The 56,111-nt window shown below is 64.2% G+C and carries 57 protein-coding genes (1 of these 57 running past the window's edge); 19 read left to right on the top strand and 38 right to left on the bottom strand.

What is annotated here, in order from left to right; translation table 11 throughout:
- Positions 1–164: the 5' portion of a hypothetical protein gene (locus KKP04_RS09110; protein WP_215029739.1), read on the bottom strand. The gene continues 121 nt to the left of window position 1, outside the view; 164 of the gene's 285 nt are visible here — the first part of the coding sequence; it begins with the start codon at positions 162–164; its stop codon lies off the left edge, out of view.
- A 217-nt stretch (positions 165–381) separates the two neighbouring features.
- Positions 382–2,571: a ComEC/Rec2 family competence protein gene (locus KKP04_RS09105; RefSeq protein ID WP_215029736.1), complete on the bottom strand. Its 2,190-nt coding sequence runs from the start codon at positions 2,569–2,571 to the stop codon at positions 382–384.
- A gap of 174 nt (positions 2,572–2,745) precedes the next feature.
- Between KKP04_RS09105 and gltX the strand changes: the two genes are divergently transcribed.
- Positions 2,746–4,245, top strand: coding sequence for a glutamate--tRNA ligase (gene gltX, locus KKP04_RS09100; protein WP_215029733.1), 1,500 nt, complete (start codon positions 2,746–2,748; stop codon positions 4,243–4,245).
- An 18-nt stretch (positions 4,246–4,263) separates the two neighbouring features.
- On the opposite strand, the gene KKP04_RS09095 is transcribed toward gltX, so the two are convergent.
- From KKP04_RS09095 to KKP04_RS09085, 3 genes are all read right to left on the bottom strand, one after another.
- Positions 4,264–5,064, bottom strand: coding sequence for a hypothetical protein (locus KKP04_RS09095; RefSeq protein ID WP_215029731.1), 801 nt, complete (start codon positions 5,062–5,064; stop codon positions 4,264–4,266).
- A 184-nt stretch (positions 5,065–5,248) separates the two neighbouring features.
- Positions 5,249–5,938 carry an ABC transporter permease gene (locus tag KKP04_RS09090; protein ID WP_215029728.1) on the bottom strand — a complete coding sequence of 230 codons (690 nt, stop codon included), beginning with the start codon at positions 5,936–5,938 and terminating at the stop codon, positions 5,249–5,251.
- Entirely contained in the window at positions 5,935–6,630 is a 696-nt protein-coding gene (locus KKP04_RS09085; RefSeq protein WP_251133998.1) for an ABC transporter permease, read from the bottom strand. The genes KKP04_RS09090 and KKP04_RS09085 overlap by 4 nt, the downstream gene beginning before the upstream one ends.
- A 193-nt stretch (positions 6,631–6,823) precedes the next feature.
- Between KKP04_RS09085 and KKP04_RS09080 the strand changes: the two genes are divergently transcribed.
- Positions 6,824–7,222 (top strand): hypothetical protein, encoded by a 399-nt coding sequence (locus KKP04_RS09080; protein ID WP_215029725.1) that lies wholly within the window; start codon positions 6,824–6,826, stop codon positions 7,220–7,222.
- A gap of 188 nt (positions 7,223–7,410) precedes the next feature.
- Positions 7,411–8,454, top strand: coding sequence for a hypothetical protein (locus KKP04_RS09075; protein ID WP_251133997.1), 1,044 nt, complete (start codon positions 7,411–7,413; stop codon positions 8,452–8,454).
- Between the two features lie 6 nt (positions 8,455–8,460).
- Here KKP04_RS09075 and lysA read toward each other — a convergent pair whose 3' ends face one another.
- From lysA to argH, 3 genes are all read right to left on the bottom strand, one after another.
- A complete protein-coding gene (lysA, locus tag KKP04_RS09070; protein WP_215029722.1) occupies positions 8,461–9,729 on the bottom strand; it encodes a diaminopimelate decarboxylase in 1,269 nt (422 codons plus the stop codon).
- Positions 9,730–9,738: 9 nt separating this feature from the next.
- On the bottom strand, positions 9,739–9,912 hold the full coding sequence (locus KKP04_RS09065; RefSeq protein ID WP_215029708.1) for a lipoprotein: 174 nt from the start codon (positions 9,910–9,912) through the stop codon (positions 9,739–9,741).
- Between the two features lie 126 nt (positions 9,913–10,038).
- Positions 10,039–11,436, bottom strand: coding sequence for an argininosuccinate lyase (gene argH, locus KKP04_RS09060; RefSeq protein WP_215029705.1), 1,398 nt, complete (start codon positions 11,434–11,436; stop codon positions 10,039–10,041).
- Positions 11,437–11,822: 386 nt separating this feature from the next.
- Here argH and KKP04_RS09055 point away from each other — a divergent pair, with 386 nt between their 5' ends.
- From KKP04_RS09055 to uvrB, 3 genes are all read left to right on the top strand, one after another.
- A complete protein-coding gene (locus KKP04_RS09055) occupies positions 11,823–12,158 on the top strand; it encodes a hypothetical protein (RefSeq protein WP_215029702.1) in 336 nt (111 codons plus the stop codon).
- 161 nt (positions 12,159–12,319) lie between these two features.
- A complete protein-coding gene (locus tag KKP04_RS09050; RefSeq protein WP_215029699.1) occupies positions 12,320–12,964 on the top strand; it encodes a TlpA disulfide reductase family protein in 645 nt (214 codons plus the stop codon).
- 49 nt (positions 12,965–13,013) lie between these two features.
- Positions 13,014–15,947, top strand: coding sequence for an excinuclease ABC subunit UvrB (uvrB, locus tag KKP04_RS09045; RefSeq protein ID WP_215029697.1), 2,934 nt, complete (start codon positions 13,014–13,016; stop codon positions 15,945–15,947).
- Between the two features lie 34 nt (positions 15,948–15,981).
- Here the strand turns inward: uvrB and modD are convergent, their stop codons facing one another.
- The 17 genes from modD to KKP04_RS08960 form a co-directional block, all read right to left on the bottom strand.
- Complete coding sequence (gene modD, locus KKP04_RS09040) at positions 15,982–16,824, bottom strand: ModD protein (RefSeq protein ID WP_215029694.1); 843 nt, start codon at positions 16,822–16,824, stop codon at positions 15,982–15,984.
- 185 nt (positions 16,825–17,009) lie between these two features.
- Positions 17,010–17,870, bottom strand: coding sequence for an SIR2 family protein (locus KKP04_RS09035; protein WP_215029691.1), 861 nt, complete (start codon positions 17,868–17,870; stop codon positions 17,010–17,012).
- 14 nt (positions 17,871–17,884) lie between these two features.
- Complete coding sequence (locus tag KKP04_RS09030; RefSeq protein WP_215029688.1) at positions 17,885–18,097, bottom strand: hypothetical protein; 213 nt, start codon at positions 18,095–18,097, stop codon at positions 17,885–17,887.
- A gap of 146 nt (positions 18,098–18,243) precedes the next feature.
- Entirely contained in the window at positions 18,244–18,516 is a 273-nt protein-coding gene (locus KKP04_RS09025) for a hypothetical protein (protein ID WP_215029685.1), read from the bottom strand.
- A 2-nt stretch (positions 18,517–18,518) separates the two neighbouring features.
- Positions 18,519–18,728, bottom strand: a complete 210-nt coding sequence (nifT, locus tag KKP04_RS09020; RefSeq protein ID WP_215029682.1) for a putative nitrogen fixation protein NifT — start codon at positions 18,726–18,728, stop codon at positions 18,519–18,521.
- A 159-nt stretch (positions 18,729–18,887) separates the two neighbouring features.
- Positions 18,888–19,118, bottom strand: coding sequence for a nitrogen fixation protein NifZ (locus KKP04_RS09015; RefSeq protein ID WP_215029679.1), 231 nt, complete (start codon positions 19,116–19,118; stop codon positions 18,888–18,890).
- Positions 19,115–19,429 (bottom strand): nitrogen fixation protein NifZ, encoded by a 315-nt coding sequence (locus KKP04_RS09010; RefSeq protein ID WP_215029676.1) that lies wholly within the window; start codon positions 19,427–19,429, stop codon positions 19,115–19,117. The genes KKP04_RS09015 and KKP04_RS09010 overlap by 4 nt, the downstream gene beginning before the upstream one ends.
- Positions 19,426–20,262: a 4Fe4S-binding leucine-rich repeat protein gene (locus KKP04_RS09005; protein WP_215029673.1), complete on the bottom strand. Its 837-nt coding sequence runs from the start codon at positions 20,260–20,262 to the stop codon at positions 19,426–19,428. The genes KKP04_RS09010 and KKP04_RS09005 overlap by 4 nt, the downstream gene beginning before the upstream one ends.
- Positions 20,252–20,794 carry a hypothetical protein gene (locus KKP04_RS09000; protein WP_215029671.1) on the bottom strand — a complete coding sequence of 181 codons (543 nt, stop codon included), beginning with the start codon at positions 20,792–20,794 and terminating at the stop codon, positions 20,252–20,254. The genes KKP04_RS09005 and KKP04_RS09000 overlap by 11 nt, the downstream gene beginning before the upstream one ends.
- Before the next feature lie 74 nt (positions 20,795–20,868).
- Positions 20,869–21,222, bottom strand: a complete 354-nt coding sequence (locus KKP04_RS08995) for an iron-sulfur cluster assembly accessory protein (RefSeq protein ID WP_215029669.1) — start codon at positions 21,220–21,222, stop codon at positions 20,869–20,871.
- An 11-nt stretch (positions 21,223–21,233) separates the two neighbouring features.
- Positions 21,234–21,449, bottom strand: a complete 216-nt coding sequence (locus KKP04_RS08990; protein ID WP_013420981.1) for a 4Fe-4S dicluster domain-containing protein — start codon at positions 21,447–21,449, stop codon at positions 21,234–21,236.
- A 44-nt stretch (positions 21,450–21,493) separates the two neighbouring features.
- Entirely contained in the window at positions 21,494–23,053 is a 1,560-nt protein-coding gene (nifB, locus tag KKP04_RS08985; protein WP_215029893.1) for a nitrogenase cofactor biosynthesis protein NifB, read from the bottom strand.
- 348 nt (positions 23,054–23,401) lie between these two features.
- On the bottom strand, positions 23,402–25,219 hold the full coding sequence (locus tag KKP04_RS08980; RefSeq protein WP_215029668.1) for a long-chain fatty acid--CoA ligase: 1,818 nt from the start codon (positions 25,217–25,219) through the stop codon (positions 23,402–23,404).
- Positions 25,191–26,090, bottom strand: a complete 900-nt coding sequence (locus KKP04_RS08975; RefSeq protein WP_215029667.1) for a 3-keto-5-aminohexanoate cleavage protein — start codon at positions 26,088–26,090, stop codon at positions 25,191–25,193. The genes KKP04_RS08980 and KKP04_RS08975 overlap by 29 nt, the downstream gene beginning before the upstream one ends.
- Positions 26,080–28,068, bottom strand: a complete 1,989-nt coding sequence (locus KKP04_RS08970; RefSeq protein WP_215029665.1) for a biotin carboxylase N-terminal domain-containing protein — start codon at positions 28,066–28,068, stop codon at positions 26,080–26,082. The genes KKP04_RS08975 and KKP04_RS08970 overlap by 11 nt, the downstream gene beginning before the upstream one ends.
- A gap of 148 nt (positions 28,069–28,216) precedes the next feature.
- Positions 28,217–29,272: a hypothetical protein gene (locus tag KKP04_RS08965; protein WP_215029663.1), complete on the bottom strand. Its 1,056-nt coding sequence runs from the start codon at positions 29,270–29,272 to the stop codon at positions 28,217–28,219.
- Between the two features lie 50 nt (positions 29,273–29,322).
- Complete coding sequence (locus KKP04_RS08960) at positions 29,323–30,702, bottom strand: APC family permease (protein WP_215029661.1); 1,380 nt, start codon at positions 30,700–30,702, stop codon at positions 29,323–29,325.
- A 250-nt stretch (positions 30,703–30,952) separates the two neighbouring features.
- Here KKP04_RS08960 and KKP04_RS08955 point away from each other — a divergent pair, with 250 nt between their 5' ends.
- A complete protein-coding gene (locus KKP04_RS08955; protein ID WP_251133996.1) occupies positions 30,953–32,266 on the top strand; it encodes an alpha/beta hydrolase in 1,314 nt (437 codons plus the stop codon).
- 27 nt (positions 32,267–32,293) lie between these two features.
- Here the strand turns inward: KKP04_RS08955 and KKP04_RS08950 are convergent, their stop codons facing one another.
- The 3 genes from KKP04_RS08950 to KKP04_RS08940 are packed head-to-tail and all read right to left on the bottom strand — an operon-like array spanning position 32,294 to position 33,962.
- Complete coding sequence (locus KKP04_RS08950; protein WP_215029658.1) at positions 32,294–32,764, bottom strand: periplasmic heavy metal sensor; 471 nt, start codon at positions 32,762–32,764, stop codon at positions 32,294–32,296.
- Positions 32,764–33,282 carry a hypothetical protein gene (locus tag KKP04_RS08945; RefSeq protein WP_215029655.1) on the bottom strand — a complete coding sequence of 173 codons (519 nt, stop codon included), beginning with the start codon at positions 33,280–33,282 and terminating at the stop codon, positions 32,764–32,766. The genes KKP04_RS08950 and KKP04_RS08945 overlap by 1 nt, the downstream gene beginning before the upstream one ends.
- On the bottom strand, positions 33,279–33,962 hold the full coding sequence (locus KKP04_RS08940) for an RNA polymerase sigma factor (protein WP_215029652.1): 684 nt from the start codon (positions 33,960–33,962) through the stop codon (positions 33,279–33,281). The genes KKP04_RS08945 and KKP04_RS08940 overlap by 4 nt, the downstream gene beginning before the upstream one ends.
- A 206-nt stretch (positions 33,963–34,168) precedes the next feature.
- Here KKP04_RS08940 and KKP04_RS08935 point away from each other — a divergent pair, with 206 nt between their 5' ends.
- From KKP04_RS08935 to grpE, 3 genes are all read left to right on the top strand, one after another.
- Positions 34,169–34,666 (top strand): DUF4405 domain-containing protein, encoded by a 498-nt coding sequence (locus KKP04_RS08935; protein ID WP_215029649.1) that lies wholly within the window; start codon positions 34,169–34,171, stop codon positions 34,664–34,666.
- A gap of 67 nt (positions 34,667–34,733) precedes the next feature.
- Complete coding sequence (gene hrcA / locus KKP04_RS08930) at positions 34,734–35,837, top strand: heat-inducible transcriptional repressor HrcA (protein ID WP_215029646.1); 1,104 nt, start codon at positions 34,734–34,736, stop codon at positions 35,835–35,837.
- A gap of 96 nt (positions 35,838–35,933) precedes the next feature.
- Complete coding sequence (gene grpE / locus KKP04_RS08925) at positions 35,934–36,800, top strand: nucleotide exchange factor GrpE (protein WP_215029643.1); 867 nt, start codon at positions 35,934–35,936, stop codon at positions 36,798–36,800.
- 27 nt (positions 36,801–36,827) lie between these two features.
- On the opposite strand, the gene KKP04_RS08920 is transcribed toward grpE, so the two are convergent.
- The gene (locus tag KKP04_RS08920) at positions 36,828–37,727 is read right to left on the bottom strand and encodes an N-acetylmuramic acid 6-phosphate etherase (protein WP_215029640.1); all 900 of its coding nucleotides are present in this window, start codon (positions 37,725–37,727) and stop codon (positions 36,828–36,830) included.
- A gap of 81 nt (positions 37,728–37,808) precedes the next feature.
- Between KKP04_RS08920 and KKP04_RS08915 the strand changes: the two genes are divergently transcribed.
- Genes KKP04_RS08915 through nagA form a run of 3 tightly spaced genes read left to right on the top strand, consistent with a single transcriptional unit; the run spans position 37,809 to position 40,892 of the window.
- Positions 37,809–38,702, top strand: a complete 894-nt coding sequence (locus KKP04_RS08915) for a BadF/BadG/BcrA/BcrD ATPase family protein (RefSeq protein ID WP_215029637.1) — start codon at positions 37,809–37,811, stop codon at positions 38,700–38,702.
- Positions 38,689–39,723: an SIS domain-containing protein gene (locus KKP04_RS08910; RefSeq protein ID WP_215029634.1), complete on the top strand. Its 1,035-nt coding sequence runs from the start codon at positions 38,689–38,691 to the stop codon at positions 39,721–39,723. The genes KKP04_RS08915 and KKP04_RS08910 overlap by 14 nt, the downstream gene beginning before the upstream one ends.
- The gene (nagA, locus tag KKP04_RS08905; RefSeq protein WP_215029631.1) at positions 39,723–40,892 is read left to right on the top strand and encodes an N-acetylglucosamine-6-phosphate deacetylase; all 1,170 of its coding nucleotides are present in this window, start codon (positions 39,723–39,725) and stop codon (positions 40,890–40,892) included. The genes KKP04_RS08910 and nagA overlap by 1 nt, the downstream gene beginning before the upstream one ends.
- 1 nt (position 40,893) lies before the next feature.
- Here nagA and KKP04_RS08900 read toward each other — a convergent pair whose 3' ends face one another.
- The 5 genes from KKP04_RS08900 to KKP04_RS08880 form a co-directional block, all read right to left on the bottom strand.
- Positions 40,894–42,027 (bottom strand): 8-amino-7-oxononanoate synthase, encoded by a 1,134-nt coding sequence (locus KKP04_RS08900; RefSeq protein WP_215029626.1) that lies wholly within the window; start codon positions 42,025–42,027, stop codon positions 40,894–40,896.
- Positions 42,011–43,030 (bottom strand): biotin synthase BioB, encoded by a 1,020-nt coding sequence (gene bioB, locus KKP04_RS08895; protein ID WP_215029623.1) that lies wholly within the window; start codon positions 43,028–43,030, stop codon positions 42,011–42,013. Before bioB ends, KKP04_RS08900 begins: the two co-directional genes overlap by 17 nt.
- A gap of 88 nt (positions 43,031–43,118) precedes the next feature.
- Entirely contained in the window at positions 43,119–44,927 is a 1,809-nt protein-coding gene (locus KKP04_RS15920; protein ID WP_215029620.1) for an ATP-binding protein, read from the bottom strand.
- Positions 44,928–45,372: 445 nt separating this feature from the next.
- Entirely contained in the window at positions 45,373–46,011 is a 639-nt protein-coding gene (locus KKP04_RS08885) for a response regulator transcription factor (protein ID WP_215029617.1), read from the bottom strand.
- 32 nt (positions 46,012–46,043) lie between these two features.
- The gene (locus KKP04_RS08880; protein WP_215029614.1) at positions 46,044–46,559 is read right to left on the bottom strand and encodes a Rab family GTPase; all 516 of its coding nucleotides are present in this window, start codon (positions 46,557–46,559) and stop codon (positions 46,044–46,046) included.
- Positions 46,560–46,804: 245 nt separating this feature from the next.
- On the opposite strand from KKP04_RS08880, the gene KKP04_RS08875 reads away from it, so the two are divergent.
- From KKP04_RS08875 to KKP04_RS08865, 3 genes are all read left to right on the top strand, one after another.
- The gene (locus KKP04_RS08875; RefSeq protein ID WP_215029611.1) at positions 46,805–47,041 is read left to right on the top strand and encodes a hypothetical protein; all 237 of its coding nucleotides are present in this window, start codon (positions 46,805–46,807) and stop codon (positions 47,039–47,041) included.
- A 134-nt stretch (positions 47,042–47,175) separates the two neighbouring features.
- A complete protein-coding gene (locus KKP04_RS08870) occupies positions 47,176–47,481 on the top strand; it encodes a hypothetical protein (protein ID WP_215029608.1) in 306 nt (101 codons plus the stop codon).
- Entirely contained in the window at positions 47,471–49,177 is a 1,707-nt protein-coding gene (locus tag KKP04_RS08865) for an OmpA family protein (RefSeq protein ID WP_215029605.1), read from the top strand. Before KKP04_RS08870 ends, KKP04_RS08865 begins: the two co-directional genes overlap by 11 nt.
- Positions 49,178–49,212: 35 nt before the next feature.
- On the opposite strand, the gene KKP04_RS08860 is transcribed toward KKP04_RS08865, so the two are convergent.
- From KKP04_RS08860 to KKP04_RS08845, 4 genes are all read right to left on the bottom strand, one after another.
- Positions 49,213–49,515 (bottom strand): hypothetical protein, encoded by a 303-nt coding sequence (locus KKP04_RS08860; RefSeq protein WP_215029602.1) that lies wholly within the window; start codon positions 49,513–49,515, stop codon positions 49,213–49,215.
- Between the two features lie 81 nt (positions 49,516–49,596).
- Positions 49,597–50,805, bottom strand: a complete 1,209-nt coding sequence (locus KKP04_RS08855; RefSeq protein WP_215029599.1) for an ABC transporter permease — start codon at positions 50,803–50,805, stop codon at positions 49,597–49,599.
- A complete protein-coding gene (locus KKP04_RS08850) occupies positions 50,802–51,581 on the bottom strand; it encodes an ABC transporter ATP-binding protein (RefSeq protein ID WP_251133995.1) in 780 nt (259 codons plus the stop codon). The genes KKP04_RS08855 and KKP04_RS08850 overlap by 4 nt, the downstream gene beginning before the upstream one ends.
- Before the next feature lie 128 nt (positions 51,582–51,709).
- The gene (locus KKP04_RS08845) at positions 51,710–52,969 is read right to left on the bottom strand and encodes an efflux RND transporter periplasmic adaptor subunit (RefSeq protein ID WP_215029596.1); all 1,260 of its coding nucleotides are present in this window, start codon (positions 52,967–52,969) and stop codon (positions 51,710–51,712) included.
- Between the two features lie 663 nt (positions 52,970–53,632).
- Between KKP04_RS08845 and KKP04_RS08840 the strand changes: the two genes are divergently transcribed.
- From KKP04_RS08840 to KKP04_RS08830, 3 genes are all read left to right on the top strand, one after another.
- The gene (locus KKP04_RS08840; protein ID WP_215029593.1) at positions 53,633–54,439 is read left to right on the top strand and encodes an outer membrane protein; all 807 of its coding nucleotides are present in this window, start codon (positions 53,633–53,635) and stop codon (positions 54,437–54,439) included.
- Positions 54,440–54,668: 229 nt separating this feature from the next.
- On the top strand, positions 54,669–55,298 hold the full coding sequence (locus tag KKP04_RS08835) for a LemA family protein (RefSeq protein ID WP_215029590.1): 630 nt from the start codon (positions 54,669–54,671) through the stop codon (positions 55,296–55,298).
- Between the two features lie 9 nt (positions 55,299–55,307).
- On the top strand, positions 55,308–56,111 hold an 804-nt coding region (locus tag KKP04_RS08830; protein WP_215029587.1), incomplete at its 3' end, for a YgcG family protein.

Raw genomic sequence — 56,111 nt, 5'->3', positions numbered from 1 at the left:
TCCGCGATGCCCGCGACGCTTGGATACGTCAGATCCTCCGCACACCCCGTCAGACCGAGACAAAAACCGATCACTAAAAGACTTGCGCCCACCCGATTGGCGCTAACAGGATGACTACAACCAGACGCGGCACGCAACGCGAACTCTCGTTCGGCTCGATGCATGTCGACCCCCGTTTCGCGAATTTGCGAATCTTGATGCCCACATCGAATCATATAGCGCGCGCATAGGTAACAATCTTCATCAAATTGTAACAAAAGTTGATCGGCAGAAAATGGCCGTCGTCATCTGCGAAAACAATCATACAGATCGAGCCTTCGCAAAGCTTGACCGATGAACCGGAGGCGAGAACGCGGCCGCTGGAAACGCGCATGGATGGCGTCAGTTCCCGGCAGCTTCGTCGCCTTCCACCTCCGCCCGGATCTTTTCGCGCTTTCGCCGCGCGGGCGACCACGGACGCACGCCGCGCCCTTCGGCCGCCGTCGTAATCGCCATCGCACCGTCGACCAGCGCAATCGCGGCCGCGCCTCGCTCCCACAGCGCGCCGCGGTCGAGCACGAGCTTCGGCGCGGGGCATGGCCGCGCGAGGTCCATCGGCATGACGAGGATCGCGGCGCGGCGGCAGTCTTCCTCGATGGCGTCGGGCCGCGCGATCAGGCTGACGAGCCGCCCCTTCACCAACGAGACGCAGCTCGTGCGGTCGCACTGCCACCCCGCGCCGATTGCGGCTTCCTTCGGCTTTCGCGTATCGCCATCGGCCCTGAGCCATTGCTGAAGCGCATAGGACGCGCGCCGCGTCTTCGGCGCTTGCAGGCGGCCTTCGCGGTCGCGCACGGCGACGAGCTTCGCGTCCCGGTCGACGAGAATGTCGGGCCGCGCATGGATGGACGTCATCGCCACGCCCACGCCGATCAGGCCGAGGCCCAGCACGCGCCACGGCCGCCGCCAGATTACAAGCCACAGGCCGCCCGTCACGATCAGCAGCAACGCCGCGAACGGAAAGGCCGCCACGGGAACGGTCGAGCCGGGCAGACCGCCGACCCAATGCGCGACCGACATCATTGCATCGACGCCGACGCCCATTGCCGCGAGCGGCGCGTCCTCCAGCCCGAAGGGCATGGCAATGAGCGCGACGATCATTGCGGGCATGGCGAGAAAGTCGACCGGCGGGGCGCCGACGAGGTTGCCGAGCGCGGCATAGGTCACCAACGTGTGAAAGTGGTAGGCGGAAAACGGCTCGACCGCCAGCCCCGCCGTGGCTGTCGTCACCAGCACGCCGCCGAGCAGATAGACCGGCTGCCACAGGAGGCGCTCGCGGATATTGCGCGCGTCGAAATGCAGATACCGCCCGAACCGCTCATAGCCCGCGACAAGCGCGGCGGTAGCGGCGAACGACATCTGAAAGCTGATGTCGATGAGGCTGTCCGGCAGCACGACGAGGATGACAAGCCCCGCCAGCGCAACGTTACGGAGCGAGAGCGCTGGCCGGTTCAACAGGATCGCAAGGAACACCACCGCGATCATGAGATAAGCGCGGACCGCCCCGACAGCCGCGCCCGACAATGCGAGATAGACCGTCACCACGAAAAGCGCGGCCATCGCCGCAAGTCCGCGCGTGGAGTAGCGCAGCGCGATCGACGGAAACAGCGCGAGCAGCCATCGCACGAACCAGAACATGCCACCCGCGACGAGCGACATGTGCATCCCCGATATCGAGATGATGTGCGCGAGGCCCGAGGCGCGCAAATCGTCCATCGACTTCTCGTCGAGACCCGCCGTCTGGCCGACCGTCAGCGCGGCGGCAATCTCGCCCGTCTGGCCGGGCAGCGCCGCCGTGATGCGGTCGCCGATGCGCCCGCGCAGATCCGCGAGCCACGTGCGGGGCACCATGTCCCACGGCAGCGCGCGGCCTTCGATCTTCTCGGGCTTCGTCAAGGAGTAGCCCGATCCGCCGACAGCCTGATAATAGCTCGCGCGTGCGAAATCGTAGCCGCCCGGCATCACAGGCTCAGGCGGCGGGCCGAGGATGGCGCGAAACCGGATCGCTTCGCCGGGCCGAAGCTCGACATCGCCGCGAAGGCTCACGCGCACGCGGAACGGCAGCGCGGGCATTTCGGCGTCTTCATATTTGAGGCTCGACAGGCGGATGATCGCGCGGGCGCGCTTTTCGGTCTGCCGGTCGAACTGCTCCACGAAGCCTTCGATGTTGTAGGCGCCGTGCCGTTCGAGCACCGGAGCGGCTACGATGGCCGTGCGCACCTTCGCCGCGAAGAAACCGGCGCTTGCGCAGAGGATGACCGTCGTCAGCAGGAACGCGAAAAGCTGCGTGCGGGCGAGGATGCGCAGGCTCAACGCAAGCAGCAGCAGCCCGCCCGACAGCGACAGATCCGGCTCGGTGGGAAGCGCGAAATAGGCGCCGACGCCCGCGCCGAAGAACACCGGAATCCACAGGAACCAGCGCCCCTGTTCGGCGTCGAGTTCCGCCGCGACGGCACGCGCCACCGTCGCCGGCGCACGCGACAACCGCCCGCCGCGCGACGCGCTCAGTCCGCTCGGAACGACAATGCTCACGCCCGCCACCCATTATTGCCCTTTCGGCACATCTTACAGCGCTCGGTGGCAAGAATGTCCACAGGAATGGTTGACGACGAGCGCCCCCGCACCACCTCGCGTGCGCTACCAATCCGCTCGCCGTCGTGCTACATCGCTGCCAACGATCCCAATCCGCGAAATGGAAGGTTTCCCATGGCGTCCGCATCCGGCGTGGTGACACGCTTTGCCCCATCACCCACCGGCTTCCTGCATATCGGCGGCGCGCGCACCGCGCTGTTCAACTGGCTTTATGCAAAGCACACGGGCGGGCGGTTTCTGCTGCGCATCGAGGATACGGACCGCGCGCGCTCGACGGATGCGGCCATCGCGGCGATCCTCGACGGCTTGCAGTGGCTCGGCCTCGACTGGGAGGGCGAGCCGGTGTTCCAGTTCGCGCGCGCGGATCGGCACAAGGAAGTCGCGTATCAGCTTCTGGAAAGCGGCAACGCCTATCGCTGCTACTCGACGCCCGAGGAACTCGAAGCCTACCGCGCGGAGGCCGACGCGGCTCGCAAGGCGCTCTCCGACGCGAAGAAGGCAGGTGCGCAAGCCGACGAGATCGCGCGGTTCGAAGCTGCGCTTGCGGCGAAGCCCAGGGTTTTCAGCTCGCCTTATCGCGACGGCAAGACGCCGCCCGCGCCCGATGCGCCGTTCGTAATCCGGCTGAAGGCGCCGCGCGAGGGCGAAACCGTGGTCGAGGATCAGGTGCAGGGCCGCGTGCAATGGGCGAACAAAGACCTCGACGACATGGTTCTGCTGCGCTCGGACGGCACGCCGACCTATATGCTGGCCGTGGTGGTGGACGACCACGACATGGGCATCACGCACGTCATTCGCGGCGACGACCACCTGACCAACGCCGCGCGTCAGACGCAGCTTTACAACGCCATGGGCTGGGACGTGCCGGCCTTCGCGCATATCCCGCTGATCCACGGGCCGGACGGTGCGAAGCTGTCGAAGCGTCACGGCGCGCTCGGCGTCGATGCTTACCGCGCGATGGGCTATCTGCCCGACGCGATGCGCAACTACCTCGCGCGGCTGGGCTGGGGCCATGGCGACGACGAGATTTTCACCACCGCGCAGGCCGCCGACTGGTTCGACCTCGACGCCATCGGCCGCTCGCCCTCGCGCTTCGACTTCGCCAAGCTCGAAAACCTGAACGGCGTCTACATCCGCAACACGCCGGATGCCGAGCTTGTGCGTCAGATCAAGACGATCGCGCCGGACGTGGAAGCCGCGAAAGAATTCGCCGGACGCATCGACGAGGCGGGCTGGCAAAAACTCGAACGGTCAATGCCGGGGCTGAAGGAGCGCGCGAAATCGCTTGTCGAACTGCTCGTTGCCGCGCGCTACCTGTTCGTACCGCGTCCACTCGATGTGGATGAAAAAGCCGCGAAAGTTCTCGGCGACGACGCCCGCAAGCACCTCACCGCGCTGCATGAGCGCTTCGCCGCCCTCGAAACGTGGGACGCGGCCTCGCTCGAAGCGGCTACGCGCGCCTATACGCACGAAACCGGCGCGAAGCTCGGCAACATCGCGCAACCGCTCCGCGCCGCAGCCACGGGCCGCACAGTGTCGCCGCCGGTGTTCGACGTGCTTGCCGTGCTCGGCCGCGAGGAGGCGCTTGCCCGCATCGCCGATCAGGCCGCCTGACGCGGGGCAATCGTCAACCTACACGCGGGTGAGCAATTCCAATGCCGCGCGGTTCTTTACAATCGTCTTGTTGGGATCCTTGCCCGTTGTCATCGCAATGTCGCGCGGGAAGCCGCCGAGGCGCACGGCGAGCACAAGAGACCACCATGTGACGCCGAAATCCCTGAAACGAGGAGGAGGCGGCTTCGGATTGGCGTTGCTCGCAATCCACTGATTGCGAGCCGCGAGATATTCGTCCAGCCCGAGGATGTTGCGCAAACCGGCGACGACGAAGGGCGGGTTGCCGTTGTTGGCGATCATTTCCGCCTCGATCTTCGCTTGCGCGAGTTCGATGTCGCCGTCGTAAATTTCGCGCAGCAGGATCGCCGTGATTTGCGCCTTGCCGCCGGGCGCGCCTCTGTTCGCCGCATCCTTTTCGTTCAGCTTGAAGATTTCGTCGGGCGTTTCCGAGAAGGGGCTTTTGCTGGTGATGTCGTTCCACCAACCGATGCGATCCGCCGCTCTTCCCTTGCCGCTGCTTGCGTCCACGCCCTTCAGGATGACGTTCATCTCCCGCTCGGCGAGCTTGAGCCAGCCTTGAATTTCGTCAAGCCCGGTCCTGTAAAAAAGGAAGTTGAAGATGACGGCTATCGCCCCGATAACGCCGACGACATAAATCAGCGTCTGGTCGCTCGGGATGTAGTCCGCCATCGGAATATAGGGAGCTTCGTCCACCCAGCGCGGCGGGCGGCCGATCATCGCCTGAATGGCGAAGGGCGTCGCGACCATCAGGCCGAATAATAAGATCGCTTTCAGCCAGACCCGCATCGGAACCCTCAAGCCCACCTTCTTGAGCGGCGACTCGTCCTTCGCTGCGCTTGCCCACCGCTGAAATCCGTTCGAGCGTCAATCGTCCGTCGACGGAGGCCGCGGCGCATTTCGAATCGCCATCGCAACCATAACCGTCACCGCGCTTCGGCGTAAGGCCCTTGCACAGGTCGCCCGGCCAAACGCGTCGCCGCCGTCACGCCCGGCTGAGGTGACGGTTCAGCCGCCTGTCGAGCACGTTCCAAACGCGGCGGATGATCTCCACCGTGAGCACATAGACGAGCGCCGCCGCAATATAGGCCTGAAAGTCGTAGGTGCGCTGGAACGCCAGCTTTGCCGTCGCCAGCAGATCGTACACGGTGACGACGCTTGCCAGCGCGCTCGCCTTCACCATGAGGATCAGTTCGTTGCCGAGGGGGCGCAGCGCGAGCCGCGCGGCCTGCGGCAGAACGATGCGGCGTGCGACCAGCGCGGGCGACATCGCGGCGGCCTTCGCGGCTTCCACCTGCCCGCGCGGCACGGCGCGCACGGCACCGGCGAGGATTTCCGCCTGATAGGCGGCGGTGTTCAGCGTGAAGGTCAGGAGCGAGCAGTAAAACGGATCGCGGAACAGCCACCAGATCCCCGCCGCGTCGAGGCTCGCCTGAAACTGCGCCGAGCCGTAATAGATGAGAAAGAGCTGCGCGAGGAGCGGTGTGCCGCGCATCACATAGGTGTAGCCGAACAGCGCGCCCGAAAGCGCCCGCCCGCCATAGGCCCGCCCGAGCGCCACCGGCACAGCGATCAACAGGCCGAGCAGCACCGAGCCGAAGGCAAGCTCCAGCGTGACGGCGAAGCCCTCCAGCATGCGCGGGCCGAAGCGCTCGAAAAGGGACCAGTTGATCATCGAGCCACCCGATAGCCGCGCCCCGCCGCGCGTTCGGCCCTTGCGATCGCGAGCGTCGAAAGCGCCGTCATGGCGAGGTAGATCGCGCAGGCCACGGCGTAGAATTTGAACGGCTCGCGCGTGGCCTGCACCGCGATGGTGGTTTCGCGCAAGAGATCGTTCAGCGCTATGACCGAGACGAGCGACGTGTCCTTGAGCAGCACGAGCCAGTTATTGCCGAGGCCGGGCAGCGCGAAGCGCAGCATCTGCGGCAGCCGAACGCGGCGAAAAACCTGACGCGGCGACATGCCGAAACTGCGCGCGGCTTCGATCTGGCCGCGCTCGACGGCCTTGAGCGCGGATAGAATGACCTCGCTCGAATAGGCGCCGAATACGAGCGCGAGCGCCACGAGACCGGCCACGAACGGCGAAACCTGCACATCGACCGGCAGGCCCGTCGCCGCTGCGATCTTCTGAAGCAGGATCTGGCCGCCGAAATAGATGAGAAGCAGCGTGAGAAGCTCAGGCAGCGCGCGAAAGATGGTGGTGTAGGCTTCCGCGAGGCCGCGCACGGCGGCGATATGCGAGGTTTTGGCCAGCGCCGCCACAAGCCCCAGCGCGAGCCCGAAGGGAAGCGTCGCCAGCGCGAGGCCGACCGTTATGGCCGTGCCCTCGGCGAGCGCGCCGCTCCATTCCCAGATGACCCCGTCCAAGCCGCTCCCCGCTTCGCACGAACCGAAGAAAGCTTAAGCGCGAAGCCTTGCGCCCGGCAAGCGGCGGCACGGCAATCACAAGCATTTGCGTTAGAAGCGACCCCGCGGGCGCATCGCGCTTGAAGACCGCTTCAATCGATGGCACGAAATCAGCGAGCGCCCCTCGGCGCAATCGCGAAAGGCACGGGAAACCATGGCGCGAAGCAGACCTTTCCTCGGCGTTTTCGGCCGCTTCGGACGATCCGAAAGCCTGCGCACGCTCGACAAGGCGTTGCGAGCCGTCGACCTCCATCCCAACCTCGTGCCGGAAGCCGTGAAGCTGACGGTCGTCACGCTCCTGATGGACGCGCACGCGGAGGATCCTCGCGAGCCCGACTATCGCCATGCGGCGGAGCTTCTCGGCTATTGCGCGCTCGGCGCGGACGGGTTCACCGTGGCGAATGGGGAGCAAGCGGCAAGCGATGCGGAACGCCGGATCGAGGCCGCGCTCGCCGACGAGGAAAGCCTCGACGCGAAGCTCATCCTGCTGGCGGTCCATTCGAGCATCGTGCATCCGGCGATCAAGGAAGCCTGGCAGTTCGAAAGCGACTGATGAGCCCGCCGCCCTCGGGCGTTATCCGCCAAAGCGGCACTGGCTCCGCGACAGAAATGCTCACCAAGCCGGAGCCGATAATCTTCCCTGTGCATGTGAATTATCATGAAACAGATTATTTTCTGACCGAATCGATTGTCTGCCTTCGGCCGCATATTCAAGGCAGGTCGATCCGAATGGAGCCGTCCATGCAGCCGTCCATGCAGCCGTCCATGCGTCCTTCGATTTCCCAAAACCTCCTCGTCGCCCCGGCGACGCCGTCCACGCGCATTCTTTTCATCGCGCGCCACGTCCCGCTTGAGCCGGATTATGCCGAGCGCGGCTTCGAAGGCGATGGCGGCTATCCGGGCTATTACGCGCGCGTGTTCCGCACATTGCGCGACATCGGCTATCGCGTCCGCACCGCGAACGAGCCGCTTGCCCTCCTTGCCGCGAAGGGCGAGACAGATATCGTCTTCTCGCTCTACAACCGCATGCCGATCAACAACCCGGAAGTGTTCATCCCTTCGCTCTGCGAATATCTGCGCATCCCCTATGTCGGCGCGCGGCCGAACATTCGCGCACTCGCCGAGGACAAGTGGCTTGCGAAGCTCGCCGCGAAGGCCATCGGCATTCCGGTTTCGGAAGGCGCGGTCTATGCCGACGAAGCCGCGCTTGCCACGCCGCCAGGCTTCCCCGGCCCTTATTTCGTCAAGCAGCGCTTCGGCGCGGCCTCGGAGGGCATCAGCGCCGAGTCGATTCAGGACGATTGGGCGGGCGCGGCGCGCGTGGCGGCGAAGCTCATGGCGCGGGGCATGGCGGTGCTCGTCGAGGCTTACGCGCCCGGCATCGACATCACCGTGCCGTCGCTCGGCAGCGCGAGCGGTCCGCTCGTGCTGGGCGTGGTGCGTCCGCGCTCGGACAAGGCGGGCGGCATCATCACCGAAGACCTGAAGCGCAGCGATCCGCTCGGCTATGAGGTGTTCGAGGCGGGCGGCGTGGAGGCGGCGCTTTGCGAGGATGCCGCCACGCTCTGGCGCGCCGCCGGGCCGATGGATTATTTCCGCATGGATTACCGCTTCGATCCCGAGACGGGGCGGCGCGTCTTCCTCGAATTCAACATCTGCTGCCATATCGGGCGCAGCGGATCGATCTGCCTCGCGGCGGCGCAGCACGGGCTAAACCAAGCCGACGTGCTCGGTCATGTGATCGAGTACAGCCTCCAGCGGCAGGGCGTTGCGCCAGTGGGGTGACGCGGGTCATTTCAGCCAGCCCGCGAGAGGCTCGGCGCGCAGCATGTCGTCATAGCTCGGGCGCGGACGCACCACGGCGTAATCCGCGCCGTTCACCAGCACCTCGGGGACGAGCCGCCGCGTGTTGTACGTCGACGACTGCGCCGCGCCGTAAGCGCCCGCCGTCATCACCGCGACGAGATCGCCCGGCGCAAGCTCCGCCATGTCGCGGTCCTTCGCGAGGAAGTCGCCCGTCTCGCACACCGGCCCGACGACATCGGCGCGGCCGGCGCAGGCGTTCCGCTGCGCTTCGCTCACGGGCCAGATGTCGTGATAGGCGTCGTAAAGCGTCGGGCGCACAAGGTCGTTCATGCCCGCGTCCACGATGACGAAGCGCTTTTCGCCGCTCTGCTTCGAATAGATGACCCTCGTGCCGAGGATGCCTGCATTGCCGACGATGATCCGCCCCGGCTCGAACAGCAGCTTTGCGCCGAGCCGGTTCGACAAGCCGATCACGATTTCGGCATAGTCGCTCGGCAGAGGCGGAACTTCCTGATCCCAGCGATAGGGGATGCCGAGACCGCCGCCGAGATTGACGTAGGAAATCGTGTGGCCGTCGGCGCGAAGGTCTTCCACGAGGTTCGCCATCAGGTCGAAGGCGTCGCGGAACGGCTCCATCTCGGTGATCTGGCTGCCGATGTGCATATGCACGCCTGCCACGTCGAGGCCCGGCAGGTCGCGGGCGAGGGCGTAAAGCGCGCGCGCATCGCGCCAGCTCACGCCGAATTTGTGCTCGGACTTGCCGGTGGAAATCTTGGCGTGCGTCTTGGCATCGACGTCGGGGTTGATGCGGAACGCGATGCGCGCCGTCTTGCCGCGCTCGCTCGCAACCTGCGACAGCGCGCGAAGCTCGGCCTCGCTCTCGACGTTGAAGCCGTAAATGCCCGCGTCGAGCGCGAACGCCATTTCGGCTTGCGTCTTGCCGACACCGGAGAACACGATCTTTTCCGCAGGGATGCCCGCCGCAAGCGCGCGCCGGATCTCGCCCTCGGAAACCACATCCGCGCCGGAGCCGAGCTTCGCCAGCGTGCGGATCACCGACACGTTCGAGTTGGCCTTGATGGCGTAGCAGACGAGCGCATCCTGACCGGTGAAGGCGTCGGCGAACACGCGGTAATGGCGCTCTATCGTGGCGGTGGAGTAGCAGTAAAACGGCGTGCCGACATCGCGAGCAAGTGCGTCGAGAGCGACACCCTCGGCATGAAGGATGCCGTTCTTGTAGGAAAAATGATGCATGACGCGAGTTTAACGCACAAGCGGGTCCAGAATGAAGGGCCGATCCGGGTCCGCCTTGCCTTTTGCGTCCTTCGGCACGTCCGGCGGCGGCAACGGACGTTGAAGGTCGCTCCTCTTGCCGCAGGCCGACAGCCCAAGCGCGAGCACGAAAGCAAGTACCAGATTGCGACTTAAGCCAGTCATCGTATCCCCGTCACCGCGCCCGAAGCTTATGCCGAAGCTTGACCAAGCCTCGCCTCGCGTGCATCGCTGCGGGCAAACGAACGACGCCGCCCGCAGTCTCTCAGCCACGCGATCCCTAGCCCGTCTTTAGCGCGAAGTTCCGGCGGGTTCCAGCTTCTTCAGCCAGATTTCAGCCGCCGCCTTCACATTTTGCGGCGCTGTGCCTCCAAAGCTGCGGCGGCTTTCTACCGATTTATCCACGTTCAGCACGTCGAAAATGCGCTCCGTGATACGCGGCTCGACGGCCTGCATATCCTTCAGCGGCACCTCATGCAGATCGACGCCCAGATTTTCGGCGTGCTTCACGATGCGGCCGGTGACGTGATGGGCCTCGCGGAAGGGAAGCTGCGCGTGCAGCACGAGCCAGTCCGCAAGGTCGGTCGCGGTCGAAAAGCCCTGCCCGGCGGCCGCGCGCATATGCTCGGGCACCGGCTCCATGTCCTCGATCATGCCCGTCATCGCGGCGAGGCCGAGGGACAGCGCGTCGATGGCGAGGAACACGGCTTCCTTGTCTTCCTGCATGTCCTTGGAATAGGCGAGCGGCAGCCCCTTCATCACTGTCAGCAGGGAGACGAACGCGCCCGCGATGCGGCCCACTTTCGCGCGGACGAGTTCGGCGGCGTCGGGGTTGCGCTTTTGCGGCATGATCGACGAGCCGGTAGTGAAGCGGTCGGACAGCGTGATGAACCGAAAGCCAGCGCTGAACCAGACGACGATCTCTTCCGACAGGCGCGAAAGGTGCGTGGCGCAGATCGCGGCGGCGGCGAGCGTTTCGAGCGCGAAGTCGCGCGAGGACACCGCGTCGAGCGAGTTCGCGAGCGGGCGCTCGAAGCCGAGGGCCGACGCCGTCATGAGCCGGTCGATGGGGAAGGACGTGCCCGCGAGCGCGGCTGCGCCGAGGGGGCATTCATTCACGCGCTTTCTGGCGTCGGCGAAGCGGCCCCGGTCGCGGTCCAGCATCTCGACATAGGCGAGGCAGTGATGGCCGAACGTGACGGGCTGCGCCACCTGCATATGCGTGAAGCCCGGCATGATGGTCGCAGCGTAAGTGTTGGCCTTCGTCGCAAGCGCGAGCTGGAGCGCGGCAAGTTGCTCGTCGAGGTGGTCTATCGCGCCGCGGATATATAGCCGGAAATCGGTCGCCACCTGGTCGTTGCGCGAGCGTCCGGTGTGCAGCTTGCCAGCGACGGAGCCGATGAGATCCTTCAGCCGCGCCTCAACGGCCATGTGGATGTCTTCATATTCGCGGCGAAATTCGAAGCGCCCACCCTCGATTTCCTCGCGCACCGCATCGAGGCCCGCGACGATGGCGTCGGCCTCCTCCGGCGTCACGATCCCGCATGCGCCGAGCATTGTTGCGTGCGCCTGCGAAGCGCGGATGTCTTCCGCATGGAGCCGCTGGTCAAACGAGATGGAGGCGTTGATTTCCTCCATGATTTCGGCGGGCTTTGTCTCGAAGCGCCCGCCCCACATTTTATTGGCCATCGCTGTCATTCGCCTCGTGGAGCGAATTTGACATTTGAGCCCCGGTTGTTGCGAGCGCTCTCTCAAATGTCAAATACGAAGCTCCACGACAATCATAGAGTTGTTAGCGGTCTCATCATTTCGGCATTTGCTCGCGAGGATGCAGCAACCGGATGCAAATGTCGAAACGGGACCGCTAGAGGGCTTAAAGCGCAGCATTAGCGCGCTGCCGCCGAATGCACAAGCGGGCTTCGGCGTTCAATGTATCAGCTTTATCAACAGCCAGCGCTTTTTGCGGCAACGCTCTGACATCCCGGAAGGGAACGACAGCGCGGCTCAAGCATTGATATCATGACGGTCTTTTGGCGCGCCGTGCTTTTAGCGCCCGCCGCTGATGGAGGAAAGACATGGAACGAAGCGTTGGACAAGGCCTGGAGCGGGGCATTGAGACGACCGCACGCAGCCGCATCGATCTCGCGGAATGGCGCGGCAGGGACGTTACACGCCAATATGAACTTGGCGAGAGCATGGTGCCCCCGGAGCGCCTGAGACGCTCGCGCGAGCGAACCGAAATCTTCAGCGCCGAGCACGAAGGAGAGAAGGGGCAGGAGGGCTTGCTCGAAGCTCGAACCTTCCCGACCGCGCGCGACATGATGGCGCTCGGTTATGCCTACGCCTACGGAAAAGGCGTGGCCGATCGCGTAACGAAGACTCTTCGCGTGCGGGGGATGGGCACGCGCTGATCGCTTCACGGAAAGATCGATAATGGTTGGGCGGGATCGCGCCGCGATCTCGCCCTTTCTCATGGGTCCGCCGCATTGCGTTTGCGTCCTGAACGCGCGGGCCACGCATTGCGCCATCGTGCAGCTTGACTGTGCGTTGCGCGTAATGAAAAGCTCCGCGTATGGAAACCGGGAACGACGACGGCGGAACGCGGAGGCAGGGCCTCATCATTTACGGTCTCGCCGCGGCGGGAGCGCTCGTCGTGATGGCCGTCGGCATGGTCATGGACCGCACGGCGAAAGCGCCGGACCAGCCGCGTCCGGCCGCGGTTACCGTTCCGGCGCCCGCTGAATCCGGCAAATTCATCCGCCACGCCAGGCCCGTCACCCTGCCGGCGCTCTCATTCAACGGCGCTGACGGCAAGGCGCGCTTTCTTTCGGAGTGGCGCGGCAAGGTCGTGCTCCTCAACATCTGGGCGACGTGGTGCCCGCCATGCATCCGCGAGATGCCTGCGCTCGACAGGCTTCAGGCCGAAAAGGGCGGCGATAGCTTCGCCGTCGTGGCGGTCAGCACGGATCGGAGCGGCCTTGCGAAGCCCAGAGCGTTTTATGAGCGCGTGGGGATCAAGAGCCTCGCGCTTTTCAATGAGCCGAGCGACGACTTCAGCCTCGCGCTCGACGCGGACCGCCTGCCGCTGACGATCATCGTCGACCGCCAAGGCCGGGAAGTTGCACGTTATTACGGCTCGGAAGCATGGGACAGCGCGAAGGTTTTCGCCAAGGTCATGGCGATGGCGGGGGAAACACCCGGAGCCGCGCGCCGCTAGCGGGTTGCGACCTCTGGCCGAATCCGCCCGGCAGTGGCATATATCGGACATGACAAAACCAAGCGCGGCCAAGCCGACGGCCCGAAAAGCCAAACCCGCGTCCAGGGCGGCCAGCGCGCCGCGAACCGCGAAGGCGCGCGCGGCCTCGTCCGGCTTCAGCGAAGCGCCGCAGGCCGCCTTCGAGCAAGACGTGGCGTACACCTCCGAGAGCACCGCGCATCTGATCCCGGCCTTGCGAAACCTGAAGCCGACAGGCGCGATGCCGCTGCCGTCGCACATGCAGGGCAAGCTGCCGCCCATCGGCGATCATCCGCTGCTGACCGGCGAAAACATGCCGATGTTCATGCCGCATCGCCCGCCGCGCCCGGAGAAGAGCGAGGGCGGCAAGCCCTTCGTCATCAAGTCGGATTTCGAGCCGCGCGGCGACCAGCCCGCCGCCATCCGCGAGCTTGTCGAAGGCGTGACCAAGCTCGAACGCGAACAGGTGCTGCTCGGCGTCACGGGCTCCGGCAAGACCTTCACCATGGCGAAGGTGATCGAGAAGACGCAGCGGCCCGCGCTGATCCTCGCGCCTAACAAGACGCTCGCGGCGCAGCTTTACGGCGAGTTCAAGTCGTTCTTCCCGGAGAACGCGGTCGAATATTTCGTTTCGTATTACGATTACTACCAGCCGGAAGCGTACATCCCGCGCAGCGACACCTACATCGAGAAGGATTCGTCGATCAACGAGCAGATCGACCGCATGCGCCATGCCGCGACGCGCGCGCTGCTCGAACGCGACGACGTGATCATCGTGGCGTCCGTGTCGTGCATCTACGGTATCGGCTCGGTCGAAACCTACTCCGCGATGACCTTCACGATTCAGGTCGGCGACCGTATCCAGCAGCGGCAGATCCTCGCCGACCTCGTGGCGATCCAGTACAAGCGCAACAATATCAGCTTTGCGCGGGGCGATTTCCGCGTGCGCGGCGACACGATCGAAATCTTCCCGGCTCACCAGGAGGACCGCGCGTGGCGCATCTCCATGTTCGGCGACGAGGTGGAGAGCATCGCGGAGTTCGACCCGCTCACCGGAGAGAAGACGCAAGACCTCGCGCTCGTGAAGATCTACGCGAACTCGCACTACGTCACGCCGAAGCCGACGCTGCATCAGGCGATCCGCGGCATGCAGCAGGAACTTCAGGAACAGCTTCAGCGCTTCAACGCGACAGGGCGGCTGCTCGAAGCGCAGCGGCTGGAGCAACGCACGCAATTCGACATCGAGATGATCGAGGCGACCGGCTCCTGCAACGGCATCGAGAACTATTCGCGCTGGCTGACGGGGCGGGCGCCCGGCGAGCCGCCGCCGACGCTGTTCGAGTATCTGCCCGACAATGCGCTCGTGTTCGTGGACGAAAGCCACGTCACCGTGCCGCAGATCGGTGGCATGTTTCGCGGCGACTTCCGGCGCAAGTCGACGCTCGCGGAATTCGGCTTCCGTCTGCCGTCTTGCATCGACAACCGCCCGCTTCGCTTCGAGGAGTGGGACGCGATGCGCCCGCAGACGACCTTCGTCTCGGCCACGCCCGGCAAGTGGGAGATGCATCAGACGGGCGGCGTGTTTGTGGAGCAGGTCATCCGCCCGACCGGCCTCATCGATCCGCCGGTGGAAATCCGCCCCGTCAAGACGCAGGTGGACGACCTCATCGACGAATGCCGCAAGACCATCGCGCAGGGCTATCGCGTGCTCGTCACCACGCTGACGAAGCGCATGAGCGAAGACCTCACGGAATATGCCCACGAGCAGGGCCTCAAGGTCCGCTACATGCATTCGGATGTCGACACGCTGGAGCGGATCGAGATCATCCGCGATCTGCGGCTTGGCGCGTTCGATGTGCTGATCGGCATCAACCTTTTGCGCGAGGGCCTCGACATTCCCGAAGTGGCACTCGTCGCCATCCTCGACGCCGACAAGGAAGGCTTTCTGCGCTCCGAAACGTCGCTGATCCAGACCATCGGCCGCGCGGCGCGAAACGTCGACGGTCGCGTGATCCTCTACGCCGACAGCATCACCGGCTCGATGGAGCGCGCCATCGCCGAGACGAACCGCCGCCGCGAAAAGCAGGTGGAGTACAACACGGAGCACGGCATAACGCCCCAGTCGGTGCGCAAGAACATCGGCGACATCTTGGCCAGCGTCTACGAGCGCGATCATGTCACGGTCGACGCGGGCTTCGCGGAGGGCGCGCAGACGCCGCTTGTCGGGCACAATCTTCAGGCCGTGATCGCGAACCTCGAAAAGCGCATGCGCGAGGCGGCGGCGAACCTCGAATTCGAGGAGGCGGCGCGGCTTCGCGACGAGGTGAAGCGGTTGCGCGACGTCGAGATGACGATCATGGACGATCCGCTCGCGCGTCAGTCCGAGGTCGAGGATCGCGCGGGGCGCTACGATGGCGGCGGGCGCACGTCGTGGGTGCCGCAGGTCGGCGTCGATGTCGCTGAGGCGAGCGGCGGAGGCGTGGGCAGGAAACGCGGGAAGCTCAAGGCAGGCGAGAAGAAAGCGGCCGTGGCGGCGCTGGCGAAAAGCCCGCTGTTCACGACGGGCGAAGGCTCGGACGCGCCGCAGGATTGGCAGGCCGCCGCTGAGGCGAATACAAATGTCGCTGCGGAGGCAAACGGAAAAGCGGCGACCGAAACAGATGGGGAGCGGGGTTCGCGCGTCGCGCAGCCCGCTGCATCGAGCCGCGAAAGTCGCAATTTGCAGTGGGGGCTGCCCGCGGGCGCGTCGCCGATGTCGCGCCCGCACAAGCCATCGCTCGACGAGATGGGGCCGCATGCCGAGCGCCCGCTTCCCGGCGGCAAGCCGAAACCGTCGCGACCTGCTCCGGACCTAAAGACGCTGAAGCCCGGCAAGACCATCGTCGTCGGAGAGGATGGCAGCGAGGAGCCCGAGCGGCGCGGCAAACGTCGACGGGCGATGAAGACAGGGCGCCCCGGCAAATAGAGCGCTCCTGCTGCCGGTTCGCGCGAAAACTCTCCTATCCGTCCGCCTCGATCGCAACGGCGACATCGGCCGGGCGCGCGGTATACGGCCACGACGAAACGATGACGCCCGCGCCCGCCCGCACATAATCGCTCGCATTGTCGGGATGGATGCCGCCAGCCGCCGCGAGAAGCGCGCGGGACTGAGCCGCTTCCGCAAGCGAGCGCACATCGGCCACTTCGCCCGGCTCGAATTTCTCAAGCTGAATGATGTCGAACCCGGCTTCGATGGCCTCGCCCGCCTCCTCCACGCTCTTTACCTCGACGCCGATCTTCTTTTCCGGCGCCTCGCGGCGGAGAACATCGGCGATCCCCGCGAGGTTCGCGTCCGGCATGAAGGCGCGATGCTCCGCAAAGACGAGGATCGTTTCGGACAGCCCGAGGCGATGCGGCACAGCTCCGCCCGCGCGGACAGCCATCACCGAAAGCCGCCGCGCGCCCGGCACCGTCTTGCGCGTGCAGGCCACGCGGATAGCCGGATCGACGGCCTCGACCGCGTCCACGAGGCTGCGGGCGGCCGTCGCTATGCCCGAGAGGATTTCGACGAGGGTTTGCGATGATTTCCACGCGGTATGCAGGGCCTTGGCATCGCCGCGCGCCTTCAACAGCAGATCGCCCGCCTTGGCGCGCGTCCCGGACGGGACGACGATCTGCGCATCCGCGCCCGCTCGGCGGATCATCGCCGCCGCGATTTCGATACCCGCGACAGTCATGGCATTGCGCGCGCGGAACATCATGCGCCCGGGACGACCGCCGATGCCGAGCGAAAGCGTCGTCAGGTCGCCATCGGGCGTGTCTTCGGCGAGGAGTGAGTCGATAAGCGAGACAGGCAGCGGCATTGGAGCATTCCCCACAGGCGCGCCGCTCGACAGGCCACCGCTTTCCTTGATAGGGAAGGGTCAGGTGAGGGGCATGCGGGCCTTGCAATATTGCCCCTCACCCTACCCTTCTCCCATCGGGAGAGGCAAGTCGGGAGCGTCGATCCGCTCCGATTCGCATGGCTGCGTTGGCTTCGCCGAAATGCTCAGGATGCCTTCGCGAGCGCGGGTTCGAACGGGCGTTCGTCGACGCCGGTCAGTTGCGCCGCGAACTCCGCGAGCGGCATGGCGATGCGCTCGACATTGTAAACTTCGAGGAAGCGCTCTTCGTTGCGCGTGAGCGTTTCGGGCAGCACGGCCCAGTGCTTGTCCGACGACCGCTTCATGATCTCCCACGCAAAGATGCGTTCGAGCTGCGTATTGAACCGGCAACCGAGGAAAACGAAGCTGCGCCCCTTGCGGATGTCCTGCACGGCTTCCGGAATGGGCGTCTGAATGTCGATCTCCGTCAGCACTTCCACGAAGTCCGAGTCGGAGACGAGGAAGTTCGACGCGGGAAAAATGGACCCGATCGGCTGATAAAGCAGCGGCGCGCTCGCGGCGGCGGCGTCGGCGGTGCCCGGCGTGCCATCTGCGTTGAAGAAATGATACCAGGAGCCGTGATGTTCGGCTTGGCTGACGCCCTGCACCATGCTCCAGCCCGCGCGGCCCGCCAGCGCCTTCTGCGGCAGGTCATCATACCACGCATGAACGAGCAGCTTGAGCGCCGGGACCGAGGCCAGATAGCGGTGAAGCGCCGTCGGCGGCATGTTCGAGCGGAACGCCTCCGTCATCGCGGCGGCCACGGTCTTCCGGTGCTTGAAGTTTTCGATGAACTGAGCCGCAGCCGTGAGATTCTTGCGGATCTTGTGCGGCACGGTCGCTTTCGCGGTGAGGCGATCCACGAGGATCTCGGGCGACTCGGGAACAGCGGGCGTCCCTGCCAGTTTCAGGACACCCGGCCCGAGATAGGGAATGACGGTTCCCCGGTTCAATCCCTCGCGTATCGTCTCAACCACGTTCGTCACGATGTCTCCTCCGCTCAGTTGAGCGATGCCGCCTTATGCGACGAGAGTTCTGCGGGATGCAGACGGAACACGCCGCGACCGCCCGAAAGCGGCTGGTACGAGTGGAACCCGCCGTTGCTGAGACGGTCGAACCACGCTTGCGCGCTGACGCCTGCCGGGCATTCGCCGATCTCTGTAACGAGGCCGTTCGGCGTGAAGCGCACATGAACCAAAACCCGTTCCGACATTTTGCATCTCCTTCTTCTGACATTCGCCGCGACGTTTGCTCGCAGGTCTGATTTGATTTTTGTCAGATACGGAGATGGTATGCCAGTAAACCCTGCTTCAGATTTTCGTTACCTGAAGTTGAAGGCTACCAAAGGCAAAATAAGGCTCAGGCCAAATTCCTTTTCTTTACTACAACGATACCTGTTGCGGCATTTGAATCTTTAGTCAGTTGCCAGCAATGGCCCGCTGCATCAACGAGATGTAGATCGAAACGCTCGTATTCCTTGAACGGGTCTTCCGTATCGACATCGGACGGATCGCACAGCGTGATCGAAAGGCCGGAAAACCGGGCGCGAAGGGCCGCGATGGCCTCCGCTCCCGCTTCGGCCGCCGTGAGAACCGCATCGATATCGGCGAGGTCTTCAGCAGACAATGGCATGATCAGTCGGCAAGCTTCTTCGCTTCGACGGTGAGCGGCAGCTTCGTGTCCACCGGCAGATCCGGCAGTTCGAGGCGCCAGCCATTGCCGAGCGTGATGATCCCGCCCCACATTTCGGGCTTTTCCATCTCGACGATGGGCTCTTCCAGATCCTTCTTGGGCACATAGATCGTAAGCTTGCCCTCGGTGCATTTGCGGATCATGACCTTCATCAAGTTCTCCCTGGCTCCACAAAGAGCCGTTTTCTGGCTGGCGGTCCTAGAGCCCGTTCCGATCTGATTAATCGCAATCAGATCGGTAAAACGGTCTCTTCTATTTAGTTTAGAGACGGGTTCACCGATCAGGTTGGGTCAACCTGATCGGATCCGGCTCTACAGGGGGCTGATTTCGCCCTCGAAGCAACCGACGACGATCTTTTCATTGAATTCAACGAGATAGATATGCGTGTTCGTCTCGACATGCGTGCCGACGTTGACGATCTCGCCCTTTTCGCCGGCAGCGACGAGCAGGCTGTCCTGCGGCGCGTCCGGAAAGGAGCCGTCGTTGAAAAGATCCTGTGCGGCGCTGACCATCTGACCCCACTGGAATTTCGGCGCGTTCATGGGTTCGCTCCTTCTTGCGCCGTCTCGTCCTCTTCCGGGTCGTCCACGAGCATGAGTTCCTTGCGCTTCATGCCGACGCGATTGCCGGTTTCGATGAATTCGACGCCGTAGATATAGAATTGCTGCAAAAAGGTCCCGATGCTGACGACGAAGCCTTCCTCGCCCTTGCGGCAGAGGATTTCGCCGATTTCCTTGCCGGGATAGGTGCCGTCGTTTCGCACCACCTTCTTCGAGCGCACCTTGTCGCCGTAATAGAAATACGGCGCGTCGTTCAGTTCGACGATGTCGCTGTCGCGGCTGATATTCGTCATGTCGAAGCCTCGCGCGTCTTTGCGGGCGCACCAACCGAGGGGAACGGCACCACGTTGCCCTCGAATTCGGCCCCATTTTGCGCGTCGATCCGTTTCAGCACGAGTTCGCGCACGAGTTCGTCCGGATCTTCGCGCATGGCCTGAAGCATGCCGGGGATCATGCGGCTCGCCGCTTCGTAACGCACGCGCCAATCCGGATCTCGGTAAAAGCCGGCAAGCTCGGCCGGCGAAAGCCTGCGCGCCACTTCGAGGCGAACGCCGTCGTCCGGGTCCGTGGCGAGCCGCCACAGCATGTCCGCATCGATGCGCCGGGCGACGATGCGGCGCACTTCCGGCTCGTCGTCGGAAATCATCGCCGACAGTTCGTCCGGCGCAACGCGCCGCGCCACCACCAGCCGCACGTAATAATCCTCGTCGCGCATCATGCCGAAGAGATCGGCCGGGTCGAGAAGCTGCGCCACGCGGATGCGCACTTCGCGGTGCGGATCGCCGCGCATGCCCAGCAGGTAGCGCTTCGGCAGACGGCGCGCGGCGTTCCAGCGGACGGCCTCATCGGGGTCGCTCAGGAGCGCCGGAAGGCGAAAGATGTCCGCATGCTTCGCCGCGATGGCGCGCACCTCGAAATAGGGGTGGTTCAGATAATGGTTCGCGAAATCGCGGTTCCAGTCGAAGAAGCGGTCGACGCGGCGCGCGTAGCGGTCGTTCACGCAGGCATGGCGCAACTTGCAGCGCGCCTCGTCGGCAAGCTCGCGATGACGGCAGATCTCGCAGGCGACCGCCTGGCCCTGCCAGTCGATCGCTTCGTTGATCTCCGAGTCCGCGTCAGTCGTCATCGTCTTGCCCCATACGGTCGAGCACGCCCTGCAACACCATCGCGCCGATCTTGTCGGTCGGGTCGAGTTCCAGCAACTTCCACACGGCGGCGCGGGCTTCGTCTATCTGTCCGAGCCGCATATTGAGATACGCATATCCTTTCAGCGAGAACAGGAAAAACCGAGGCAGCATGGCCCCGAAATCGCCGAACGGCGCATCGTGGGCGGATGCGAGCCGCCAATCCTCGCGAAGCCCCAGATCGCGCGCCGCCTTGCGAATGCACAATTGCGCAATCTCCAGCGTCTCTTCCAGCCGGTTCTTGTAAAAATAGAAACGGTAAAGCCCGATCAGCACCGCCGCATGGTCCGGCGCTTCCTGCCTTGCCTTGAGGAGGTGCGTCTCGGCGACCTCCGCATTCTGGTACGAGGCAGCGGCGGCGTTGAGATACCGCTGCGCCTTTTCGGGGAGGCCCGCACCGAGAAGCGCGGCGGTCAGAAGCGCATCGTCCAGCGGATGCGCCTCCTCTTCGCCGAATTCGATCGCAGGACTCATGTTCGCCCCTGTGTTTACCCTTCGGCAAACGGTCGTAGAAAGAAGTCTTTCCGCGTCCGAAGAAGCGGAAAGGCTTATTGGATCTTGAGTTCGGTAATGTCGAACAGGACAGGCGCCGCAGTACTGCACCCACCGACCTGTTGTTTCGGGTCGCGAAAGACAAAACCGGACTGGAGCGGGGTGTCGGAGAAATCGATCGTCACCCCCTCCAGCAGACGACGGCTTTCCTCGGGGAGAAAAAGCTTCAGGCCATTGACTTCGATCACCGCGTCGTCAGGCCGAGGCTCGGCCTCGACGCTGAACTCGGCGGAAAGACCGGAGCACCCGCCCGGCGCCACCTTCAGGCGGAAGCCGCTACCGGGCTTGCCGTCGAAGCGAAGGAATCGCCGTATCACTTTTTCTGCCGCTGGAGTGACCGTCAGGTTCATTCGTTCAATCCTTACGCAGAGCGGGGATGAGCCGGATCCGGAACGCACGTGCCTTCGACGGGGCAAACAGCCGCGCACTGAGCGTCGTCGAAGTGGCCGACGCATTCCGTGCAAGTCACCGGGTCGATGAAATAAACGCCCTTCTTCACGCTGATCGCGGCGTTCGGGCACTCGGCTTCGCAGGCCGAACAAGCGGTGCACTGGGAAGCGATGATCTTGTAAGCCATGGTGTTCAACTCCTGTCTATGGGTCTGGGTCTGGGGTCGGGCGGCTAGACCGCGGTGAAGGCTCCCTGACGAATATCCGCATCGCCGCGCGCGACGTGTACGATTCCGCCAGCTTGGACTTTTTCTAAATATTCTTTGAAGTATGCAAGCGCAGATTGCTCGATGTACTCATGCGCGAAGCGATCCACCGGATCGATGCCAGCCTTGTGCAAGCCTTCCTTCGGGCACGTGCCGATGCGGGCCACGAAAACCGCCGCGCAGTCGTTGATCGCGCGAATCACCGTTTCAAGCTTGTCGTCGTCGCCGAAACCGCCCTGGCAATAAAGGTCGACGCGGCGGTGGCCGATGAACTTCGCTCCCGCCGTCGAGACCTCGTAAATCTGGAATTCGGTCGCGTGGCCGAAGTGCTCGTTGACGCGGCCGTTACCCTTTGTCGCAACCGCGATCTGGATGGCGATGTCGCTGTTTTCGCCCGCGAGCTTCGCCAGTTCGTCCGCCTTTGCGGCCTGCGTCGCGTCGCGCTCCGCTTCCACCTTGGCCTGATAAGCCTTGCGCGCCTCAAGATCGTAGTCGATTTCCATCGCCATGACCTTTTCGGTCGTGAATTCGTCGCTGCGGTCTTCGCCGAGGAGGCCCACCGCGTCCGCGCGGCACTGGCGACAATGCCGCATCATGTTCATGTCGCCTTCGCACGCGTCCTGAAGCGCCTTCAACTCCTGCGCGGTCGGGCCGCGCTGACCGTTCAGACCGAAAACGGTGCCATGCTCGGGCGCGGAAATCAGCGGCATGATGTTGTGCAGGAATGCGCCGCGCGCCTTCACCGCCTTGTTCACCTCGACGAGGTGCGCGTCGTTCACGCCGGGGATCATCACCGAGTTGATCTTGCAGAGGATGCCGCGCTCGGTGAGCATTTCGAGGCCGCGAAGCTGGTTTTCCGAGAGGATGCGCGCCGCTTCGACGCCGGTATAGCGCTTGTGCTCGTAGAAGATCCACGGATAAATCTTCGCGCCCACTTCGGGATCGACCATGTTGATGGTGATCGTCACGTGGTCGATGTTGTACTGGCAGAGGCGGTCGATGAGTTTCGGCAGCATGAGGCCGTTGGTCGAGACGCACAGCTTGATGTCGGGGGCTGTCTGCGCCACGAGTTCAAACGTCTTGAACGTCTTCTCGGGATTGGCGAGCGGGTCGCCCGGTCCGGCGATGCCGAGCACCGTCATCTGCGGAATGGTGGAGGCGACGGCGAACACCTTCTTCGCGGCCTGCTCGGGTGTAAGCCGCTCGCTCACGACGCCGGGGCGCGATTCGTTCGCACAGTCGTATTTGCGGTTGCAGTAGTTGCACTGAATGTTGCACGCCGGGGCCACCGCGACATGCATGCGCGCGAAGTGATGATGCGCCTGCTCGCTGTAACACGGGTGGTTTTTCACCTTCTCCCAGATTTCCGGCGGAAGCGTGCTTTCGGTGCCCGTGGACCCGCAACCGGACTTGCCCGGCCCGGCCTTCGTCTCGCATCCCTTGCTGGCGGCGATCTTCTGAAGCAAATCGTTCAGCGGTTTGGCCTGGCCTTCGCCGGTCTCTGGAAGCTGTTCTGCGTCAAACATCATCGATCCCTCGTAAAGGCCCGCCGCTCGGGGATGAAGGCCAAGTGGCCCGCGCCCCCAAATATCCGCCGCCTGTTCGAGCGGCTTCCGCGAGACAGTGAAGCAATGACCGTGCCACAAGGCCGGAACGCTTCTAAATTCGGGGATTGCGGTTGCTGCGAACGCGACGCGCTGTCGCGTTTCTTACACGCGGGTGAACGACCCGCAGCTTTTGTACGAAACGGGCCAAAGGAGATTTCCGCGAAAGCGCGGGAGGGTGCGCGCCGCACTCGTCGCGGCGACTGCAATGCTCGTGAGACGGCGGCAGCCTTCGCTTTCATCTTCGCGGCAACCGAGGGGCTCGGCGGCTCAGACCTTCTCGTTCTCGCGATAGAGGCCATCAACCACCGGCGTCAGCCGCGTCATCACCGCCTGCCTCTTCACCTTCAGTGTGGGCGTGAGATCGCCGTTCTCGATGGAGAGCGGCTCCGGCAGGATGGCGAAGCGGCGAATGTTCTCCACGCGCGAATGCCGGGCGTTGATCGCATGGATGCCCTGCTGAATTTCCTCGCGGATCGCCTCCATCAGCGCCGGACCCTCAGCCATCCCGCGCTCGCTCGCGAACCGCTCCGCCGCCGCCTTGTCGAGCGTGATCAGCGCGCCGAGGTATGGGCGCCGCTCGCCGCAAACGATGGCATGCTCGACGAGCGGCAGCGCGACGAGTTCCATTTCCAGATTGGCGGGGGCGACGTTCTTGCCGCCCGACGTGATGATGATGTCCTTCTTCCGCCCCGTGATATAGACGTAGCCCTCCAGATCCACGCGCCCGAGATCGCCCGTGCGCAACCACCCGTCCGTGAAAGTGCGGGCGGTCGCTTCCGGGTCTTTGGCGTATCCCATGAGCATGTACGGGCCGCGGATCAGAATTTCGCCGTCGCGGTCGATCTTCAGGTCGAGGCCGGGATAAGGCTTGCCGACCGAGCCGATTTTCGTCGCGCCCTTCAGGTTGGTGGTGCCGACGCCTGTGCTTTCCGACAGCCCCCAAAGCTCGCGCACGGGAAGATCGAGGCCGGTCAGGAAGCGCAGCGTTTCTTCCGGGATGGGCGCGGCGCCGACACCGAGATGCTTCGCGCGGTCGAGGCCGATGAGGCGCTTCGCCTTCCGATGGAAAAGCCTTGTCGCCACGGCCATGGCAAGCGCCGTCTTCAGGCCGATGCGCTGGCCCGACTGCTCCTTGCGGTGCCATTCCTGACCGACGCCAAGCGCCCAGCCCGCGATTTTCGCCTTCGGTCCCTTCGCGGCCGCGAGCTTGCCTTGCACGGCGGAGGCCAGCTTTTCATAGACGCGCGGCACGCCGAAGAAGAAGTCCGGCCGCACCTCCGGCAGATGCTCCCCGAGGCTCAGGACATCGCGCGCGAAGTAGACCGCGTTGCCGACGGTGATCTGAAAATGGATCGTGAGGATGCGCTCGGCGATATGCGCGAGCGGCAGATACGAAATCGTGCGGTCGTCGCCGGTCACATCGAACAATTTCAGCACGAGCGCCGCCGTCTTCGCGAGCGCGTCGTGGCTGATCTGCACGGCCTTCGGCGGGCCGGTCGTGCCGGACGTGTAGATCAGGCAGCCGACGTCTTTTGGCTGGATCGCCTGCAAGCGGCGCTCGACCTCGGCATCGAAACGGTCATCGCCCTGCCCCATGAACGCGTCCCACGTCATTTGCAGCGGGTCGGCGGCTTCCGCGCCGCGCATCATGACGACATGCCGAAGGTGGCTCAAGTTTTCGCGCTGGCTGGCGATGCGGCGGAAATGTTCCTCCTTCTCCGCGAGCACGACCGCGCATTCCGAATGCTCGATGATGTAGGCGGCGTCCTGCGCCGACGCCGTGAAATAGATGCCCGCCACATTCGCGCCGACCATCATGGCGGCGATGTCGATGATGACCCATTCGGGGCGATTGTAGCCGATTATGCCGACCGCATCGCCCGGCTTCACGCCGAGCGCCACCAGCGCCCGCGCCGCGCGCCGCGCCTCGTCGCGAAACACGTTCCAAGGCGTCGGCGTCCAGCCTTCCGCCTCGCGCACGTAATAAGCGGGTGCACTCCCCCGCCGCGCCGCCGTTTCGAGGAAGCGCCGGGGCGGTGAAACGAAAGGCTCGTCCTCAAGCGGTGCCGGTCCCTGCCTCCCCATGATGCGATCCTCCCAGGTTCATTATCGTTCTTGCTTCTTCGGGCGAGGCGATCGAGCGCCCCGCATTCCGTGCGCACTTGGCCAGCGCCTCGATCAGCGCGCCGTTGCTTTTCGCCTTCTCGCCGTCCGGCAGGTAGAACGTGTCTTCGAGGCCGGTGCGCAGCATGCCGCCGAGTTCCGCCGCGCGCTGGTGAACGGGCCAGATTTCGGTGCGGCCGATGAGCGTCGTCTGCCAGAGCGCGCCGTCGCGGCGATATTTCAGCAGTAGCGCGAGCAGATCCGCGTCGACCGGCATGCCCGACGCGACGCCCATCACGAAATTGTACTGCGCCGTCGTGGCCATGCCGTTCTCGACGTAAAGACCCACCGAACGCACGATGCCGACATCGAAACATTCGAACTCCGGCCGCGACCCCGCTTCCGCCATCGCGTCGAGGAAGCCCTGAACCTTCGACACGGGGTTGTCGAACAGCAGCGGCGGCCACGCCCAGCGCCCATCCGACCGGAGCTTGAGATAGTTGAGGCTGCCCGCGTTGCAGGCCGCGATCTCGGGCCGCGTGCGCTTGATGCATGCGACCGGGCCGGAAATGTCGGGGCCGACCGTGCCGGTCGTCTGGTTGATGACGATGCCGGGACAGGCCGCGCGGATCGCATCGACCGCCGCCGCCGCGACGTCCGGCTCCCAGCTCGGCAGATGACCCACGCCTTCCCCTTGCGCGCGGAAATGAATGTGAACGATAGCCGCGCCCGCGTCGTAAGCCTCGCGCGCGGAAGCCGCCATCTGTTCCGGCGTCACCGGGATCATCGGATGCTGGCGCGGATCGGTCAGCACGCCGTTCAGCGCGCAGGTGAGGATGGCTTTATCGGACATCGGCGGGCGCATCCTCGGTTTCGATTTCGAACAGAAGCGCACCGCTCGCAACCTGCCCGCCTGCGCTGGCATGCACCGCCGCGATACGGCCCGGCGCTGGCGCCGTCACGCGCGTTTCCATCTTCATGGCCTCGATCAGCGCCAGCGTTTCGCCCGCCGCCACCGCCTGCCCCGGTTCGGCCAGCACCTTCACGAGCAGGCCCGCGACAGGGGCGGCGATGCGCGCGCCGTCCGCCGCCTCTTCGGCATGCGAGTGGTCCGGCTCCGCGAAGGCGAATGCCGCGCCGTCGACGGCGAGATGCAGCGTCGCGCCCTGCCAGGCAGCCGTTGCGCGCCGCCGGACGCCGTCCGCCTCGAACACGATCCGGGGCGGCGTGTTTTCGATGAGCGCAATCTCGATCCGCTCGCCGTCGACTGAAACCGCCATCGGGCCGGAGCGCGGGCGCGTGTAGGTCAGCGGCTTCGTCTCGCCGCCGCATGCAAGGTCGAGCGAAAAGTCGAAGGCGCTGCCGGACCAGAACCATTCGCCCGCGCCGCCGCCCTCGGCATAAAGCGCGGCCGCAAGAGCCCACTGCATGGGCGCGGGATGCGGCTGCACGAAGGGCGATGCTGCGTCGCCCGCGCCCGTTTGCGCCCAGTCGTCGAGCGTCGTCGTGGTAATTTCGGCGCGATCGAATGCCTCGCCGCGCAGGAGCGCGATCAAAAACTCGCGGTTGGTCGCAAGGCCGAGCAGTGGCGCGTCCTCCAGCGCCGATGCGAGGCGACGCGCGGCCTCGGCGCGGTCGCGACCATTCGCGACGGCCTTCGCCACCATCGAATCGTACCACGGCGAAACTTCGCTCCCGGTCTCGACGCCGGTGTCGAAGCGCACGCCATCGCTTTCGTGTGGCGCGAAATGGGCCACGGTGCCGGTCTGTGGGCGGAAGCCATCATACGGATCTTCCGCGCAGAGCCGCGCCTCGATGGCATGCCCCCGCAACGCGATTTCGCCCTGCGGCAGCGGTAACGGTTCCCCGGCGGCGACGCGCAACTGCCAGTCCACGAGATCGACGCCCACCACCATTTCCGTAACGGGATGCTCGACCTGAAGCCGCGTGTTCATTTCGAGGAAATAGAAATTCAGATCCGCGTCGGCGATGAACTCGACCGTGCCCGCGTTGCGATAGCCCGCGGCTTGTGCGAGCGCGACCGCGTAGCCCGTCAGCCGCTCGCGATGCGCGGGCGTGAGCACGGGGCTCGGCGCTTCCTCGATGATCTTCTGCCGCCGCCGCTGCGTGGAGCAATCGCGCTCGAACAGATGCACGACATTGCCGTGATCGTCGCCGAAGATTTGCACTTCGAGATGGCGGGGGCGCTCGATTAGCCGTTCCAGCATCAGGCGGTCGTCGCCGAATGCGGCCTTCGCCTCGCGCCGCGCCGCCGCGAGCGCGTCCGGCAGATCCGACGCCGCATGAACCGCGCGGATGCCGCGCCCGCCGCCTCCCGCAACCGCCTTCACCAGCAGCGGAAACCCGATGGCGGTCGCCTCGGTGGTCAGCCGCGCGTCCGCTTGATCCGCGCCGCTATAACCCGGCACGCAAGGCAAACCCGCCGCTTCCGCGATGGCCTTCGCCGCCGCCTTGTCGCCCATGGCGCGGATGACAGACGCGGGCGGCCCGACGAAGACAAGGCCCGCCGCCTCGCATGCCTCCGCGAAATCCGCGTTCTCGGCGAGGAAACCGTAGCCGGGATGGATCGCATCCGCGCCGGTCTTCTTCGCGGCTTCGAGGATGCGGGCAATGTCGAGATAGCTTTCACGCGGCGGCGGCGGGCCGATGCGAACGGCTTCGTCGGCGGCTCGCGTGTGCATGGCGTCGGCGTCTGCGTCGGAGAACACGGCCACCGTGCGATAGCCCGTCACGCGTGCCGTGCGCACGATGCGGCAGGCGATCTCACCGCGGTTCGCGATCAGAAGCTTTCCAAATCGCCGTGCCGTCATTCTGGCTCCGCCCGTTGCAACGAAACTAATTTATTGCAAGGCGCGCGTTTTCGCAATGAACGGAAAGCAAGCTAAACCGAAAGGTGAATAAAAAACACCGTCCCCTGAGGGACGGCGTCTCTTAACCAGTTTGGATGCGCAATACACATCAGGACCGCGGCGGCACCTTCACTGCGAGCAGCAGGTTCGACGGCTTGCCCCAGCGATAGCCGACCGTGAAGCCGAGCGGTCCCTTGCTCTCCTTCTTGAAGAGAGCGACGAGCTTCGGCTGTTGCGCGTGGCGGAACTGCGCGATGGGCGAAAGGTAGGTGCCGAAAGGCTGAAGCTGCCAGTTCGCATCGAGATACTTGACCGGAATGCCGGTGTCGTCCTGCACGAGGGCCGCCGAATGCTTCAGCAGGAACTGGCGCACGTCGGAGAAGCCGGGATTATGCAGCAGGTAGGACGCGCTCTTGATGAAGGCGTCGCCCTGGCCGTAGGTTTCGAGGAACTTCAGGAAGCCGCTCGCCTGCACGCCCTTGTTGGAAAGGTCGGTCTTGAAATAATAGACGGTCTGCTCTTCGCCATCGGCGCCGGCCAGCACGATCTTCGCGCCTTTGGCCGCCGAGTCGATGCCCGGCTCGTCCGCCGCATGCAGCTTGCCTTCGCGGTCGAGCACGACGAGGCTTACATCCTTGATGTCCTTGCCGGAGCGGGCGGCGAACACATAGATGATCGGCAGCGTGCCCGACAGCTTCCGGCGCGAGAGCTGGTGGCCCATCTCGCTCGTGATGAAGTAGCTGTGCTTGAGCAGATTGCCGAGCGCGGCGCGCGTGCCGTTCAGTTCGTTGTTCGCGGTCCTGACGGTCAGCTCCGAGAGATCCGGGATTGGGCCTGAAGGCTCAAGCCCGGCCATGATGATGGTCCTGGCCTTCGGGAAGAACGCGTTGGCGTAGAGGTAATCCGGCCCGGAGAAGAGATAATAGAGCGTCGGTTCCGGCTGCTTCACGTTCTGCGAAGACCAGCCGCGCACCTTCGAGAGCTGCTTGTCTTCGAGTTGCTTCCAGCTCGTATCCATGAACGACTGGTGCTTCTTGAAGGCGGCATCCTTCGCCACCGCCTGAAGCGGCGAGTTCTCCGACGGCTGCATACCGGCCAGCACGCGTGCGATATCCGTCTGCGCCTGACCGTCGGCGGCCATGAGCGCGCCGGGCAGGGCCGTCATCAATGCAATGCCTGCTAAAAACGATCGAACGGGGAAACGGAATGTCATGGTCAAGCTATTCCCTTGCTGAGAGCCGTGCTGAACTTTGCTGAAACTGCATAGATAAGAAGACCCGCGATCATGAGACCGAGGCTCGCGAGCGATTGTCCCGTCCGCTCGATGAGAAGGTGGACAAGCACCGACCCCGTCACCGCGAGGAAAAGGACCGGCGTCAGCGGATAGGCCCAGGCCTTGTACGGGCGCGGCAGGTCCGGGCGGCGAATGCGCAGCACGATGACGCCGAGCACGGTCAGGAAGGAGCAGAGCGTGAGCGCGAACTGGATGAATTCGAGCACCGTCTCGAAGGCTTGCGTGAAGAGCAGCGCCGTCACGACGACAACCTGGAAGACGAGCGCATTGACCGGCACGCCCGACTGCGATTTCCGGGCGAAGAAGGACAGCATCGCGTTGTCCTCGCCCATGACCTGCGCCACGCGGGGACCGATCCACATCATCGCGCTGACGGCCGAAACGAGGCCCAGGCAGATGAGCGCCGCTACGATCTGGCCGCCGGTTTCTCCGAAGATGTGCCGACCGGCGATCAGGCCGACATCGATCTGGCCCGCCATTTCGCTGATCGGCGTCGTGTAGAGAAACACGGCATTGAGGGCGACGTAGAGCACGGTCACGATCAGCACGCCGAAAAGAAGGGCGCGCGGGAGGGTCTTTTCAGGCTCCTTGATCTCGCTCGCGATATACGTCGCGGCGTTCCAGCCCGAATAGGAATAGAGGACGAAGACGAGGCTGATCGCGAAAGGCGCGCTCGCCATATAGCCGAAATCGGCGGCGGACGGAGCGAAGGTGATCGGCTGCGCCTCGCCCCATATGAAACCTGCCGCGATGAAGGCGACGATCAGGCCGAACTTCACGAAGGTGGAGATGTTTTGCAGCTTGCTGCCTGTCTGCACGCCCATCAGATGGACGAGCGAAACACCCCAGACGACGGCGAGGCCGAGGAGCAGGACGGGCGCGCCCGGTACGACCCCGGCGAAATACTGGCCGAACGCCATCGCCGCGAGCGCGACCGGCGCAGCGAAGCCGACGGTTGCGGAAATCCATCCGGCCATGAAGCCGACGGCCGGGCGGAAGGCGCGCGACAGGAAATTATACTCGCCGCCGGAGCGCGGAAAGGCTGCCGCAAGCTCGGCATAGGACAATGCCCCGCAGAGCGCGACCAAGCCGCCGACAACCCACAGCATGAGCAACGAGAAGGCCGAGGGGATGTCGCGAACCTGGAAGCCGAGGCTCGTGAAAACGCCCGTGCCGATCATGTCGGCGACCGCGAGGGCAGTCGCCGTTACGACGGATATCTTGGGGAGGTCAAAAGACCCGCTTTTCCCCCCGGATGAAGTCGCGCCAGACCCCTGCGCGTAAACCGATACATCACTCATGCGCTGCTCATATCAACTGAGAACGATTTCAACAATTCCGCCGGTAAGGTTAATGGTCTGGTAGTTGCATAGTGGCAACTTAGGCTGTGCATCCAGCGGATCGTACTCTAGCGGGAAAGGCATTTAGAAAGTCCTTTCGTCCAAGCTCGGGGAACGGCCCATGATGCGGTCACGATTGCGGGGTATAGCGCTCCGCGCGTCTGGCGAGTGCTGGGTGCCAAATCTGGTTGATAATAGCGTGCGAGTATCCGTGTCCACCCTACCGCGAATGTCTCTGGAGCTTTTTTCGGGGCTGCGTCTCCCGATTGTCGCGGCGCTCGCGATTATGGCGGCAGGGTGCCGGTCCGAAACGGAAGCCGTCGATATCGCGCAGACGCCGAACTCGTCCGCGTTCAGCATGGAACTTCCCCCATCCGGCCTCGCTGCGACAAGCCCCGATGCCGGCGACCGTTTGAATCGATCCGCCAAGCAGGACTTTCTCAGACGGCCGCAGCCGAAAGCCGTCGCCCCGGCACTCGCCATCGCTTCGGTCGCGCCGCCACCCGAACAGCGCCCGGTCGAAAGACGCGAGCCCGCCGAGGCGATGCTTATGGCAGCTTCCATGCCGGTGGAGGCGCAGGCGCCCTCGCTGCTGGTGCCCGTCAAGATGGCCAGGAAAGGCTCGCCCATCAGAGCGGAACCGCCGCTCCTTCCACTCAGGCGGACGCGCACGAAGCTCGTACCTTTCCAGAGCGCGCCATTTCCTTATGGCGGCACAAATCCGGCGACCGGCCACCCGTTCCTGAATGTCAACGATGGCGGCAGACGCGGCCACGGCACGCCGAGCGGCGCGGTTTATTGGGAGGATCAGACCTACAGCGACAGCCGCACCCTGCTTCACATTCCGCGCGGTCTCGACCTCCGCCGCCCCGCGCTCATGGTGCTGTTCCTGCACGGGCACGGCGCCACCCTGCAGCGCGACGTCATCAAGCGTCAGCGCGTGCCGGAGCAGGTGTCCGAGGCGGGCGTCAATGCTGTGCTCGTCGCGCCGCAACTTGCGTCCGACGCGGCGGATTCGAGCGCGGGCAAGCTCTGGGAGCGGGGCGGTCTCCGCCGCTTCCTCGACGAGGCGAGCAACGAACTCGCGAAGCTCCACGGCGATGCGCGCTCCAGGGCCTATTTCGACCGCATGCCCGTGGTCATCGTCGCCTATAGCGGCGGCTACGCCACGGCGGCTTCCTGCATCCGCCACGGCGGCGCGGACGAACGCGTGCGCGGCGTGGTGCTTCTCGACGCGCTCTACGGCGAGACGGACACATTCGCGAACTGGATTTCGTCGCGAGAGAAGGCATTTTTTCTCAGCGCCTATGCGTCATCCACGCGGGCGCGCAACACGGAGCTTGCCGACATCCTCAAGGGCAAGGACGTGGCGCTGAACACCAGGCTGAAGGGGCCGCTTCGCAGCGGAAGCGTGACGTTCATCTCAACCGAACCCGGCACCGATCACCGCGATTTCGTGACGAAGGCGTGGGCGCATCATCCCATCAGGGATCTGCTGCAAAGGCTCCGCGTCGAAACGCGATAATCCGGCGCGCCCGTTGCCGATGGCGCTCTATTTGCGGGGCGGCCGGGGCCGCCATTCCGCGAGCTTCGCGCGGCCGTCCGCCGACATGTCCGCCGCCGCCGATGCAATGATCCCTTGAACGACCGTCTCAAGCCTGCGACGAGCCTCCTGCGCATCCATCATAGCCTTGCGTGTGGCATCGCCGTCATAGGGTTCTGCTCGCAACGCGAGCCGCAGGGCGTCCCGCGCCTTGTGTGCGGCGACATGTGCCTCATCGACCGCGCCCGCACGTTCGCCAAGCGCAACCATGAGGCGCGTGCCGTCCTGCGCGGGAAGTCGAGCGGCCATCCTCTCGATCTGGTAGGCGGGACCGCCGCCGCCGCGAAACGCCGGTTTGAATAATAGCGCGAGCGAAAACGCGACGACGCCGAAGATGAAAAAAATGTTCAGGGCGAGAGACCAGAAAAGCAGTCCGCGCCGTGAACGGCTTTCGGCGGCGATGGTGTCTTGCGCGCTCATCAGAAGGTTCCAATCGCGGTTTCGGACTGAAAAATAACAGCCATGACGTCGGTGGCTTCCGATGCCGCCGCTATCTGTTCGTCCTGAGTGATCTTATGCGCCCAGAAAACGCCGAGTGCGATGCCGCAGGCCGCCGCAAGCGAAAGCGCGGCCGCCCTCGGCAGGATTGGGCGCGAGAAAAGCCGGTTCCGCGACATGATTTCCGCAACCTGGCGCCGCGCCGGTTTCACCAGCCTCGCACCGTCGACGGGCGCCTGAGGCGGAAGCGCCCTCGGCAGAGCGTCGATGAGGCGCGCGGCAATGGCTTCGCTCCCGGCTTCGTCTGGCGAAGCCGAGAGGCTTGCGCGAATGAGGCCGTCGAGACGCCGCGCTTCGGCGAAGGCGGCCGCCGCATCGGCGTCGTAGGCAATGAGGCGGGCGGCGGCGCTGCGATCCGCGTCGGGCCATGCGGCAACGTCGCTCCCATGGATATCGAGAAGATCCTGAAAACGGGCGCGGGTCATAGACGGGCGGATCATGGGCGGCTCCCGGACGTAAGGTCATCGGATTGCGGGCGAAGGGCGTCGCGCAGCGTTCGCTTCGCGCGCACGAGCAACGCTTCGACGCTTGAAACGCTGGCCTCCAGCACGGATGCGGCCTCGGCGTTGCTGAGGTCTTCGTAGTAGGTCAGCACGATGGCCGCGCGCTGGCGATCCGGCAGATCGGCGATCGCGCGCGCGACGGCGGCATCCGCTTCCCGCCTTTCGAGGCTCGCCTGCGCGGAAGGCGACGGGTCCGGCACCACAGCCGCGTCGTCGAGCGGGGCGAAAGTCTTCTGCCGTTGCCTATTGAGACAGAGATTGACGACCACGCGATAAAGCCACGTCTTGAAAGCGGCCTCGGCGCGCCAACGCGGGGCATTCACCCAAACGCGCAGCATCGCCTCCTGCACGATCTCCTCGGCATCGGCCGGATTCGCAAGCATGCGCCGCGACAGCGCGAGCGTTCGCGCGGCGTGGCGGGCAGCGAGGTTGCGGAAGGCGGCCTCGTCGCCCCGCGCCACGCTTAACATCAGGGCCTCGTCGGTCGCTTCGGCGGAAACGGCGGCGCGGCGGGTCTCGGGCGCGGCGTTCCGGCGCGGGCTATCCTTGGGCGGCGACACGACGAATGGCCTCGCCAGCGTTTCTTCGTACATCCATGCAACGGCCTCGATAGTCACGCTCTCCGCCTCGTCGCGCAAGGCCCGCAATGGCGCCTGCTTACCACTTTGGACACGGCAGGCGCAAAAATCCTGCGCAGGGTTTCGCGCCGCCGCCGTGTCCAAGCTTCAGGCGGCGGGCGAGTTCGCAGATCGCTCCGCCGCGACCGAAACCGATGCACCACCGAAGCGCCCGGCGCGGCAGCTTCGTTTGAAGGACACATCTCATGAATGGATTTCTCGGGCGCGTGACGACGCCGTTCACGTTCGGCCTTTTTGCGGTTTCCGCGATTTCAGGGTTGGCGCTTTTCTTTCATCTGGGCTCGAACCTCTTTCACAGCATGCATGAATGGCTCAGTCTGCTGTTGCTTGTGCCCTTCTTCATTCACGTCTGGCGAAACTGGGGCGCGATGAAAGGCTATTTCCGGCGCGGCTCGATGGTGGTTCCGCTCGTCCTCACGCTAGCGGCCGCCGCTGCGTTCGCGGTTCCGGCGGCGATGAAAGGCCAGACGGGTTCGCCGCGAGCGGCCGTCATGCTGATGACGCAGACGCCGCTCGACGCGCTCGCCCCGGTTCTGAAGACCACGCCGGATGCGCTGAAAGCGAGCCTCCTTCAGCGCGGCTACAAGGTGACATCGACCGCGGATACCCTCGCAAGCGTGGCGGCTGCGTCCGGCGCACCCGCGATCAAGCTGCTGGTGGAGGTGATTCCGCCACGGCGATAGAGCGTAGTATTTGACGGCGGGGCCGCGCGACCTTACCTTCGAAAGGTTTGGAACAAGGACGCGAAGCATGTCGAAGCGGCAAGAGTTGCGCGCGCCCGCCCTCGAATTGAGTCAGGCAAACGGGCTGCTCGAACTGAATGAGCGCTACCGGGAAATCTTCCGGAGCATCGTCGAGACCTATCTCGAAACGGGCGAGCCGGTCGGATCGCGACATCTGTCGCGCCAGCTTCCGATGACGCTGTCGCCCGCATCAGTCCGCAACGTGATGTCAGACCTCGAAGCGCAGGGGCTGATCTACGCGCCGCACGTGAGCGCGGGCCGCATCCCGACACAGACCGGCTTGCGCCTGTTCGTCGACGGGCTGCTCGAAGTCGGCAGCATCGAGGAAACGGAGCGCGAGCAACTCGAACGGCAGCTTCTGCGCGACTATCACCGCGAAAATGCCGTCACATCAGAGGTGCTGGCGGAGGCGGGCGATCTTCTCTCGGGCCTGTCGCGCTGCGCGGGCGTCGTGCTCGCCGAGAAGCAGGTAAGCCGCCTGAAGCACATCGAATTCGTGAGCCTCGACGCCAAGCGCGCGCTGCTCGTGCTGGCGGGCGACGACGGCAGCGTCGAAAACCGCGTGCTGAATTTGCCGGAGGGCCTGCCCCCGCAGGCACTCGTCGAAGCGACGAACTACCTCAACGCGAAAATTCGCGGCGTTACGCTTCCCGAGGCGCGCGAAAAGATCGAGGAGGAACTCAAGGCGAGGCAGGCCGAACTCGACGCGCTCACCGCGAAGCTCGTGCGGTCCGGTCTCGCGCAGTGGTCGGGCGGGCGCGAGGACAATCGCAGCCTGATCGTGCGCGGCCAGTCGCGCCTCCTGAACGACCTCAAGGCGGTGGAAGACCTAGAACGCATCCGGCTGCTTTTCGAAGATCTCGAATCGCAGAAGGCGCTCATCCACCTTCTCGACCTCGCGGAAAAGGCGGAAGGCGTCCGCATCTTTATCGGCTCCGAGAACAATCTGTTTTCTCTGTCGGGCTCTTCCCTGATCGTCGCTCCGTTCCAGGATCATGAGCGCAAGATCGTGGGCGTTCTCGGCGTCATCGGCCCGACACGGCTCAATTACGGCCGTATTATCCCCATGGTTGATTTTACAGCCAAGCTGGTCAGCCGCGTGCTCGCTTGATTATCCCGGCGAAACCGCCGATATAGCTTCAAAAATCGCGAATCGTAGGTCGAGGATAGCGGCTGATCCTCATCGTAACGGAAACGGCACAATACCATGAACGATACCCCGGACGGGCCCTCGGACGCGAACGGGCCGGAAAATAGCGATTCTCTCGGTCGCGACCAGAATCCGCCTGCCACCGAAGAGCAGGTGAAGGCGCTGGCGCAGATGCTGGCCGACGTGAGGGCCGAGAATACCGATCTCAAGGACAAGCATCTGCGCTTGCTCGCGGAGATGGAGAACTACCGCAGGCGCAGCGAGCGCGAGAAGGCTGAAACCGCGAAATATGCGTCCTCCGAATTCGGCAAGGATGCCATCGGCATCGCCGACAATCTGCGTCGCGCGATCGAAGCCGCGCAGAAGGAAGCGGCATCGGATCAGACCCCGGCTTTGAAGACGCTGCTGGAAGGCGTGGAGGTGACGGAGCGCGAGCTTCTCAAGGTTTTCGAGCGTCACGGCATCACGCGCTTCGAGCCGCTCGGCGAGAAATTCGATCCGCATACTTCAGAGGCGATGATCAAGGTCGACGTGCCCAACGTGCCTGCCGATGTGGTCGTGCAGGTGCTTCAGGCCGGCTACAAGATCGGGGAACGCGTCTTGCGCCCGGCGGCCGTGATCGTCGCCAAGGGCGGCAGCCCGGTCAAGCCGGTGCCGCCGCAGGACGAGCATTCGGCCGAACCCGTGAGCGCACCGTCGGCCGCGCATGCGGAACCGCATCACGATCACCACGCCGTCGAACCCGCGCACGAACACGATCCCGACGTTTTCCGCGATCCGACCGGCGCCCCCCAGCGGCGAGACCGTCACGGCGCCGACAAGCGCGCGTCCTCGGTGACGCAACCCGTCACGGAAAACAGCGGCCCGGCGGGCGTCGACGATCTGATTTCGTCCTTCGGGAAGCGGCTCGAAAACGGGAATTGAGATCGGCTCAGTCGGCGGGCGCGGCGATCAACCCGCCCCGCCCCTTCCGGCGAGCGTCAGCGCCTCGCGGAGACGACCCCCCGTGCGTTCGAGCAGCGCGCGGGCCTCGTCGAGCGCACACCCTTGCAGCAGAAGCACCGCAAGCTTGATATTGCCGCCCGTCTGCGCCAGCGCTTCACGCACCGCGCCCAAGTCCTTGCCGGTGAGATGCACGAGCATCTTTTCGCGACGCCCGACAAGCTTCGCGTTCACGGCCTGCACCTCGACCATCAGCCCTTCGTACACGCGCCCGAGGCGGATCATCACGAGCGAGGACAGCATCGCGAGCGTAATGCGCTGCGCCGTTCCCGCGTTCATGCGCGTCGACCCGGCGATGGGCTCCGACCCCGTTTCGAGGCAGATCGGACAGTCCGCTTCCAGGAGAAGCGGCGTATCGGGGTTGTTCGCGACACCCACGGTGAGCGCGCCGAGTTTCTTCGCCTCGCGCAGCGCCGATAGCGTGAACGGCGTCCTGCCGCTGGCGGCGACCGCGATCAGCACGTCATTCGCGCCGACGCCGTGCTCCACGCGGATGAGTTCGGCGGCGCGATGCGTTTCGTCCTCCGCCCCCTCCACGGCCTGCACCATGGCTTCGTCGCCGCCCGCGAGCAGCAGCACGAGGCGATCTTTCGGCCAGCTGAAGGTGGGCATCAGTTCCGCGCCGTCCTGCACCGCGAGGCGGCCCGACGTGCCCGCGCCCGCATAGACGAGGCGACCGCCGCTGGCGAGCCGTTTCTCCATCGCAAGCACGGCGCGAAGGATGTCGCGCCGCGCCGCGCGCACGGCGGCAACGGCGGCGAACTGCCCCTCGATCATCGCGTCGAGCGCGTCGAGCGGCTCCCATACATCGATGCCGGAAAAGCGTGGGGATGGCCGTTCAGTATCCATAACAACCGAAAACGCGTTCGAGTGGCGCTGGACTTTATAGTATGCAACCTTAAATAAGCGTCCGCAACAAGGGCATAAAGAGTGAACACGGAAGCGTTTTATCTCGCAGTGGACGGCGGCGGCACGAAATGCCGGGCGCGTCTCTCGAACGCGAAGGGCGAAACGCTGGGGAACGGCCGATCCGGCCCGGCGAATGTCCGTCGCGGCCTGCGCCAAGCCTTCGCTGCCGTCATGGATGCCACGGCGCAATGCTTCGAGCAGGCGGCGATTGCGCCCGATTACAGCCGCGTCGTCGCCTGTCTCGCGCTTGCGGGCGCGGGTGAGCCGGACATTCAAGGCGAACTCTCGCGATACGCGCACCCTTTCAAGGCCGCGATTTTTACCACGGATTCGCATGCGGCTTGCGTCGGTGCGCATCGTGGGGAGGATGGCGGCGTGATCATCGCCGGGACAGGCAGCATCGGGGAAGCCAGTCTGCGCGGCGTGCGCCATCGCGTCGGCGGCTGGGGGTTCCCGGTGTCCGACGAGGGCAGCGGCGCGTGGCTCGGCCTCGAAACCGTGCGGCGAACGCTATGGGCGCTCGATGGGCGGGCGGCACGGTCGCGTTTGCTCGACGAAGTGGCGAGCCGCTTCGACCATGACCCGAACGCTGTCACGCTCTGGGCAATCGAGGCCGCGCCCGCCGATTACGGCACGTTCGCACCGCTGGTCTTCCGGCATGCGGGTGAGGGAGACGCCGTCGCCCGCGAACTTGTCGCTTCGGCGGCGCGCCATGTGGAACGAATTGCCGAGGCGCTGCTTGTTCTCGGAACGCCAAGGCTGGCACTCATGGGCGGCCTCGCGGAGCCGTTAAGGCCGTGGCTGTCCGCAGAAGTAAAGGGATCGCTGGTTCGCCCGGTCGGCGACGCACTGGACGGCGGGCTGCAACTCGCTCGAAACGCGGTTTCGGGCAGGAGGATACATGAAACATCCTGACGTGCCGGACGTGCGCATGGCGCAGGAAATCCGCGAGGCGCCGCATGCGGTGAGCCGTCAGCGCGACGCCCTCGCCCGCCCCGTCGAGGAGCTTGCGGCGCGATTGAGGCGGAAGCCGCCCCGGGTAATCGTCACCTGCGCGCGCGGCAGTTCGGCCCATGCCGCCACCTTCGGCAAGCATCTGTTCGAGCGTTATCTGGGCGTGCCGGTGGCCGCCGCCGCGCCGAGCATCGCGAGTGTCTACGGCGGCGAACTGAAGCTGAAGGATCAGCTTTTCCTTGCTATCTCTCAATCCGGCAGCAGCGCCGACATCGTCGCCATGACCGAGACCGCGCAGCGTTCCGGCGCGCTGACGGTGGCAATCGTCAACGACATCGATAGCGCGCTCGCCCGCGTGAGCGACATCGTGCTTCCCATGAAGGCCGGACCCGAGCTTTCCGTCGCGGCCACGAAAACCTTCGTCACCACTCTTGCGGCGCTGGTTCGGCTCACGGCGGCCTGGAACGGGCACGCCGCGCTCGATGAGGCCGTCGCCCGCCTGCCCGAACGCCTCGCCGCCGCTTCGGATCTGGACTGGAGCGCGGCGCTTCCCGCGCTGGCTCGCGCGCCGAGCCTGGTCGCCATCGGGCGCGGGCCGACGCTTGCCATCGCCCGCGAGGCAGCGCTGAAGCTCAAGGAAACGGCGAATCTTCACGCCGAAGCCTTCAGCGGCGCGGAGTTCCTGCATGGACCGGTGGCGCTCGTCTCGCCGGAATACCCGATCCTGATGTTCAACCCGACGGACGAAGCCGCCGGAGGCATGGACCGGCTCGCCGCCGATCTGCGCGGCAAGGGCACGGCGCTTTTCGCGACCGGCTCCGAACATGACGCAAATTTAACCGCCCTGCCGCCGGATCAACCCGAGACAGATGCGGTTTGCCTTATCCAGAGCTTCTACATGATGGCCGTCCGGCTCGCTGAACGTCTCGGAACCGACGTCGACCGCCCCCGCCACCTTCGCAAAGTCACAAGCACACGATAATGCTACGCAATCGATACGCTATAGCTGCCTCCGTGATCTTTGACGGTGCGGAGGTCCATCGGGATCGCGCGGTCTTCATGCGAGGCGGGCGCATTCTCGGCATCGTGCACCGCGGTAATCTGCCCCACGGCGTGCCCGTGCGAACGCTGCCGGACGGCGCGTGGCTCGCTCCGGGCTTCATCGATACGCAGGTGAATGGCGGCGGTGACGTGCTCCTCAACGACAAGCCGGGCGCGGGGGCGATGGCCGCCATCGCGGCGGCACACCGGCAATTCGGGACCACGGGCGTCATGCCCACGCTCATCACCGACGCGCGCGAAAAGATGGTCGACGCGCTCGAAGCGGTAGACCGCGCGGCGGCGCTCAATCCGGGTGTACTTGGGCTTCACATTGAGGGGCCATTCATCTCGCCGGAGAAGCCCGGCATCCACTGCCGCGACTTCATCCGCGAGCCGACGGCGGAGGACATCGATCTCCTCACCGCGCAGCGCGAAACGGCGACGCTCGTGACGCTTGCGCCGGAGCGCGTCGGCGAGGGCGTCGTCGCGCGGCTGGCCGATGCGGGCGTTCGTGTCTCGCTCGGCCATTCAATGGCAACCTATGAGGAAACGAAGGCTGCGCTGGACGAGGGGCTGACCGGCTTCACCCACCTTTTCAACGCGATGCGCCCGCTCGGCGCCCGCGATCCCGGCCCCGTAGCCGCCGCGCTCGAAGCGCCGAACGCGTTTTTCGGCATGATCGTGGACGGCGAGCACGTCTCGCCCGCGATGCTCCGCCTGGCGCTGCGCGGCGCCGCGCATCCGATGCTCGTGACGGATGCCATGCCGCCTGTTGGGGGGAAAAACGGTAGCTTCCCGCTCAACGGGCAGGACATCGTGCTCAAGGATGGGCGCCTGACAAATGCGGCGGGGACGCTGGCGGGGTCGGCGCTCGACATGGCGTCGGCGGTGCGAAACACGGTGGACATGCTCGGCGTGCCGCTGACGGATGCGCTCCGTTTCGCGTCGACCGAACCGGCGGCGTTCCTCGGTTTTGGCGATCGGCTGGGCCGCATCGCGCCGGACTTCCGAGCCGATCTCGTGGGCTTCGATCCGCGCGACATGACGATTTACCAGACGTGGGTCGATGGCCGATCCTCAGACGTGCCGACTCCGGCCACGACCGCGTGATCTATTCCCCGATCAGGGGAAGCTCGTGCGCCAGTGCGTCGATCATGTCGCTGACGGTGGCCTCGCTCGTGTTTAGCGTGAGCGAGATGCGGAGCCGCGCGGTCTTTTCCGGCACGGTCGGCGGGCGAATGGCGCGGATGTCGTAGCCATAGCCGCGCATCGCAGCCGCGAGCGCCGTTGCGCGCGTGTCCGCCCCCACGACCACCGGCACGATTTGCGAGCCGCTGCCCTCGATCCCGCAGCGCTCCTTGATGGCGGCATTTGCGAAGGCAATAAGGTGTGCGAGCTTTTCGCGCCGTTCCGGCTCTTCCTTGCACAGGCGAAGCGCGGCGCGAACGGCGGCGGCGATCAACGGCGACGGAGCGGTGGAAAAAATGAACGGCCGCGAACAATTCACCAGATAGTTGCGGAAGGTGCGCGGCACGCAAACGAGCGCACCGGCCGAGCCGAGCGCCTTGCCGCAGGTGTGAAGCGAGACGATGTTCTCGCGGCCTTCGAGATGCGCGGCGAGGCCGCCGCCGTCCGGGCCGAACACGCCTGTTGCGTGCGCTTCGTCGATCACGAGCATGCCTTCGTGGCGCTCGGCGATGGCGGCGAGGTCGTCGAGCGGCGCTCGGTCGCCGTCCATGCTGTAAAGGCTCTCGACCGCGATCCAGGCGCGGCCCTTGCCGCCCGCTGTCCGCCAATCGCGGATACGATCCTCCACCGCGTTCGCGTCGTTATGCGCGGCCTTGACGGTCTCGGCCTTGCCCGCTCGCATGCCATCATGCGCGCTGGCGTGGATGAGCGCATCGTAAACCACAAGGTCGCCGCGCCTCGGCAACGCCGCGAAGATCGCGTAATTCGCCTGGAAGCCGTTCGAGAAGAACAGCGCGCTTTCCGCGCCGAAGAACTTCGCCGCGTCGGCTTCGAGGCTTTCGTGTTCCGAATAGTTGCCGCGAAGGAGCCGCGACCCGCCCGCGCCGATGGCGATACCGCGTTCGAGTGCGGCGAGCACGGCGTCCCTCAGTTCATGCGATTCCGCGAGGCCGAGATAGTCGTTCGACGTAAAATCGTAGCCGGACGGAAGCACGAGCTGGCGAAGGCGCCCGCGCTCCTCCAGCCGCGCCAGCGTGTCTTCATAAGGCCGCAGCATGGACCGTGTCCCGGGCGGCGCAGCTTTCGGTGCGATCCGCTTGTGTCAGTTCCATCGGCGAAAGGCCGAGCTTCGCGAACAACTGCGCGTCCGAGCCTTCTTCCGTGTTCTCTGTCGTCAGCAGCGTATCGCCCATGAAGATCGAGTTTGCTCCCGCGAAGAAGCACAGCGCCTGCGTCTCGTCGCTCATCTCCGCGCGGCCAGCCGAAAGCCGGACCATGGAGCGAGGCATCATGATGCGCGCGAGCGCCACCGTGCGAACGAAGGCGATAGGGTCCATGGGCGGCACGTTTTCGAGCGGCGTTCCCTCGACCGGCACCAGCTGATTGATCGGCACGCTCTCTGGCGGTTGCGGCAGGTTCGCCAGCGTCACCAGCATGTCGAAGCGGTCTTCCGGCTCTTCGCCCATGCCGAGAATGCCGCCGCAGCAGATCTTGATGCCCGCCGCGCGCACGCGATCCAGCGTTTCGAGCCGGTCGGCGAAGGTGCGAGTCGTGATGATTTCCTTATAGTATCGCTCGGACGTGTCGATGTTGTGGTTGTAATAGTCGAGCCCGACGGCGGCGAGCCGCTTCGCATGCGCGTCCGACAGCATGCCGAGCGTCATGCAGGTTTCCATGCCGAGCGCCTTAACACCCGTCACCATGGCGCAGATCATGTCGAGGTCGCGCTCCTTGGGACTGCGGAAGGCAGCGCCCATACAGTAGCGCGACGCACCCGCCGCTTTCGCCTTGCGCGCCTCTTCGATGACGCGCTCGACTTCCATGAGCTTCTCCGCCGAAAGCCCGGTCTTGTGATGCGCGGACTGGTTGCAATAGGCGCAATCTTCGGGGCAACCGCCGGTCTTGATCGACAGGAGGCGGCTTACCTGGACCTTGTTCGGTTCGAAATAGCGGCGATGCAGGCTGTGGGCCTGAAAGATGAGGTCATTAAACGGCTGGTCGTACAGTTTCTGCGCTTCTTCGCGCGTCCAATCGTGCCGTTCATCACTGGTGCGGGACACTTGAGGCGAACCCCCTTGTTTGAATTCCCGGCGTTTGTAGACCTCCTGACCGCCGCGCGCAACAAACGGGACGCGCGGCGCGATCAGATCAGGATGCGACCTTGAAGGGGACGGTTTCGGCGAAGCGTTGCTTCGACACGCGCTTGTCGAAAACGACGCGCTTGGCGGGAAAGCGGATGGAAACTTCGGTTCCCTCGCCCGGAGTGCTGTCGATCGTTAGCGTACCGCCGTGCAATTCGGTGAGGCGAACCGCGAGCGGAAGCCCCAGCCCCGCGCCCTCGTAGCGGCGCGACAACCCGGTCTCCACCTGCCGGAACAGTTCAAGCGCCTGCCGGATCTCATCGCCGCTCATGCCGATGCCTGTGTCGCGGATCTTGATGCAGAGACCGCCGTCCCATTCGGGCATCGCTGAAATCACGATGCGGCCGCCTTGAGCTGTGAACTTGATGGCGTTCGAAAGCAGGTTGACGAGGATCTGCTTCAGCTTGCCCTTGTCGCCGTGAATCACGACGCCGAGATTGCGGGCGGGCGCGGCGAGGAGAACGCTCCCCGCAAGCGCCTGACCTTGCACCGCCAGCAGGCTGCGGTGGATGAGCGTGTCGAGATTGATCTTGTCCTCGTGCAATTCGAGCTTGCCCGACTCGATGCGTGTCACATCCAGAATGTCATTGACGATGGTCAAGAGGTGCGTTCCCGACTGGTGGATGTCGGCGGCATAGGATGCATAGCGGTCGATGTCGGTGCCGATCATCTTGTCGCGAATGATCTCCGAGAAGCCGAGAATGGCGTTCAGCGGCGTTCTCAACTCGTGGCTCATATTCGCCAGAAACGCCGATTTCGCCTCGTTCGCCTGTTCCGCCCGCCGCTTGGCCGCGACGAGTTCCGCATTGGTCCGGCGGAGCTTCACGCGTTCGTTCGCAAGCTCTTCGCTGATGGAGAGGAGCGCGGCATGCTCCATCCGCACCTTGTCGCTTTCGCGGTCGAGGGCGCTTTCCTGGGCGACGCGCCTGTTGATCTCCCGATTGAGCATGATCGCCATGAAGAACGGAAGACACAGCGCCGCAAGCCCGAGGCCAATGAAAGTAAGCTCCTGCCGGCGCGCGGGAGCCAGAACCTCATCGCGGCCAACGCCGGAAACGATCACCAGCGGCAGATCCGGAAACTTGCGCAAGTGCTGAATGCGAACGATACCGTCCGGGGAGCCGTCGCCCACCAAAAAGCCGCTCGGCATATCCGCCAAGTTCTTGAGCGACTTGAGCGTTGCGGGACTCAGCGGGGGAACGGAGGTGTCGAGACCACCCGATTTCGTATATCGGGCCAGACGCACGCCATCGCTGCGAATGAGGTTAATGGCCGTCGTTTCACCGAGATGAAACTTGCGGTGGAGCGTGGTCAGAAGGCTGGGCGTCAGGGATGTAACCACCACACCGGCGAATTGGCCGTTCCTTTCGAGCCGAAGCGACAAGGGGATGACGGTTCTTTGGGACAGCCTGCCCTGGATGGGCGAGCCGATATAGAGGTCCGCATCGCCCCGTTTCTGAACGCGGAAGTAATCGCGGTCTGCCACGCTTGTCGCGCCCGGACCGCTAGGAACAGTCGTTGACACGACATTGCCATCGGCGTCGGTGACGGAAATATCGATCGAAGGTGCGCCGTAAGCGGGCGCCGGTCTCGCTTTCTCGATCTCGAACCGACCTTCGCTTCGTTCAAACTCGCGCTTTGTCTCCACCGCCGCATTTGCGGCGGCCTCGAAGCTCGTGCGGATCTGTTCTTCGAAACCGGCGGATATGTTGGCGGCGTCCACACGCGCGCGCCTGAGCGCATCGTGACGCTCATTGATGATAGCTTCGCCGACCAGCACGCAGATCGCTACCATGATCGCGAGGCTGAAGGCCACGATACGGCGCTTGGTTTTTTTAGCCGCAGCCCAGCGAGACGCTTCACGTGGGGTTATGGGTAGCCGGTCTTGTGGAAGTGATCGCCATATCACGAAAGAAGTCCCTAAACTTGCCATAAAATTGGGCTAAGGGTGGTAATGTTTTTCAGATGAGTGGTATAGATCATAAAAGTATCAGTCACGAACAAAAGCAACCTGAGCGCTTGCGCGAGGTAAATATAGCTTTTTGTATTTGAATTAAATACCACTAAATCTCTTATCGATGCAGGCGACGGCATCTGTTCATCTTCTCAGCTTTCGCCGCGACAATTCATTGCATGAAGCGAGCGTAACAAAAAGAGATATTATATAAACAGGCAGAAGCAGATGCGCTTAAGATTTGGTATATATTCGCTCCGGGGCGACGCTCTGCCTGCTGAGAAGTCCGGACAACGCGTTCCGGCGATCAGGTGCCGCGCGTTTTATCGAGAAGGCCGCCCTCTATTGCGACACGGATCAAATCTGCCGTGGTCCTGACATTGAGCCGCTTCAACGCCCTCGCGCGGTGGGCTTCGATGGTTTTCGTGCTGAGGCCCAGAATGCGCGCCACGCCCTTGTTGGGCTGGCCGGACGCCAGCAGTCCGACAACTTCCCGCTCTCTGGCCGAAAGCTGGTCCACGAGGGCCGCGGGTTGCGTTGCGCCAGTCTTTCGCGACGGTTCGGGGCCAATCGTTGCTCCTCCGGCTCTGATGATCTCGTCCGAAATTCGTCTCAGACGCAGACTGCCGGCGAGCTTCTTTTCAGCGTCGTCGTGGGATGGATAGCAGTAGATCGTGTAAAGTCTCAGTTCGTTGTCCCACGAGATCAACATCGACGACTTTTCGCCCGAGGCGCCTTCCTTTACGACCGTCACCGCAGGAAGCGTCAGCTTGGCCGACGTCCGCTTCTGAAGCGCGCCGATCTTGTAGCCCAGCCCCCTGAACGGCGGGAAGGTGCCGCAAATGGAGCTTCCTGCCGGAAGAACGCCCGCAAGCTTTCCGATGGAGAAAGTCACCACCTGTCCCGCATCGGCAAAGGCCAGCCCGAAACCGCTCTGTTCGAACATGGCCAACGCTACCGAATCCGCATCGGTTTCCCTCATAGGGCGAGCCCTCTCGCAATGCAGTGCCGCGCGACCTCCGCGAAAGCGTCAAGCACCAGATATCCCGTTTTTGCGCTGGTCCAGACGAAGTCGACGCCGATGGCCGCGGGCATGAGAGTGCTGGCGGGGCTCGTAAGAAGGTCGGCCTTGTTCATGACGATCTTCGCAGGGCGCCCCGGAAACTCGCGCTCGAACCCGCTCCACAGATCGACCGCAGCCTTCTGGGTCAGCGGGCGCGACACATCGGAGACGATGAGCGCCCCGGTAGCGCCTTCCGAGTATATATGGCGGTAGATATCTTGCGAATAGTCGCCGTCTATGTCCCAGATAAGAAGATTTACATCGACGAGCAGGCCGGAGACGGTCGCCTTGAGTGTGAAGTCGAAAATGTCGACACCGATCGTCGCCTTGTAGCTTGAATCGAAGGTGCCGAACACGAGGCGCCTGGCGAGCGACGTTTTTCCAACTCCGACTTCGCCCAGCAGCAACAGCTTTATCGCCTGATTCTTCATGAGGCATACTCGCGATTAATGTGTCGATTGCACGCACGACTTGGCGCGCCCTCAGGTGGAACCCTTACTGAACCCTTCATACGATCGTTCGAAACTGAGCCGTCGCTTATCATATTCTGTTGTTTTTCTAGGAGATTCCACAAGTCTTCCCTTGCCGCCCCTCATATGACATCTAGGGAATTATCCTTAGTCGACTTGGTGATGACGACATGCTCTTTAGGGAGTTCCTTTTGGGGAGCCCAGTCATGCGCAATAATACGCCGAGCTGCGTCGTGCTAGAAGAATATTTAAGCGAAGATGAATATGCACGAAAATCTGCGGTGAACCTGGCCCGGCTGCTTTCATTTGCTATGGCAGATTTCGAGGAGCTCGGCATGTCCCATTGGAACGACAGGATCGAGGAGTGCATCAGCGCTTTGATGCTTAGGTATCAGCTTGGTTCCGAGGAGCTGTTCCGCGACGGGCGCGAGTCGCTCCAATAGCGACAGCCGCCGCGGCCTCCCCCTGCGACCGCACGCCGCTTGCCCGCATGATAAGGTAAACAAACGATTTTTTTCGACCCACGATTTTATGTGATATTGAGGCACATTGCTTGGATACGGGGCAGGTGGGTGACATGCTTTCCGATACGACCGAGGCCGCCGAAGACGGGTCGACGCCCGAAATTGTTATCATCAAGGAAATTATACTCCGCGACCTCCGCCACGCCCATGAAGCGCGAATGGCGGGGATCGAAGAGCGCCTTTCCCTGTTCGAGCAGGAGTGCCGCGCGCGGTTCGAAGCTATAGAAAAGCGGATCGACAGCCTCGCGGCGGCCTCCGAACACTCGCAGAAAGAAGCCCTTTCCGACCTCAGCAAGGCAATCGGCGACATCGCCGGGCGCTTGCGGTTTGAGCGGGGAGCGGCGGGCGATGTCGGCTAAGAACGAATACCTCGCGCTGAAGGACGTTCTCTTCGGGCGGGAAAGCGCTGTGCTCGAAGATGTGCGCGCACTTGTCGCGGCGCACGACCAGAGCATCGGCTCGCCCGAGCAGCTTCGCGAAACCGTTGCCGACGTTCTCGCGGGCGCAATGCGGTCTGCCGGGATCAAGGATCGATCGGGCTTGGCCACGTCCATGGCTCCGGTGATCATCGACGGCATCCGCAGCGAAATCCGCAACTCGCGCAACGAGATCGTCGATGCGCTCTATCCCATCCTCGGGCGGCTGACATCTGCCTATGTGATGAGCGCTTTCCGCGATTTCATGGAGCAAACCAATCAGCGCCTCGAAGGCGGGCTATCTGGCCGGTTCATCTGGCTGCGGCTGTATTGCCTTCTGACCGGCAAGTCTTATGCGAAAGCGTTGCTACGCCGTCGGTCGGCGTTTCGCGTGCAGGAAATCCTGCTGATCGACGCCGAAACCGGCGCGCTTGTCGATTCATGGCGTGCGCCCGATCTGGCGCCGGGGCAGCCTATCGCGGACGACGGGCCGCGCGTGACCGGCATGCTCGCCGCCGTGAACAAGTTCGCGTCGGAGGCCCTCAAGGCGAAGCGTCAGTCTTTGAAGTCCATCGACCTCGGCGAGGAGCAGCTTTATCTGCGCATGACGGCCAAGATGCTGTTCGTGCTCAGATGCGAGGGCTATGCCAGGGCTTCATTGCTGGATGTTCTGGACAAGACCATCGTCGATGTCCTTGAGGCACACGAGCCGCGCCTCAATTCGCCCGACCGACACACCGCTGCGCAAGCCGCCCGCGAAACGCTGGCCGCGCTCGCGGAGAAGGTGCAGGAGACCCTGAGCCAAAGGCGGCGCAGGCCGGTGTTCGCCATCGTGCTTTACAGCGCGCTCATCGTCGCGATCCTCGCCTTTGCGGGGCTTCGATATTGGCAAAGCGAGCGACGGGAAGCGATCCGCGAGGCGGCGGCAAGCGTCGCGAACGCCTATCCGGGTGTGGCGGGCTTCCCTGTCGAGGTGCGCTTCGACGGGGACGGGAAATCCCTCGTTCTGTCCGGCCTCGTGCCTAGCTATCCTGTCAAGGCGGGGATCGAAAATCAGGTGTCTGCCCGCGTTAAGGAACTGCCGGTCGTCAGTCGTCTTCTCGTTCTTCCGGACGCGCGCAAGGTCGACGACCTGCAAAACGCGGTTTCGGCCATCATGGACAAATTGGCCGCTATCGAGGCGCGGATCGAGACCGGAAATGCGGGCGTTGCCGATCTGAAGGCAGGTGTCGCGGCGCAGGGCGCGTCGTTGCGGGCCGTCAGCGCACTGGTTTTCTCGCCGCAGCAGCGCTTCACGGAGTGGGCACGCCGGAACGTCATCTTCTTCGGAGAAGGTGCGAAATTCCGCAATCCCGAGCTGGCTGCCACGAAGATCGCTGAACTGGCCGCGATCATGGCCGACTCGGACATTCGCCTCCTTGTCATCGGTTTCACCGACTCGCTCGGCGACCGCGAACGCAACCAGAAACTTGGCATGGAGCGCGCGAAAGCCGTCGTTGGCGAGTTGGTCAAACTCGGCATAGCCGAGGATCGCCTCGCCACGGTCAGCCGCAGAACGGAAACGGTCGTGACGAGCGAGACAGGCGCCACGAGCAACAACCGGCGAGTGGAATTTCATCTCGCCTTCGAGCGCGAATGAGAAGGCGACCGTCTTTCGGCTTGTGCCGATCCGGGCTAGCGCCGCCTGTCGAAATCGAGATAGCCCGCGCAGGTGTTCTTGACGCGGATGTCGGCACCGACGAAGCGGCAGATCTGGGCCTTGAGGTTCGGATTGTTGCGGATCGCCGCGCCGCTGACCCGCGCGCCGTAGGCTTGCGCGACCTTGGCGAGGTTCTCGTCTTCGCACCATGGCGTCACGGCGAGCTGGCCTGCGATCACCTGCGAGTCGTCGACGCATCTTATCTTTGCTGACGCAGGGGCCGCCATCAACATAGCCGCCGCAAGCGCCAGGCCCGCGCCACCACGAAGCCGGTTCATCCACGCCCCCTCTCTATCAAAGGTCAAGATCGAACGCGGGGTAGCCGCGCCGTGTTACCCGCGCCTCGCCGAAAATCGACCCTATTCGTGACGAAGCGCTTCGATGGGATCGAGCCGCGCCGCCTTCCGCGCCGGAAAATAGCCGAAAATCACCCCGACCGCAGCCGAAAAGCCGAATGCCAACGCGATCACCGAGAGGTCGAGCGACATCGGCACCTGGATCGCGCTCGCGAGCAGCCACGACAGGCCGAGGCCGAGCGCGACCCCGATCAGCCCGCCGAACAGCGACAACACCACCGCCTCGATAAGAAATTGCGTGAGCACCTGCCCCGCGAGCGCTCCGATGGCGAGCCGCGTGCCGATCTCGCGCGTGCGCTCCGTCACCGACACGAGCATGATGTTCATGATGCCGATACCGCCGACGAGAAGGCTGATCGCGGCAACGGCGGAGAGAAGCCCCGTCAACACCTTGTAGGTGCCCGTGAGCGTCGCTGTGATCTCCTTCATGTCGCGCACGAAGAAATCGTCCTGATCGCCAGCCCCGATGCGGCGACGCTCGCGCATGAGCAACTCGACGGCTTTCAGTGTTTTCCCGGTCGAGTGCTGCGTGTCGACGCCGATAAAGATATAGCCGACATCGGTATTGCCCGCGATGCGTCGGTGGAACGTCCGAAGCGGGATCACGACGAGGTCGTCCTGATCCTGACCGAAGGCGGATTCGCCTTTCTCGGCGAGAACGCCCACGATTTCGCAGCTCAACTTGCCGACGCGCATCGACTGGCCGATGATGTCGCCGCCGCCGAACACCTCGCGCTGGATGGTCTTTCCGGCGAGGCAGACGGAACGGCCCGCGCGAAGCTCGCCGTCGTTGAAGGCGCGGCCCTCGGCGACGGGCCAATCGCGCGCCGTGAGGTAGGTCGTCTCCGCGCCGGTGACGTTCGTGCTCCAGTTCTTCCCGGCGGCGATGGCGGTCGCGGCGCGCGTGGCTGCGGGCGCGACGGCGCGGGTGCCGGGAATCTCGCGGCGGATGGCGTCCGCGTCAGCGACGTCGAGTTGACGCGCCACATCCTGCACGCCGCCCGGCCCGACTGCCTGACCGGGGCGCAGCACCAAGAGGTTCGTGCCGAGCTTGGCGATATCCTGCGTGATCTTGTGCGTGGAGCCCTGCCCGAGCGTCACCATGGTAATGACAGCGGCGACGCCGATCACCACGCCGAGCGTCGTCAGAAACGAGCGCATCAGATTGCGCCGGATCGCTTGCAAAGCGAGCTTGATGGTTTCCCAGATCACCGCGCGCTCGCCCTTTCATCGATGCGGCTCACGCGGCCGTCCTCGACATGCAACACCCGCGTTGCGTAAACAGCCATCTCCGGCTCATGCGTGACGAGGATGACGGTCAGGCCGGCATCGCGGTTGAGCGCGGTCAGGAGGTCCATGATTTCGCGGCTGCGCGCACTGTCGAGATTCCCGGTGGGTTCGTCGGCAAGCAGCACGGATGGATCCGATACCAGCGCGCGGGCGATGGCGACGCGCTGCTGCTGCCCGCCGGAAAGCTCGGCGGGTGTGTGCTTCTCCCGCCCCGAAAGCCCGACGAGCGCGAGCGATGCCCGCGCGCGGTCGCGCCGCTCGGAACGGCCCATACCGCGATAGATGAGCGGCATCTCGACATTTTCGATGGCGCTTGTGCGCGGCAGGAGATTGAAGCCCTGGAACACGAAACCGAGATAGTGGCGGCGAAGCAGCGCGCGCTGCACGCGGTCGAGCGAGCCGACGTCCAGTCCCATGAACAGATACTCGCCGCTCGTCGGCGTATCGAGGCAGGCGAGGATGTTCATCGCGGTGGATTTGCCGGAGCCGGACGGTCCCATGATCGCCACGAATTCGCCCCGCCCGATAGAGAGGTCCATGCGGTCGAGCGCGCGCACCATCGCCTCGCCGCTGCCGTAGATCTTCGACACCTGCCTGAACTCGGCCAGCGTTTCCACCGTACCCTCTTCTGCGGCCCCGAGCGTCGCAGGCCGCAACGACCGCGCCGCCGATAGGGATAGAACAAGCTCGCCGGGCATGCGGTCCGTCTCCGTCGAGGGTTGTTCTACAGCCTCGTGCCGCTAATCAGACGCGGCGCGAGGCTGCAGGTTTCTGTTGTCGATCAGCTTTTCTGCGTCAAATCGAGTCCGATTAAACGCAGGCTGTTCTAGTTCGGGCCGTCTGCGAGATCGGTGATGACGGGCGTTCCCGCTTCAAGCCCCGCCTTGACTTGTGTGACGGCCTTGTCGCTCGGCCCGACCCTGATCCGAAGCGCCACCGGCTTGCCGTCCTCCAGCACGTAGACGCGGCGCTCGTTTGTCGTCGTATCGGCGACGGGTGTCGTCGACTGCATGCGCGGCATCTTGAAAAGCGAGAACCCGCCGCCGCGTTTCTTCGCCGGCGGTGGAGGGGGCGCGAAGCGCAGCGCCGCGTTCGGGATCAGCAGCGCGTCTTGTGCTTCTTCCACGACGATATCCGCCGTGGCCGTCATGCCGGGCCTCAGCACGAAGTCCGGATTGTCCGCGCGCAGGATGGCCTTGTACGTGACGACGTGGTTTGTCGTGTCGGACGCGAAACGCACCTGTTCGATGCGCGCCGGGAAGCGCCGCCCCGGATAGGCTTCCACCGTGAAAGTTGCCTTCTGCCCGACGCGCACCTTGCCCACATCGGCCTCGTCCACATCGACGCGCAATTCCACGCGCTTCAGATTTTCGGCGATGACGAACAGAATGGGCGGCTGGAAGCTCGCGGCCACGGTCTGCCCCGGCTCGACGCTGCGCTTCAGCACCACGCCATCGACCGGCGAATAAAGCTTCGTCTTGGAAAGCGCGGTTTCGTTCTGCTTCAACTCGGCTTCCGCGACGCGCACATCTGCCTTCGCGCTGTCGACTGTCGCGGCGGCGCGGCCGAGATCGGCGCGGGCGAAGTCGAGATTGGTGTCGGAGGTAAAGCGCGACGCGTTGAGCGCCTTCTGCCGGTCGAAATGCTTGGACCGTTCAAGCGCGGTCGCCTCGGCCTGAACCACGCGCGCTTTCGCGGCGGCGAGCGCCGCCTTGCTGCGCTCGACCATCGCATTCAGCGTGACGGTGTCGAGTTCCGCCACAACCTGCCCGGCCTTTACCGTGTCGTTATGATCGACGAGCACCTTGCGGATAATGCCCGAAAGCTCGCTCGAAACCTCCACCTGATTGGTCGGGTAGACGGTGCCCGTCGCGGTGACGGTCACGGTGAGATCGCCCTTCAAGGCCGGTTCGGTGACGTAAACGGGTCCGCTCGTTCCGCTCCCGTGAAAATAGGCGTAATAACCGCCGCCCAAGGCGATGGCCGCCAGCAAGAACCAGAGCCACCGGAAAGAACGCCGCTTTCTCCTGACGCCAAGAACGGCGCGGATGTCGCCGGCTTCCGGCTGTCTTTCGATTACGTTCATGGCCGTGCCCAAGCTTACGCGAAACCAATACCCGACAAAGCGAGGGTATACGCCTCAGAGCCTAACCCTTTTCCATAGTATCACCTGTGAAGGCGGAATGAATAATTTTAAGCGCCCTGCCCGTTACGTTCACGCTGTTGTGCGATCGTGGACGGTGTACTGTCGCCGTATATCCAATCTTCGAAGTGCCGGGGAATTTGTAGCGGATGCGCCGCGCACGCCTCCCGCATCTGGGCGCGGTTCTCCGCTTCTCGCGGGCGGTTGACGGCGATGCTCGGGACGGTGAGGCGCCCGCGAAAATGCGCAACAACATCGTATGCGCGAATCGTTATTCGCGATTTCGAATATATGCAGCGATTTCCGGAAGATAGTGCGGGGCCACAAGCATAACCGTGGCCTTTGGTTGCGTTCGCGGAAGCAAAGAGTGCAACCAGGACGATTAATTCCAAGAGTAAACGCAATCACAGATAGGTATTCTGTTGCCCCCCAGTTACAGCGCTGGTCGAACTGCATGCCGATTTATTGTCGACCAGATACAGGCAAAAGAATCGGTGCTAGCTCTGAAGCGTCGGGCGATTCAGAAACATGGGAAAACCTCTCCAGGATTTCCCGCCGCGTAGGCGTTGAATCGAGTTCTATTTGGGCACTATCAGGGGACTATCTATGAAAAAGACTATTCTTGCGGCCGCTTCCGTTGCGGCGCTGATCGGTGTGAGCGGTTCCGCGCTTGCGGCTGATATGTATTCGAAGGGCGGCTACAAGGACGCGCCGGTGATGGTTCCGGAACCCACCTGGACCGGCTTCTATCTCGGCCTTGGCCTCGGCGCGGCTGCCGTGAACCACGACATTGATTACAGCGAAGTTTGGGCGCGCGACAACAAAAATGTCTCGACTCGAAGCGGAGGAGGGCGCGGCGGCAATCATCGGCAGCCGGAAGACTTATCTGCTGGGCTCGACGGCATCAGCGGCACGGGTGCGTTCGGCACGGTCGAAGTCGGCTACGATCGCCAGTTCGGCAGCGTCGTCGCGGGCGTATTCTTCAACTACGACTTTGCCGACGTGGGTACGGACGCTCACCTGAATGGCGACAAGGCCACACTCGACCTCGAAGACTCCTGGACGGTCGGCGGCCGCATTGGCTATCTCGTCAACGCCAGCACGCTCGCCTATGTTCTCGGCGGCTATACGGAAGCCAACTTCGAAGCGAAGGCTGGCGAGTTCAAGTGGGACGACACGCTGAACGGCTGGACTGTCGGCGGCGGTCTCGAGACCAAGCTTGGTGGCAACTGGTTCCTGAAGGCTGAATATCGCTACACGGAATTTGATGGGTTGACTTTCAAGGGCGGCGACGAGAGGGGCTGCTACGTCTCTGCCCAGAAGCTCGACGTCGACACCTCGGTCCAGACGGCTCGCGTTGTCCTCTCCTACAAGGCCGACCTGTTCGGTGGTTCCGTCGACCCGCTGAAGTAGTAGCCCACTCAGCACACTGACCGTCCCCCATCTGGTCAGCGAGGCGCTCCCGCGAAAGCCGGAGCGCTTTGGCTTTTCTGGGGGACGGTTTGCCGTGCCTCCCGCCCTCGGGCAAAAGGCGGCATCCCCCAAAGCGTTGCGACAAAATTCATCGCTCCTTGCGAATTGAAGCGTACCCTTGGCCGCACTACCTGAAGCAAGCTTCTGAAGCCGATGAAGGGGGAAGCCGATGTCTAACCGTTCGATATTCCGGCTGGCGCCCGCAGCGGCGCTGATCGCCGTCGCGCTCGTGCTGTCGGGCTGCGGCGTCAACACCATTCCGAGCTACGAGCAGCAGGCGAAGGCCGCGTGGTCCGAGGTGCAGAACCAGTACAAGCGCCGCGCCGATCTGATCCCGAACCTCGTCGAGACCGTCAAGGGCTTCGCCGCGCAGGAAAAATCCGTGCTGGAAGGCGTTGTCGAGGCGCGCGCCAAGGCCACGCAGGCGCAGATCAACCTGCCGCCGGACGCGCTCACGAACCCTGAGGCGCTGAAGAATTTCCAGGCCGCGCAGGCGCAGCTTACGGGCGCGCTCGGGCGGTTGCTTGCCGTGGTCGAGAATTACCCGGATCTCAAGTCGAACCAGAACTTCCTCGCGTTGCAAAACCAGATCGAGGGGACGGAGAACCGCATCGCCATCGCGCGGCGCGATTACATTCAGGCCGTCCGGCAATATAACACCGAGCTGAACACCTTCCCCGGCCGCATCTGGAAGGCCGTGCTCTATTCCAACGCGAAGGACATGGCGACGTTCGAGGTGCCCGTCGAAGAGACGCAAACGCCGAAGGTGGATTTCGGAACGAACAAGCCGAAGCAGTAGCGAGCCAGCATGAGCATCGCGCGGCGGGGTGAACATGGCGTCCCGGAGCGGCCACGCGCCGTTGCCGGGATGGCGCTTTTCGCGGGGCTGGCGCGGCTAGCGGCGGCGCTCGTCCTGCTGGCGCTCATCGCCGCCGCGCTCGGATCCGCCCGCGCCGCGCCGACCTTCCCGCCGCTCACCGGTCGCGTGGTCGATAACGCGAAGCTGCTCAGGCCCGCCGACAAGGCCGCGCTCGACGCCGAACTCGCCGCGCTTGAGGCGAAATCGAGCGATCAGCTTGTCGTCTTCACCACGCCGTCGCTGCAAGGCTACGCAATCGAGGATTACGGCTATCAGCTCGGCCGCGCGTGGGGCATCGGCCAGAAGGGCACGAACAACGGCGTGCTGCTCATCGTCGCGCCGAACGAGCGCAAGGTGCGCATCGAGGTCGGGCGCGGGCTCGAACCGCAATTGACCGACCTGCTTTCCGGGCAGATCATCCGCAACACGATCCTGCCGCGCTTCAAGCGAGGCGACTTCGCGGGCGGCATCAAGGCGGGCGTGACCGACATCCGCGACGTAATGCTGGGCGACGCCGAGGCCGTGAAGGAGCGGGTGGCCAAGCGCCCGGCCGAGCGCCGCGACGCCGACGAGACGGAAGCGCTCATCGCGTTTTTCATCCTCGTCGCGATCTTCATATTCATCGCGTGGGCGCAATCGCAGCAGGGGAACCGGCCGCTTTCGACGTCCGGCCCGTTCAACCGCCGCAGCGGCTATGGCGGCCCGATCGTCTTCCCCGGCGACTGGGGCGGCGGGCGGCGCGGCGGCGGCGGT

The sequence above is a fragment of the Rhodomicrobium sp. Az07 genome (genome assembly GCF_018619475.1).
GTDB lineage: Bacteria > Pseudomonadota > Alphaproteobacteria > Rhizobiales > Rhodomicrobiaceae > Rhodomicrobium.
Note: the sequence above shows the minus strand (reverse complement) of the source record. Positions and strands in the feature narration are given on the sequence as shown.

Coding starts and splice junctions, on each gene's coding strand:
- gltX (WP_215029733.1), top strand. CDS start 2,746: ATGGCGTCCGCATCCGGCGTGGTGACACGCTTTGCCCCATCACCCACC.
- KKP04_RS09090 (WP_215029728.1), bottom strand. CDS start 5,938: ATGATCAACTGGTCCCTTTTCGAGCGCTTCGGCCCGCGCATGCTGGAG.
- KKP04_RS09080 (WP_215029725.1), top strand. CDS start 6,824: ATGGCGCGAAGCAGACCTTTCCTCGGCGTTTTCGGCCGCTTCGGACGA.
- KKP04_RS09075 (WP_251133997.1), top strand. CDS start 7,411: ATGCAGCCGTCCATGCAGCCGTCCATGCGTCCTTCGATTTCCCAAAAC.
- lysA (WP_215029722.1), bottom strand. CDS start 9,729: ATGCATCATTTTTCCTACAAGAACGGCATCCTTCATGCCGAGGGTGTC.
- KKP04_RS09065 (WP_215029708.1), bottom strand. CDS start 9,912: ATGACTGGCTTAAGTCGCAATCTGGTACTTGCTTTCGTGCTCGCGCTT.
- argH (WP_215029705.1), bottom strand. CDS start 11,436: ATGGCCAATAAAATGTGGGGCGGGCGCTTCGAGACAAAGCCCGCCGAA.
- KKP04_RS09055 (WP_215029702.1), top strand. CDS start 11,823: ATGGAACGAAGCGTTGGACAAGGCCTGGAGCGGGGCATTGAGACGACC.
- KKP04_RS09050 (WP_215029699.1), top strand. CDS start 12,320: ATGGAAACCGGGAACGACGACGGCGGAACGCGGAGGCAGGGCCTCATC.
- uvrB (WP_215029697.1), top strand. CDS start 13,014: ATGACAAAACCAAGCGCGGCCAAGCCGACGGCCCGAAAAGCCAAACCC.
- modD (WP_215029694.1), bottom strand. CDS start 16,824: ATGCCGCTGCCTGTCTCGCTTATCGACTCACTCCTCGCCGAAGACACG.
- KKP04_RS09030 (WP_215029688.1), bottom strand. CDS start 18,097: ATGTCGGAACGGGTTTTGGTTCATGTGCGCTTCACGCCGAACGGCCTC.
- KKP04_RS09025 (WP_215029685.1), bottom strand. CDS start 18,516: ATGCCATTGTCTGCTGAAGACCTCGCCGATATCGATGCGGTTCTCACG.
- nifT (WP_215029682.1), bottom strand. CDS start 18,728: ATGAAGGTCATGATCCGCAAATGCACCGAGGGCAAGCTTACGATCTAT.
- KKP04_RS09015 (WP_215029679.1), bottom strand. CDS start 19,118: ATGAACGCGCCGAAATTCCAGTGGGGTCAGATGGTCAGCGCCGCACAG.
- KKP04_RS09010 (WP_215029676.1), bottom strand. CDS start 19,429: ATGACGAATATCAGCCGCGACAGCGACATCGTCGAACTGAACGACGCG.
- KKP04_RS09005 (WP_215029673.1), bottom strand. CDS start 20,262: ATGACGACTGACGCGGACTCGGAGATCAACGAAGCGATCGACTGGCAG.
- KKP04_RS09000 (WP_215029671.1), bottom strand. CDS start 20,794: ATGAGTCCTGCGATCGAATTCGGCGAAGAGGAGGCGCATCCGCTGGAC.
- KKP04_RS08995 (WP_215029669.1), bottom strand. CDS start 21,222: ATGAACCTGACGGTCACTCCAGCGGCAGAAAAAGTGATACGGCGATTC.
- KKP04_RS08990 (WP_013420981.1), bottom strand. CDS start 21,449: ATGGCTTACAAGATCATCGCTTCCCAGTGCACCGCTTGTTCGGCCTGC.
- nifB (WP_215029893.1), bottom strand. CDS start 23,053: ATGTTTGACGCAGAACAGCTTCCAGAGACCGGCGAAGGCCAGGCCAAA.
- KKP04_RS08980 (WP_215029668.1), bottom strand. CDS start 25,219: ATGGGGAGGCAGGGACCGGCACCGCTTGAGGACGAGCCTTTCGTTTCA.
- KKP04_RS08975 (WP_215029667.1), bottom strand. CDS start 26,090: ATGTCCGATAAAGCCATCCTCACCTGCGCGCTGAACGGCGTGCTGACC.
- KKP04_RS08970 (WP_215029665.1), bottom strand. CDS start 28,068: ATGACGGCACGGCGATTTGGAAAGCTTCTGATCGCGAACCGCGGTGAG.
- KKP04_RS08965 (WP_215029663.1), bottom strand. CDS start 29,272: ATGACGGCCCTGCCCGGCGCGCTCATGGCCGCCGACGGTCAGGCGCAG.
- KKP04_RS08960 (WP_215029661.1), bottom strand. CDS start 30,702: ATGAGTGATGTATCGGTTTACGCGCAGGGGTCTGGCGCGACTTCATCC.
- KKP04_RS08950 (WP_215029658.1), bottom strand. CDS start 32,764: ATGAGCGCGCAAGACACCATCGCCGCCGAAAGCCGTTCACGGCGCGGA.
- KKP04_RS08945 (WP_215029655.1), bottom strand. CDS start 33,282: ATGATCCGCCCGTCTATGACCCGCGCCCGTTTTCAGGATCTTCTCGAT.
- KKP04_RS08935 (WP_215029649.1), top strand. CDS start 34,169: ATGAATGGATTTCTCGGGCGCGTGACGACGCCGTTCACGTTCGGCCTT.
- hrcA (WP_215029646.1), top strand. CDS start 34,734: ATGTCGAAGCGGCAAGAGTTGCGCGCGCCCGCCCTCGAATTGAGTCAG.
- grpE (WP_215029643.1), top strand. CDS start 35,934: ATGAACGATACCCCGGACGGGCCCTCGGACGCGAACGGGCCGGAAAAT.
- KKP04_RS08920 (WP_215029640.1), bottom strand. CDS start 37,727: ATGGATACTGAACGGCCATCCCCACGCTTTTCCGGCATCGATGTATGG.
- KKP04_RS08910 (WP_215029634.1), top strand. CDS start 38,689: ATGAAACATCCTGACGTGCCGGACGTGCGCATGGCGCAGGAAATCCGC.
- nagA (WP_215029631.1), top strand. CDS start 39,723: ATGCTACGCAATCGATACGCTATAGCTGCCTCCGTGATCTTTGACGGT.
- KKP04_RS08900 (WP_215029626.1), bottom strand. CDS start 42,027: ATGCTGCGGCCTTATGAAGACACGCTGGCGCGGCTGGAGGAGCGCGGG.
- KKP04_RS08885 (WP_215029617.1), bottom strand. CDS start 46,011: ATGTTCGAACAGAGCGGTTTCGGGCTGGCCTTTGCCGATGCGGGACAG.
- KKP04_RS08880 (WP_215029614.1), bottom strand. CDS start 46,559: ATGAAGAATCAGGCGATAAAGCTGTTGCTGCTGGGCGAAGTCGGAGTT.
- KKP04_RS08875 (WP_215029611.1), top strand. CDS start 46,805: ATGCGCAATAATACGCCGAGCTGCGTCGTGCTAGAAGAATATTTAAGC.
- KKP04_RS08870 (WP_215029608.1), top strand. CDS start 47,176: ATGCTTTCCGATACGACCGAGGCCGCCGAAGACGGGTCGACGCCCGAA.
- KKP04_RS08865 (WP_215029605.1), top strand. CDS start 47,471: ATGTCGGCTAAGAACGAATACCTCGCGCTGAAGGACGTTCTCTTCGGG.
- KKP04_RS08860 (WP_215029602.1), bottom strand. CDS start 49,515: ATGAACCGGCTTCGTGGTGGCGCGGGCCTGGCGCTTGCGGCGGCTATG.
- KKP04_RS08850 (WP_251133995.1), bottom strand. CDS start 51,581: ATGCCCGGCGAGCTTGTTCTATCCCTATCGGCGGCGCGGTCGTTGCGG.
- KKP04_RS08845 (WP_215029596.1), bottom strand. CDS start 52,969: ATGAACGTAATCGAAAGACAGCCGGAAGCCGGCGACATCCGCGCCGTT.
- KKP04_RS08840 (WP_215029593.1), top strand. CDS start 53,633: ATGAAAAAGACTATTCTTGCGGCCGCTTCCGTTGCGGCGCTGATCGGT.
- KKP04_RS08835 (WP_215029590.1), top strand. CDS start 54,669: ATGTCTAACCGTTCGATATTCCGGCTGGCGCCCGCAGCGGCGCTGATC.